The 40,789-nt window shown below is 69.7% G+C and carries 35 protein-coding genes and 3 pseudogenes; 25 read left to right on the top strand and 13 right to left on the bottom strand.

The window, feature by feature from the left end:
* The first annotated feature begins 197 nt into the window (after positions 1-197).
* From ABZ818_RS33300 to ABZ818_RS33275, 6 genes are all read left to right on the top strand, one after another.
* Positions 198-983 (top strand): aspartate/glutamate racemase family protein, encoded by a 786-nt coding sequence (locus ABZ818_RS33300; RefSeq protein WP_361422996.1) that lies wholly within the window; start codon positions 198-200, stop codon positions 981-983.
* A gap of 104 nt (positions 984-1,087) precedes the next feature.
* A complete protein-coding gene (locus tag ABZ818_RS33295; RefSeq protein WP_361422993.1) occupies positions 1,088-1,630 on the top strand; it encodes a hypothetical protein in 543 nt (180 codons plus the stop codon).
* A gap of 55 nt (positions 1,631-1,685) precedes the next feature.
* A complete protein-coding gene (gene lnt, locus ABZ818_RS33290; protein WP_361422990.1) occupies positions 1,686-3,296 on the top strand; it encodes an apolipoprotein N-acyltransferase in 1,611 nt (536 codons plus the stop codon).
* Positions 3,297-3,374: 78 nt separating this feature from the next.
* Complete coding sequence (locus tag ABZ818_RS33285; protein ID WP_361422987.1) at positions 3,375-3,854, top strand: NUDIX domain-containing protein; 480 nt, start codon at positions 3,375-3,377, stop codon at positions 3,852-3,854.
* Positions 3,855-3,908: 54 nt separating this feature from the next.
* Entirely contained in the window at positions 3,909-4,703 is a 795-nt protein-coding gene (locus tag ABZ818_RS33280; RefSeq protein ID WP_361422984.1) for a 3-hydroxybutyrate dehydrogenase, read from the top strand.
* Between the two features lie 79 nt (positions 4,704-4,782).
* A complete protein-coding gene (locus ABZ818_RS33275) occupies positions 4,783-6,723 on the top strand; it encodes a GAF domain-containing protein (RefSeq protein WP_361422981.1) in 1,941 nt (646 codons plus the stop codon).
* A 56-nt stretch (positions 6,724-6,779) separates the two neighbouring features.
* Here the strand turns inward: ABZ818_RS33275 and ABZ818_RS33270 are convergent, their stop codons facing one another.
* Entirely contained in the window at positions 6,780-8,171 is a 1,392-nt protein-coding gene (locus ABZ818_RS33270) for an MFS transporter (protein WP_361422978.1), read from the bottom strand.
* A gap of 959 nt (positions 8,172-9,130) precedes the next feature.
* On the opposite strand from ABZ818_RS33270, the pseudogene ABZ818_RS33265 reads away from it, so the two are divergent.
* Both ABZ818_RS33265 and ABZ818_RS33260 read left to right on the top strand, forming a co-directional pair.
* A pseudogene (locus tag ABZ818_RS33265) lies at positions 9,131-9,475 on the top strand (transposase); the annotation flags it as partial.
* A gap of 215 nt (positions 9,476-9,690) precedes the next feature.
* Positions 9,691-10,737 carry a PP2C family protein-serine/threonine phosphatase gene (locus ABZ818_RS33260; RefSeq protein ID WP_361422975.1) on the top strand — a complete coding sequence of 349 codons (1,047 nt, stop codon included), beginning with the start codon at positions 9,691-9,693 and terminating at the stop codon, positions 10,735-10,737.
* A 354-nt stretch (positions 10,738-11,091) separates the two neighbouring features.
* Here ABZ818_RS33260 and ABZ818_RS33255 read toward each other — a convergent pair.
* Together ABZ818_RS33255 and ABZ818_RS33250 are read right to left on the bottom strand one after the other, a co-directional pair.
* Positions 11,092-11,964: pseudogene (locus ABZ818_RS33255) on the bottom strand (DEAD/DEAH box helicase); the annotation flags it as partial.
* Between the two features lie 592 nt (positions 11,965-12,556).
* The gene (locus ABZ818_RS33250; protein ID WP_361422972.1) at positions 12,557-13,228 is read right to left on the bottom strand and encodes a hypothetical protein; all 672 of its coding nucleotides are present in this window, start codon (positions 13,226-13,228) and stop codon (positions 12,557-12,559) included.
* A 360-nt stretch (positions 13,229-13,588) separates the two neighbouring features.
* On the opposite strand from ABZ818_RS33250, the gene ABZ818_RS33245 reads away from it, so the two are divergent.
* Positions 13,589-13,942: a hypothetical protein gene (locus ABZ818_RS33245; RefSeq protein WP_361422969.1), complete on the top strand. Its 354-nt coding sequence runs from the start codon at positions 13,589-13,591 to the stop codon at positions 13,940-13,942.
* A 295-nt stretch (positions 13,943-14,237) separates the two neighbouring features.
* Here ABZ818_RS33245 and ABZ818_RS33240 read toward each other — a convergent pair whose 3' ends face one another.
* From ABZ818_RS33240 to ABZ818_RS33225, 4 genes are all read right to left on the bottom strand, one after another.
* Positions 14,238-15,458: a metallophosphoesterase gene (locus ABZ818_RS33240; RefSeq protein ID WP_361422966.1), complete on the bottom strand. Its 1,221-nt coding sequence runs from the start codon at positions 15,456-15,458 to the stop codon at positions 14,238-14,240.
* A 596-nt stretch (positions 15,459-16,054) separates the two neighbouring features.
* Positions 16,055-19,528, bottom strand: coding sequence for a WD40 repeat domain-containing protein (locus tag ABZ818_RS33235; RefSeq protein WP_361422963.1), 3,474 nt, complete (start codon positions 19,526-19,528; stop codon positions 16,055-16,057).
* Positions 19,529-19,584: 56 nt separating this feature from the next.
* Positions 19,585-20,004: a hypothetical protein gene (locus ABZ818_RS33230; RefSeq protein WP_361422960.1), complete on the bottom strand. Its 420-nt coding sequence runs from the start codon at positions 20,002-20,004 to the stop codon at positions 19,585-19,587.
* 314 nt (positions 20,005-20,318) lie between these two features.
* Positions 20,319-20,726 carry a hypothetical protein gene (locus ABZ818_RS33225; protein ID WP_361422957.1) on the bottom strand — a complete coding sequence of 136 codons (408 nt, stop codon included), beginning with the start codon at positions 20,724-20,726 and terminating at the stop codon, positions 20,319-20,321.
* A gap of 1,088 nt (positions 20,727-21,814) precedes the next feature.
* Between ABZ818_RS33225 and ABZ818_RS33220 the strand changes: the two genes are divergently transcribed.
* Positions 21,815-22,699 (top strand): alpha/beta hydrolase, encoded by an 885-nt coding sequence (locus tag ABZ818_RS33220; protein WP_361422954.1) that lies wholly within the window; start codon positions 21,815-21,817, stop codon positions 22,697-22,699.
* Between the two features lie 424 nt (positions 22,700-23,123).
* Here the strand turns inward: ABZ818_RS33220 and ABZ818_RS33215 are convergent, their stop codons facing one another.
* From ABZ818_RS33215 to ABZ818_RS33205, 3 genes are all read right to left on the bottom strand, one after another.
* Complete coding sequence (locus ABZ818_RS33215) at positions 23,124-23,369, bottom strand: zinc ribbon domain-containing protein (protein ID WP_361422951.1); 246 nt, start codon at positions 23,367-23,369, stop codon at positions 23,124-23,126.
* Between the two features lie 120 nt (positions 23,370-23,489).
* Positions 23,490-24,218 (bottom strand): SDR family oxidoreductase, encoded by a 729-nt coding sequence (locus tag ABZ818_RS33210; RefSeq protein WP_361422948.1) that lies wholly within the window; start codon positions 24,216-24,218, stop codon positions 23,490-23,492.
* The gene (locus tag ABZ818_RS33205) at positions 24,211-24,846 is read right to left on the bottom strand and encodes a TetR family transcriptional regulator (protein ID WP_361422945.1); all 636 of its coding nucleotides are present in this window, start codon (positions 24,844-24,846) and stop codon (positions 24,211-24,213) included. The genes ABZ818_RS33210 and ABZ818_RS33205 overlap by 8 nt, the downstream gene beginning before the upstream one ends.
* A 212-nt stretch (positions 24,847-25,058) precedes the next feature.
* On the opposite strand from ABZ818_RS33205, the gene ABZ818_RS33200 reads away from it, so the two are divergent.
* The 11 genes from ABZ818_RS33200 (at position 25,059) to ABZ818_RS33150 (ending at position 37,247) form a co-directional block, all read left to right on the top strand.
* The gene (locus ABZ818_RS33200; protein ID WP_361422942.1) at positions 25,059-26,417 is read left to right on the top strand and encodes an MFS transporter; all 1,359 of its coding nucleotides are present in this window, start codon (positions 25,059-25,061) and stop codon (positions 26,415-26,417) included.
* A gap of 66 nt (positions 26,418-26,483) precedes the next feature.
* A complete protein-coding gene (locus ABZ818_RS33195) occupies positions 26,484-27,419 on the top strand; it encodes a 3-carboxyethylcatechol 2,3-dioxygenase (RefSeq protein WP_361422939.1) in 936 nt (311 codons plus the stop codon).
* On the top strand, positions 27,416-28,300 hold the full coding sequence (locus ABZ818_RS33190; RefSeq protein ID WP_361422936.1) for an alpha/beta fold hydrolase: 885 nt from the start codon (positions 27,416-27,418) through the stop codon (positions 28,298-28,300). The genes ABZ818_RS33195 and ABZ818_RS33190 overlap by 4 nt, the downstream gene beginning before the upstream one ends.
* 13 nt (positions 28,301-28,313) lie before the next feature.
* The gene (locus ABZ818_RS33185) at positions 28,314-29,108 is read left to right on the top strand and encodes a fumarylacetoacetate hydrolase family protein (RefSeq protein WP_361422933.1); all 795 of its coding nucleotides are present in this window, start codon (positions 28,314-28,316) and stop codon (positions 29,106-29,108) included.
* A gap of 2 nt (positions 29,109-29,110) precedes the next feature.
* Positions 29,111-29,575 (top strand): nuclear transport factor 2 family protein, encoded by a 465-nt coding sequence (locus ABZ818_RS33180; RefSeq protein WP_361422930.1) that lies wholly within the window; start codon positions 29,111-29,113, stop codon positions 29,573-29,575.
* Positions 29,572-30,342, top strand: coding sequence for an aldolase/citrate lyase family protein (locus ABZ818_RS33175; RefSeq protein WP_361422927.1), 771 nt, complete (start codon positions 29,572-29,574; stop codon positions 30,340-30,342). Before ABZ818_RS33180 ends, ABZ818_RS33175 begins: the two co-directional genes overlap by 4 nt.
* Positions 30,339-31,952 (top strand): bifunctional 3-(3-hydroxy-phenyl)propionate/3-hydroxycinnamic acid hydroxylase, encoded by a 1,614-nt coding sequence (locus tag ABZ818_RS33170; RefSeq protein ID WP_361422924.1) that lies wholly within the window; start codon positions 30,339-30,341, stop codon positions 31,950-31,952. The genes ABZ818_RS33175 and ABZ818_RS33170 overlap by 4 nt, the downstream gene beginning before the upstream one ends.
* Before the next feature lie 44 nt (positions 31,953-31,996).
* Positions 31,997-33,985 carry an NAD(P)/FAD-dependent oxidoreductase gene (locus ABZ818_RS33165; protein ID WP_361422921.1) on the top strand — a complete coding sequence of 663 codons (1,989 nt, stop codon included), beginning with the start codon at positions 31,997-31,999 and terminating at the stop codon, positions 33,983-33,985.
* Positions 33,982-35,616, top strand: a complete 1,635-nt coding sequence (locus ABZ818_RS33160; protein ID WP_361422918.1) for an FAD-dependent monooxygenase — start codon at positions 33,982-33,984, stop codon at positions 35,614-35,616. The genes ABZ818_RS33165 and ABZ818_RS33160 overlap by 4 nt, the downstream gene beginning before the upstream one ends.
* Complete coding sequence (locus ABZ818_RS33155) at positions 35,613-36,458, top strand: fumarylacetoacetate hydrolase family protein (protein WP_361422915.1); 846 nt, start codon at positions 35,613-35,615, stop codon at positions 36,456-36,458. Before ABZ818_RS33160 ends, ABZ818_RS33155 begins: the two co-directional genes overlap by 4 nt.
* A gap of 630 nt (positions 36,459-37,088) precedes the next feature.
* Positions 37,089-37,247, top strand: a complete 159-nt coding sequence (locus tag ABZ818_RS33150) for a hypothetical protein (RefSeq protein WP_361422912.1) — start codon at positions 37,089-37,091, stop codon at positions 37,245-37,247.
* 110 nt (positions 37,248-37,357) lie between these two features.
* Here the strand turns inward: ABZ818_RS33150 and ABZ818_RS33145 are convergent, their stop codons facing one another.
* On the bottom strand, positions 37,358-37,831 hold the full coding sequence (locus tag ABZ818_RS33145) for a hypothetical protein (protein WP_361422909.1): 474 nt from the start codon (positions 37,829-37,831) through the stop codon (positions 37,358-37,360).
* An 88-nt stretch (positions 37,832-37,919) separates the two neighbouring features.
* Between ABZ818_RS33145 and ABZ818_RS33140 the strand changes: the two genes are divergently transcribed.
* The 3 genes from ABZ818_RS33140 to ABZ818_RS33130 are packed head-to-tail and all read left to right on the top strand — an operon-like array spanning position 37,920 to position 39,007.
* A complete protein-coding gene (locus ABZ818_RS33140; RefSeq protein ID WP_361422906.1) occupies positions 37,920-38,270 on the top strand; it encodes a hypothetical protein in 351 nt (116 codons plus the stop codon).
* Positions 38,267-38,428 (top strand): hypothetical protein, encoded by a 162-nt coding sequence (locus ABZ818_RS33135; protein ID WP_361422903.1) that lies wholly within the window; start codon positions 38,267-38,269, stop codon positions 38,426-38,428. The genes ABZ818_RS33140 and ABZ818_RS33135 overlap by 4 nt, the downstream gene beginning before the upstream one ends.
* Positions 38,429-38,431: 3 nt before the next feature.
* Complete coding sequence (locus ABZ818_RS33130) at positions 38,432-39,007, top strand: hypothetical protein (protein WP_361422900.1); 576 nt, start codon at positions 38,432-38,434, stop codon at positions 39,005-39,007.
* A gap of 12 nt (positions 39,008-39,019) precedes the next feature.
* Here the strand turns inward: ABZ818_RS33130 and ABZ818_RS33125 are convergent, their stop codons facing one another.
* Positions 39,020-39,277, bottom strand: coding sequence for a DUF6545 domain-containing protein (locus ABZ818_RS33125; RefSeq protein ID WP_361422999.1), 258 nt, complete (start codon positions 39,275-39,277; stop codon positions 39,020-39,022).
* 426 nt (positions 39,278-39,703) lie between these two features.
* Positions 39,704-40,237 (bottom strand): nucleoside-triphosphatase, encoded by a 534-nt coding sequence (locus tag ABZ818_RS33120; RefSeq protein ID WP_361422897.1) that lies wholly within the window; start codon positions 40,235-40,237, stop codon positions 39,704-39,706.
* A gap of 124 nt (positions 40,238-40,361) precedes the next feature.
* Between ABZ818_RS33120 and ABZ818_RS33115 the strand changes: the two are divergent.
* Positions 40,362-40,658: pseudogene (locus ABZ818_RS33115) on the top strand (YbhB/YbcL family Raf kinase inhibitor-like protein); the annotation flags it as partial.
* Positions 40,659-40,789 lie beyond the last annotated feature (131 nt).

Raw genomic sequence — 40,789 nt, 5'->3', positions numbered from 1 at the left:
GCCATGGAACGGCAGCAGCCTGATAGCCACACCCAGCACCTCTGGGCGACCCAACCCTACGAATGGCTCGATCAACCCGAACAAGAAGGTAGAGCAGCCTGAGCCAGGAATCCCTCTCCCTTCAGGGAGGGGAGGATGTCAACCGCGCAGTCTGCCCCACGGGCGGCCTGTTCGAGGGGATCGACTATCGTGGCCGGGTGAAGATCGCGCTCATGGACTCCGGGATCGGGCTGCTGGCGGCCACCGCCGCGGTACGGCGGCTGCGCCCCGACGCAGATCTCGTGCTCTCCCTGGACCCCGCGGGCATGCCGTGGGGTCCGCGCACGCCGGAGGACCTCACCGCGCGCGCCCTCGCCGTCGCCGAGGCCGCCGCCGCGTACCGCCCGGACGCCCTGATCGTCGGCTGCAACACCGCGACCGTGCACGCGCTCACCGCCCTGCGGGCCGCCCTCGAACCGGACCTGCCGGTCATCGGCACGGTGCCGGCGATCAAACCGGCCGCGGCCGGCGGCGGACCCGTCGCCATCTGGGCGACGCCCGCCACCACCGGCAGCCCCTACCAGCGGAACCTCATCCGCGACTTCGCCGACGGCGTGCCGGTCGCCGAGGTGCCCTGCTGGGGTCTCGCCGAGGCCGTGGAGCACGCGGACCAGACGGCGATCGACGAGGCCGTCGCCGCGGCCGCCGCGCTCACCCCCGCGGACGTGACGACCGTCGTCCTGGGCTGCACCCACTACGAACTGGTCGCCGACCGCATCCGGGCCGCGGTCCGGCACCCGGACGGCCCGCCGCCGGCCCTGCACGGCTCGGCGGGCGCCGTCGCCGCCCAGGCGCTGCGCCGGATCGGCGCCCGGTCCGAACCGGAGACCGCGGCCGAGGGCGGCGTGACCGTACTGCTGAACGGACGGGAGGGCGTCCTGCCCGCCCCGGCCCTGGCCTACGCGGAAGGCCGCCGCCTCCAGCAGGTCACCCCCGCCCGCTGACCCGGGCCGGCCACCCGACGCGTCCCGTCCGGGTGCGGCCGCACGGTCCCGTCACCCTGTGCGACGCGCTACCCGCGCTGCGAAACCTGAGTAACCTCATGGGTATGAGGGACCACCCCCATCCCGAGAACAGTTCCCATCCGGAGGTGTGGACCGGACGGGCCACCAACCGGATGCAGTGGCTGCTGGCGCCGGCCGGCGCCGCCTGCATGGCACTGGGCATCGAGCTGGCCGTCGACTCCGCCTGGACCTCCGGCATCGCCCCGCTGGTGATGTCCGTCGTGGGCTGCATCGCGGCCGGGCTGCTGGTCCTCTTCGGCACCCTCGCCTTCGTGCACGTCGCCGTGCGGGTCGACCACGAGTGCCTGGAGGTGCGCTGCGGGCACATCGGCCTGCCGCGCCGCCGCATCCCGCTCGCCCATGTCGCGGGCGCCGAGTTCGCCCCCCACGTCACCCCGCGCCAGTGGGGCGGCTGGGGCTACCGGTGGCGGCCCGAGAAGGGCACCGCGGTCGTCGTACGCCGCGGCGAGGGCGTCGTGCTGCGCCTGTGGGACGGTCATACGTTCACGATCACCATCGACAACGCCGAGGCGGCGGTGCACGTGATCAGGGACCGGCTCCACCCGTCGGCCCGTGGCCGGGCCTGACCTGCCCGAGCGGCCTGGCCGGTCCCTCGAAGAGGGCCGGCCGTACACTCCCGGAGTGACCGTCACCGCAACTTCCGTCGACGAGTCGGACCGGCTGCGTCCGCAGGCCGCGCCCGCGCCCTGGAGGGCGAGGCTCCTCCGGCTCGTTCCCGCCGCCGCAGCAGCCTTGTCGGGCGTCCTCCTCTACTTCAGCTTCCCTCCGCGCCCCCTGTGGTGGCTGGCGCTGCCCGCCTTCGCGGTCTTCGGCGGGGTGCTGCGCGGACGCACCTGGAAGGCGGCCCTTGGTCTCGGCTACCTCTTCGGCCTCGGATTCCTGCTGCCGCTGCTGGTGTGGACCGGCGTGGAGGTCGGCCCCGGTCCGTGGCTGGCGCTCGTCGCCGTGGAGGCGGTCTTCGTCGCGCTGGTGGGCGCGGGTGTCGCGGCGGTGTCCCGGCTGCCCGTGTGGCCGCTGTGGGCGGCGGCCGTGTGGATCGCTGGCGAGGCGGTACGCGCACGCGTGCCGTTCCACGGCTTCCCCTGGGGCAAGATTGCCTTCGGGCAGGCCGACGGCGTGTTCCTGCCGCTGGCCGCGGTGGGCGGCACCCCGGTGCTGGGCTTCGCGGTCGCCCTGTGCGGCTTCGGCCTGTGCGAGGCCGTGCGCCTGGCGGTGCGGGGGCGGCGCGGAGAAGCGGTACGGCGTCCGGCCGCGGCGGCGGCCCTGCTGAGCGTCGCCGTCCCGGTGGCGGGCGCGGTGGCCGCCGGGCCCCTGGTGAGCGACAAGGCCGAGGACGGCACCGCGACCGTCGCCCTCGTCCAGGGCAACGTGCCCCGGGCGGGCCTGGGGTTCAACGCCCAGCGGCGTGCGGTCCTCGACTACCACGCGCGCGAGACGGAACGGCTGGCCCAGGCGGTGAAGGCGGGCAAGGCCGCCATGCCGGACTTCGTGCTCTGGCCGGAGAACTCCTCCGACATCGACCCCTTCGTCAACCCCGACGCGCGTGCCGTCATCGGCATGGCCGCCAGGGCGGTCGGGGTGCCGGTCTCCGTCGGCGGTGTCGTGGAGCGGGACGGCGAACTGTTCAACGAGCAGATCCTGTGGGACCCGGCCAAGGGGCCCACCCAGACGTACGACAAACGGCAGATCCAGCCGTTCGGCGAGTACCTTCCGTTGCGCCCGCTGCTCGGGGCGATCAACAAGGACTGGACGTCGATGGTCCGGCAGGACTTCAGCCGGGGCGGCAAGCCGGGCGTGTTCACCATCGACGGCACGAAGGTGGGCCTGGCGACCTGCTACGAGGCGGCCTTCGACTGGGCCGTGCGCGACACGGTCATATCCGGTGCGCAGATGATCTCCGTGCCGAGCAACAACGCGACCTTCGATCGCAGCGAGATGACCTACCAGCAGCTCGCCATGTCCCGGATCCGCGCGGTCGAGCACAGCCGTACCGTCGCCGTCCCGGTGACCAGTGGCGTCAGCGCGATCATCATGCCCGACGGGCGGATCACGCAGAAGACCGGCATGTTCGTGCCCGGCTACCTGGTCCAGAAGGTGCCGCTGCGCTCCTCCGAGACGCCCGCCACCCGGCTGGGCACCCTGCCGGAGCTCGCCCTGGTACTGGTCGCGGCCGGCGGCCTGGGCTGGGCCGTCGGCGCCGGACTGCGCGGGCGGCGCGCCCGGAAAGTGTAACCGTACGCCGGAGGTACGCCCCCCGGATGCCCCGGACCGCGCCATGGTCCGGGGCACCCGGCCGTTAGGGTCGGCTCCATGGCAACTCCCGACTTCATCCGTACGATCAGGGCCTCGGCCGGCAACCAGTTGCTGTGGCTGCCCGGGGTCACCGCCATCGTCTTCGACGACGACGGCAGAGTGCTGCTGGGCCGCCGCTCCGACACCGGCATGTGGTCGGTGATCGGTGGCATCCCGGAGCCGGGCGAGCAGCCGGCCGCCTGCGCCGTGCGGGAGGTTCACGAGGAGACCGCGGTGCACTGCGTCGCCGAGCGGGTGGTCCTGGTCCAGGCGCTGGAACCCGTCACCTATGGCAACGGCGACATCTGCCAGTTCATGGACATCACCTTCCGTTGCCGTGCGGTGGGTGGCGAGGCACGGGTCAATGACGACGAGTCGCTGGAGGTGGGCTGGTTCGAGGTGGACGCGCTGCCCGAACTGAACGAGTTCGGCCTGTTCCGGATCAAGCAGGCCATGTTCGATGCACCCACGTGGTTCAACCCCACGGAATTGAGCTGAAGTATGGGCCGTGCCCATATGTGGTGCCGCGGGCGGCCTGCCTAGGGTCACCCCATGACCTCGCCCCTCCCCTCTCCGCACACCCTCTCGCTCGACCTCGGCGGCCGCACAGCGCTCGTCACCGGCGCCGCCGGCGGCATCGGCCGTGCCTGCGCGCTGCGGCTGGCCGCCGCCGGGGCGAGGGTCAGAGCCGTCGACCGGGACGCGCCGGGCCTGGACGCGCTCGCCGAGCGGGCGGGCGCGCTGGCCGGCTCCCTCGAACCGCTGGTGCTCGACCTCACCGACCTGGACGCCGCCGAGCGGGCGGCTGCCGGGACCGATGTGCTCGTCAACAACGCGGGGCTGCAACTGGTGCGCCCCATCGAGGAGTTCCCGCCCGAGGTCTTCCACACCGTGCTCACCGTGATGCTGGAGGCGCCCTTCCGGCTCATCCGCGGCGCCCTGCCGCACATGTACGACCGGCGGTGGGGCCGGATCGTCAACGTCTCCTCCGTGCACGGTCTGCGCGCCTCCGCCTACAAGTCGGCCTACGTGGCGGCCAAGCACGGCCTGGAGGGGCTGTCCAAGACCACCGCCCTCGAAGGCGCCCCGCACGGCGTCACCTCCAACTGCGTCAACCCCGGCTATGTGCGCACACCGCTGGTCGAGGCGCAGCTCGCCGACCAGGCGCGGGCGCACGGCATCTCCGAGGAGCGCGTGCTGTCCGAGGTGCTGCTCAAGGACAGCGCGGTCAAACGGCTGCTGGAACCGGAGGAGGTCGCCGAGGCCGTGGCGTACCTGTGCGGCCCGCAGGCGTCCTTCGTCACCGGCGCCTCGCTGGTCCTGGACGGCGGCTGGACCGCGCACTGACCGACCGCCCGGTTCCTCTTCGCATCCGGGTTTTCCACAGGCTCCACGAGAGGACCGGGCGATGGGTGATCCTGTGGGCATGTCCAGCGATCACGTACAGTCCGCCCGGCGCCCCGCCGCCAGGACTCCGGCCGGCAGCGCCGAGGCCCCCTTTCTCGAGCTGCTGGCCCGGGGCGCGCCCACCGCCGCCTACGAACAGCCGGTGCTGCTCGCCCGCGCCGAGGGCCGGCCGGCCGAGTGGATCGACGCGCTCGAACGAGCCAGACTGCTCGCCCTGCGCGTTCGCGCGGAACTGGAGGGCCGGCGGCGCCGTGAGGCGGAGCTGTCGGCACTGTTCGAGACCGCCCACGACCTGGCCGGGCTGCGCGACCTGGACGCGGTGCTCCAGGCCATCGTGCAGCGCGCCCGCTCGCTGCTCGGCACGGACGTCGCCTACCTCACCCTCAACGACCCCGCCCGCGGGGACACCTACATGCGCGTCACCGAGGGCTCGGTGGCCGCCGGCTTCCAGCAACTGCGCCTGGGCATGGGGGAGGGGCTGGGAGGCCTGGTCGCGCAGACGGCCCGCCCCTATGTCACCGACGACTACTTCGAGGACGCCCGCTTCCAGCACACCGGAACCATCGACGCGGGTGTGCGGGACGAGGGCCTGGTCGCGATCCTCGGTGTGCCGCTCATGCTCGGACCACAGGTGATCGGCGTACTGTTCGCGGCCGACCGGCGGGCCCGCGTCTTCGAACGGGAGCAGATCGCCCTGCTCGGCTCCTTCGCCGCCCTCGCCGCGGCGGCCATCGACAGCGCCAACCTGCTCACCGAGACCCGCTCGGCGCTCGCCGGCCTGGAGCGGGCCAACGAGATCATCCGCGACCGCAGCGGCGTCATCGAGCGCGCCTCGGACGTCCACGACCGGCTCGCCGAACTCGTCCTGCGCGGCGGCGGAGTGCACGACGTCGCCGCCGCTGTCTCCCAAGTGCTCGATGGAGACGTCGAGTTCACCGAGGCTGCCACCGTACCCGCCGACGCCCTGGAGGCCTCCCGGGCCGAGGGACACGCGGTGCCGTACGGCTCGGACTGGATCGCCGCCGTCACCGCGGGCGGTGAACTGCTCGGCGCGCTCGTGCTGCGCGGCCACCCTGGCCTGGACCCCGTCGACCAGCGCACGCTGGAGCGAGCCGCGATGGTCACCTCGCTGCTGCTGCTCGCCAGACGGTCCGCCGCCGAGGCCGAACAGCGCGTCCGCGGCGAGCTCCTGGACGACCTCCTGGACGCCCGCGACCGCGATCCCCGCCTGTTGCGCGAGCGCGCCGCCCGGCTGCACGCCGACCTCGACGCCACGCATGTCGTGCTCGCCGCCCGCCTCGACGCCCGGTCCGCCGACGCCGAGCAGGAGGCCGCCGCCCGCCACCGCCTGTGGTCGGCGGCCTTTCACCTGGCCGCCACCCGGCACGGACTGGCCGCCGCCCGCGACGGCGGTACGGTGCTGCTGCTGCCGCTGCGCCGCGGGGACAGCGCCACTCAACTGGCCCGCAGAACCGCCCGTCACCTCGGCACCGGGGTGCACGAGGCGGTCACCGTGGGCGCCTCCGCCCCCGTCGAGAACCTGGCCGCCCACCCCGAGACCGTCGCCGCCGCCTACGAGGAGGCGCGGCGCTGCCTCGACGCCCTGCGGCTGCTCGGCCGCACCGGCGACGGCGCCGCCGCCCAGGACTTCGGCTTCCTCGGCCTGCTGCTGGCCGGTGACCGGGACATCGCCGGCTTCGTCGACCGCACCGTCGGCGCGGTCGCCGCCTACGACGAGCGGCGCGGCACGGAGCTCATACGCACCCTGGAGGCGTACTTCGCCTGCGGCATGAGCCCGGCCCGGACCAAGGACGCACTGCACGTCCATGTGAACACCGTCGCCCAGCGACTGGAGCGCGTCGGCCGGCTGCTCGGCCAGGACTGGCAGACTCCGGCCCGCGCCCTGGAGATCCAACTAGCCCTGCGCCTGCACCGCTTGTCGGCACCGGCGCAGAGCTGACCCCCGTACGCGAGCGGGCGTACGGGGGCCGGCCGGATCGGGGGAGCGGGAGGGGATCAGAGGGTACGCGCGCCGGCGGCGCGGGCGGCCGTGGACTTGGCGCCCGCGGACGCGTCGACGTCGGCGAGGTCGCGGTGCCGGGTCTCCTTGGCCACTCCCACCGCGATCAGCGTCAGCACGGCCGCCGCGATCACGTACAGGGCGATCGGGGTGGAGCTGCCGTAGGCGGACAGCAGGGCGGTGGCGATCAGCGGGGCGGGCGCGCCCGCGGCGACGGAGGCGAACTGGGCGCCGATGGAGGCGCCGGAGTAGCGCATGCGGGTCGCGAACATCTCGGCGAAGAAGGCCGCCTGCGGGGCGTACATGGCCCCGTGCAGTACCAGGCCCACGGTCACCGCGAGGATGAGGTAGCCGAAGCCGCCGGTGTCGGTGAGCCAGAAGAACGGGAACATCCACAGGCCGACCCCGGCGGCACCCAGCAGGTACACAGGGCGGCGCCCGATCCGGTCCGACAGGGCACCCCAGGCCGGGATCACCGCGAAGTGCACCGCGGACGCGATCAGCACGGCGTTGAGCGCGGTCTGCTTGGAGACGCCGACGGAGGTGGTGGCGTAGACGAGGATGAACGCGGTGATGACGTAGTAACTGATGTTCTCCGCCATCCGCGCCCCCATCGCGACCAGCACATCACGCCAGTGATGCCGCAGTACGGACACCAGCGGCAGCCTCTCGGTCCGGTCCTCGGCCGCCCGCGCCGCCTTACGGGTCTCCGCCTGCGCCAACGCCTGCTGGAACAGGGGCGATTCGTCGACGGAGAGACGAATCCACAAACCGACGACGACGAGTACACCGGAGAGCAGGAACGGAATGCGCCAGCCCCAGCTGACGAAGGCGCTGTCGGAGAGCACGGCGGTCAGCAGCGAGAGCACACCGGTGGCGAGCAACTGCCCCGCGGGCGCCCCGGTCTGCGGCCAGGAGGCCCAGAACCCGCGCCGTCGCGCGTCCCCGTGCTCGGACACCAGCAGCACGGCCCCGCCCCACTCACCGCCCAGCGCGAAGCCCTGGACCAGACGCAGCACGGTGAGCAGCACCGGAGCCGCGCTGCCCACCGTCGCATGGGTGGGCAGCAATCCGATCGCGAAGGTGGCCCCGCCCATCATGAGCAGGCTCAGCACCAGCAGCTTCTTGCGCCCCAGCCGGTCACCGTAGTGCCCGAACACCAGCGCGCCCAGCGGCCGCGCGGCGAACCCGACCGCATACGTCAGGAACGACAGCAGCGTCCCCACCAGCGGATCCGAGTCCGGGAAGAACAGCTTGTTGAACACGAGCGCGGCAGCCGAGCCGTACAGGAAGAAGTCGTACCACTCGATGGTGGTGCCGATGAGACTGGCGGCGACGATGCGGCGGAGGTTCGCCGGGGGTGGGGGAGAGGTGGTCGGGGAGGCCATGTGCGCCACTTCCTCGTGTGCGATGGGGACGGGTACGTGTCGGCACACGGTAGGAACATGCAGGTCAGGCGGACATGTGGCGAGCCAACATAGTCTGGCGGGTGGCTATGCGTGCGGCCACCATGCCAGCCCGTGGAGCGGTGGTTCAGGGGCTCGAAGAGAGCCGAACGAGGACCGTCCGGGAAGCGTGATTAGGGGTGATTTGACGATGCCGTGCTGGCCCCGGTGCTGGTTTGGCGCTGGCTAAAAGACCACGTCATCACCCGTGTTCACCCTCCCGTGCTGACTTGGTGCTGACTACGCTCCGTTGAACTCGGACATCTGGGGGCTGAGCGGTCCTGAGGGTGACCAGGTTGACCAAGCCCAGCCTTGCTCTTCATTCTCTGTGTGTTGGGCGAGGCGCTGCGCTGGATGCCGTGCACGTCCGTCCCAGCAGTTCTTGGTCTGCTGGTGGTACGGCGCTTGTGTGTCTCTGACCTGTGTCGATGACTCAAGTTGCTCCTGATGCGGACGTGGGCGCGGCCTGGGTGTCTGGCAGAGGACGGGCACCGGAGCAGATCGCCGGCCACCTGGCCAAGGCCTACACGCCCGGCTCGGGATGCGGATCAGCCACGAGACGATCTACAAGTCCCTGTTCATGCAGACCCGCGGGGTACTGGCCAAGGCCCTGTAGAAACATCTGCGGTTCGGCCGCCCGACTCGGCGCAACATCCACAACACCGTCGTGGGCGTGGGCGCGCCCCGGCGTATTGGACCACTCGTGCCGGGCCGGGTTATGAGGCGCGGCGGATGGGCGCGGTGGCGGTGGGGGCGACCGCGTTGGGGCCGAACTTCGCACGGATGCGGTCCAGGGTCTGCTCGGTGACGAGCCGGGAAGACGGGCAGTAAACACCACCTGATCTGCGACGGGAAGGGAACGCCGCTCCGGGTCATCACCGCCGCGGCCAACGTCAACGACGACGCAGACCCTGGCCCTGGTCGACGGCATCCCGCCCGTCGCCGGCAAGCCGGGCCGACCGCGCCAGCGCCCCGACGCCCTGCTCGGCGACAAGGGATACGACAGCAACCCCAACCGCCGCGAACTGCGTAAACGTCGGATCCTGCCGGTGATCTCCCGCAAGGGCGCCCCGAACATCAAGGGGCTGGGCAAGCTCCGCTACGTCGTTGAGCAGACCTTCTCGCTCTTGCACCACTTCAAACGCCTGGCCATCCGCTGGGAGCGACGCCTCGACCTGCACGACGCCTTCGTCTCCCTCGCCTGCGGCCTCATCTGCTGGAGGCGCCTGAGGATAGCCCGCCCGTGATCCTGTTACGACTCTGAGGGTCGAGAGAGGTCGGGCACCGCCTGCCTCGGGCAAAGGGCTGATCACGTGCGGGTTGGGCGATGCGTGCGCCGTGCTCTGAGTAGGGCACATATGATCTCTATTCGGGCATAGGCTGGCCGGATTCGGGATCGGGGATGCGGATGGGTCCTTCCTCCACAAGGTGGCCCCGGTACGTCTCGTTCATGCCGGCCGCCATGATCGTTGGCGGGGCCTTCTGGAACCTCCTGACTCCGCGTGCGTACTGGGGTGATTACCTGCTGGTCGCCGCTGTCACGGTGGCAGGAGCACTGCTCTCGCTACGGCACACGATCGCGGCCGGAGCGGCCATCGTCCTGGTCGAGGCGGCGCTGTTGTTCGCGGGTGGTTACCTCGGCAATGTCGCCGCATCGACCATCGAACTGGCCAACCTGGCGTTCACCGCGCTCATCGCGATCGGGGTGAACCGGGTGGTCGCTCGTCATGGGCGCCGTCTGGAGACGGTGCGTTCCGTTGCGGAGGCCGCCCAGCGGGCTGTACTGCCCCCGCCGCCGGCACGTGTTGGCCCCTTGGCCGTCGCCGCGGTCTACAAGGCCGCGCAGATCGAGGCGTTGATCGGTGGTGACGCCTATGCGGTGCAGGACACGCCGTACGGCACCAGGCTGCTGATCGCGGACGTGCGGGGCAAAGGCATGGGCGCGGTCGGCGTGGTGTCCGTCCTGCTCGGCACGTTCCGGGCCATGGCAGACCAGGAGCCCGACCTTGCAGTGCTGGCCGGGCAGCTGGAGCGCGCATTGGTCAAGGAGGGCGCGCTGCGCGAGGAGGAGGTCCGGATGGAGGGGTTCGTCACGGCGCTGCTCGGTGAGATCTCACCGGATGCGGACCAGGTACGGCTGTTGAACTGCGGCCACCCCTCCCCTTACCTCCTCCAGGACACCGCCGTATCCACCCTGGATCCCGGCAAACCAGGTCTGCCGCTGGGCATGAGCGGCCTGGGTGTGCCGCAGGCGGAGCCCGAGACCTGGCCATTTCCGCCTGGCAGCACGCTTCTGCTGGTGACCGACGGTATCACTGAGGCCCGGGACCGTTCCGGAGCCTTCTACGAACCGGCCAGCCGGCTCAGCGGCCGGGGCCCGTTCCGGCAGCCGGACCAGGTGATCGAGACCCTGGTACGCGATGTCGAGCACTGGACCGGCGGTCCACGCGACGACGACATGGCGATCCTGGCCATCACCCGGAGCACCAACGGCCCGGCCCGCCCGTGAACCCACCTCAGGCAGAGCACGCCCAAGTTCGGTCGCTCGGCAACGGCGAACCTTTGCGGTCACAGCCCTGGCTCACCAGAGCGGCCCAGTATGGATACGACCAAGATCTTGTTACGAGCTCTATGCCAGCGGAAACGCTGGCATCGATACAGGCGAAATCGCCAGCCTCCATGCGGGCCTCTCGTTCAAGGTGAACAGCCGCGTTCTTGTTCGGGACTTCCGCCGGTTCGACCGGGAACTCCACGCTGACCTGGCCAACCCCCTGGCTGCTCCGGGCCCAGCAGGCCGCTCGGGCTCTGGGAGAGGCCCGCGGCTGGAGCCGCTGGATCACCAGCGATGTGAACCGAGCCCTGGTCATCGTGCTGTCCGGCTATCGCGAAGGTGAGTCGATCCGATACTCCGAGCTCTTCCCGGCCCTACGAATCCGTGGGCTTCCCGTCGTGCGGATAGCCGAAGTCCTCGACCGTCTCGGCCTGTTCGCCGACGACCGGGCCCCCGCCGTCGACCGGTGGCTGGAGCGAAAACTCGACGGCATGCCCCCAGGCATCCATCGCGCCGTCGAAGCCTGGGTTCGGTGCCGGAGGGCGCCTTGGCGCCGTTGATCCGGCTCAGCTCCGCCTCGCCTGAGCGCACCTTGGTGACGGTTGCCTCGATGCCGGCCCCGGCCATCATTCGGCTCGTCTCGCGGCGCTGGCCCGCCGGCACGAGCGTGACCACACTGCCGGACTCACCGGCGCGGGCGGTGCGGCCCGCCCGGTGCACATGGTCCTTGGGGTCGGTGGGCGGGTCGACGTTGACCACGAGATCGAGGTCGTCGACGTGCAGGCCACGGGCCGCGACATTGGTCGCCACCGGAACGGTGATCTGGCCGTTCTTGAATTGCGCCAGGGTCCGTGTGCGCTGTGGCTGGGACTTGCCGCTGTGCAAGGCCCCGGCGTGCACCCCGCTGGCCCGCAGATGCCGGGTGAGCTGGTCGACGGCGTGCTTGGTGTCGAAGAACAGCAGTACGCGGCCGTCGCGGGCGGCGATCTCCGTGGTGACGGCGTAGCGGTCAGGGCCGTGGACGACCAGAACGTGGTGCTCCATCGTCGTAATCTTGCCCGCGGACGGGTCGACCGAGTGGACGACGGGGTCGTGGAGGTAGCGGCGGACCAGTTCATCGACGTCGCGATCGAGAGTGGCCGAGAAGAGCATCCGCTGACCGTCGGGGTGCACCTGGTCGAGGACGCAGTTGGCCCGCGCCCAGGGAGCCGTCCGGGCCGCATGACGAACCGCCGGGTGCCCTCGGTCTGAACCTTCCCCTTGATCGTGGACACCTGGAGACTGGGACGTGCGGTTCCAGAGGAAGTAGTGCCAGGTGGGAAGCAAGAGCAACCGCAGCAGGCGGTACACGGAGGAGTTCAAACGGGCTGCGGTCGCGCTCGTTCGCTCCTCCGGGAAGACCGTCACCAAGGTGTTGGACGGGCGTCGCCCACAGCCGCACCGCTTTGTCGTCCGGTCCCGAGCATCCCGACACCCTCACCCTGGCACCAGTTGGTCGACTGGCGGGGGAACGAGGGGGGATGTGTTCGGTCATGTCGTGGAAGGTGGACTGGCGGTCGTTGCTGGGGTAAGGATGGCGTAGCAGGCGCGTGATCTGTCGGGCAATGGTCTGGTGTGGATGTTCCGAGAAGGGATGTCCTTGGGCCGGGGTCCAGACGAGAATCCCGGCCCGATTGCGGCGGGCCGGGGATTCTGTGTTGTGCGCCTGGCCGGAGGGCGTCGGCCCGATTACGGCGGGCCGGGGTTCTCCAGCATGCGCATCACGCGGTTGCTGGTTTTAGTCTTCGTCGAATCCGCCGAATTCGCCGCCCTCGCCCTTCTCGTGGTGGCGCTTGATGACGCGGAAGCTGCCGACGACTCCGTTCTTGACCTTTACGCCGTCCTCCATCTCCTCGTGGTGCTTCTTGTGGTGCTCGCCCTTCTCGTGCTCGCCCTTCTCGTGCTCGCCCTTCTCGTCCTCGTCCTCGTCCTTGAACTTCGTGCGGACGTTGTTGGCCTCGCTGTGGGGGCCGACGGTGGCGACGGGGGCGCCGTTGTCGCAGGTGACGCCGCGGAAGAACTCGACGGTCCTCTTGCTGTCGTTGCGGATGTTGAAGCTCTTGGAGCCCAGACCGCTCACTACGGTGATGCAGCCGTCGGGGTGGGCGGAGAACGACCGCTCGTTGATGAAGATTCGGCCGATCTCGTGGTGGCGGCGCTTGCCGTGCTCGCCGCGCTCGCCCTGCTCGCCGCGCTCGCCACCCTCGCCGCCGCGGCCGCCGCCCTCGTTGCCCTTGCCCTGTCCGCCCTCGCCGCCCATCGGGGCGTAGGCGGGAGCGGGGGCCTGTTTGACGACAGCCGGGGCCGTCTGGGGTGCGGTGGCGGCGGTGGCGTAGGTGATGCCGGTCGCGGTCAGTGCCGCAGCGGCCGCGAGGGCCGCGGCGGTCGCGTGGGAACGGTTCATGATCATGTCGCTTGTTCCTTCTGAGACGGAGACTTGTTCCTTCTGAGACGGAGAGAGGAGCGCCCGCTGTGGCAGCCGGTGCGTGATTGAACGTACTAACGCCCCCTATTGCTGTCATATCGAGCAGGTCGGGATCTCCGGCTTTGTGGGGCTGATCGGGTATGTAGAGGTCCTGTACGCCGCTCCGAAGGAGAGCTGAGTGACCATCAAAACTTACCCTAAGTTTGGAGATTGAATGACAATTAGCCCTTGCGGGTGATCTTCTGACGTCTACTCACCCGCCGTGGCGGTGGGTCGCCGGGAAGTGTCGGCGAGTCGCTGCTTGACATGTGGTCTGTCGTAGGTTCCAAGGAGGCCACGTGAACGGTGGCTGTCCGACGAACGCGGCACGGTCGCCGGGACCTCGCCGTCCTGCTGCTGGGCTTCGCCCTCGCCGCCCGCCGTTCCGAACTGCGGCTGCTGGACTGGACCGACCTCGAGGTCGAGGAGGGCCTGGCCGTCGAGGTCTGGCGGCCGAAGGCCAACCATGAGGGCCCGCTCGGCGTGCCCTTCGGCTCCAGCCCGGCCACCTGCCCCGTCCGCGCCTGGCGCCGGTGCCTGATCGAGCACGGCCGCCAGCCGGTCGGTCCCCTGTTCGTGCGCATCGACCGGCACGGCCGCATCGCCCACCCGATGCACCGGCACGGCCAACAGATCGGAGACCCCTCCGGCCGGGGCTGAGCGGTCCTGAGCCGTTGCGTGACCAAGCCCAGCCCTGCTGCTCGGTTTCTGTGTGCTGAGCGAGGCACTGCGCTGGATGCGGTGCACGTCCGTCCCAGCAGATTCTTCGTCTGCTGGTGGTACAGGCGTCACACGTCGCTGACCTGCGTAAAGCGTGGCCACGTACGGCTCGTTGGAGCCGTCGGTCCGGGAATGGTCCGGATCTTGTGCTCAGCGAGACGGGCCTGGTCATCTGTCGACGCCGCACCCCTCGGCTCGTGGACAGCTCCAAGCGGATGTGTTGGCCCGCCCCGTGCTACGGCGAGGTGGGCAGGTGCGGGGAGCGGAGCACGAGCAGGGTGATTTCGCTGGGGGCGAAGACGCGGAACGGCGGGCCCCAGAAGCCGGTGCCGCGGCTGGTGTAGAGGAGGGTGCGGGTGCCGTGGTGGCTGAGGCCGGCGAGGGCGGGCTGGTCGATGCGGACCAGGTGGTGGAAGGGCCAGATCTGGCCGCCGTGGGTGTGGCCGGAGAGTTGGAGGTCGATGCCGTCGGCTGCCGCCCGGTCGACGAACTTGGGCTGGTGTGCCAAGAGCAGGACGGGTAGGTCGGGGTCGGCGCCGTTCAGGGCTCCGGCGAGGTGGGCTCGGTGGCCTGCCAGGCCGGAGGACTCGGCGGTGACGTCATCCACGCCGGCGACCACGAGGGTGTCGCCTCCGCGTTCGAGCAGCAGATGGCGGTTGCGGAGCGGCTCCCAGCCCAGCTCGTCCATCAGGTCGACCCAGCCCTGGGCCTCGCTGTAGTACTCGTGGTTGCCGGTGACGTATACACGGGCACGGGTGGCCTGCACGGTACTGAGTGGGGCGGCCTGGGCGCGGCGGCGTTCGGCCGTGCCGTCCGCGATGTCGCCGGTGTGGCAGACCAGGTCGGCTTCCAGGGTGTTCACCGTCTCGCATACCCGCGCTGACCAGCGAGTGCGATCGAGTGGGCCGTAGTGGGTGTCGGTGATGAGGGCGACGCGGATGCCGTCCAACCCGGCACCCAGCCGTGGGAGTTGCACGTCGAGTCGGCGCACGCGTGGCACGCGGCGGGCTTCGGCGTACCCCCAGGCGAGTAGTACGGCGGTTATGCCGAGTACGGTCCAAGTGACGATTCGGGCCCGGTCCTGACTCTCGCCGACGCCGGGCACGGTCAGGGCGAGCCGCAATGGGACGCCGAGCAGAATGGACCAGGTGAACAGGACCCAGCTGGTGCCCAGCAGGGTGTCACCGATGATCGCCGCCCGGTCCTGCTGGCGCCGGCCGTGGCCGCGCACCATCGCGAGCGGCATACAGATGAGGCCGAGGGCGAACAGGGCGGTGCCGACCCACGTGACGGCGGGCGGCCAGTGCTGACCGGCGTACAGCAGCAGCCAGCAGGGCACGGTCCACAGCAGCACGGGCGCGATCAGGGGGAGGTGGCGCATCAGGCGGCGCAGTCGGCTCTGCTGAGCCTCGTGCGCTGCACTGTTGGCGGATCGCGTCTCGCTGGTATCGGTCACGCTTCCCCTCCTTGGGCAGCCGGGCTGCCGTCGCGCGTACTGTATCCGGCCGCTTCGGATCGGTCGGACGGGGTGTTCATGGTGGGTGACCCACGCGGCGAAGGCGTCCATCGTTACCCGCCCGTGTCACGTCGTCTAACTCTTCGTGCGCCCCACCGGATAGGTCTGAGCGTCGTGCCATGGCATGGCCCGTGCCGGCTGACAGACCGGTACAGGCCCTCATGAAGCGATCTTGCATAACCACTAAAGAGTTGCGAAGCGGTTCCACAGCGATGCGGCGTCGGCTGCGCCGCTTCGAGTGCCGGGGAGCGCGACGCTCGACGACTTGGGAAGGCGCTGCCACACACGCCGTTCCCGGATCCTTGCCCCCGGGCGGACGCCCGCGAGTTCGCGAACTCCGGACTACTGCACCGCTTCGCTGAACTCCATGCCGAGGACATCCGGGTCAGCCGCTCCCGCTGGGAGCGCAACGACCTGACCGTGACCGGCTTCCTGTGCGTGGTTCTCTGCGGCTCGACGCTCCAGGCTCGGGTCCAAGTCCTGCGCGGCGGCCCCAACTTCCTGATCAAGGCAACGTGTTGGTGATCTACAAGACCTCAGGCGCAAGTGGGGTGGTAGGGCAGCGCAGATAGGTACTTTTGCCACTGCGGGCGGCTGGGGGCATCGGTGTTCGCGCAGATCTGTCGGATGGTCTGGTCTGTTCCCAGTGGCCACAGTCGTACCGTGCCGTCCGCTCCGCCGAAGGCGAGGGTCTTGCTGTCCGGGGTAAATGCCAGTGAGTCGAGTTCCAATGCGTTGACGGCGAAGGGCTGGCCGATAGTGGCAGGGTGGGCCGGGTCGCTGACGTTCCACAGGCGCAGACCCTTTCCGCTGGTGGCGAGGGTGTGTCCGTCCGGGCTGAAGGCTATGTCGGTGACGCGGCTGTTGTAGCCGCTGAGTGGGGGGCCGAGGGGGGTGGGGTGGTTGTGGTCGGTGATGTTCCACAGTTTGACTTCGCCGTCGCCGGGGGCTCCGCTGGTGAAAGTCTGGGCGACCGTGGCGAGGGTGTGCCCGTCCGGGCTGAGCGCCATCAAATTGGCCCCGCCGGGGAACGAGGGCCCGGAGCGGGTCGGATGCTCGGGATCGGTCACATTCCACAACTGGACCTTGTCGGAGGTGTATCGGCCGGCGAGGACGAGGGTGTGCCCGTCGGAGCTGAATGCGAATGTGTTGAACTTGAAGGTGCCAGGGCTGGCGGCAGCGGCGATCGGTTGGCCGCGCAGTTGGGGATGTACGGGGTCGGAGATGTCCCAGAGCCTCACGCTGTGGTCGCCGCCGGCAACCACAGTGCTGGTGGAGGTCGCAAGGGTGCGGCCGTCGGGGCTGAACGCCACTGATTCGACGCCGCTCCCGGCGCCTAAGGGGAAGTTGAGCTGGGTGAGGACGGCAGGCTTCGTTGGTTCGGTGAGGTTCCAGAGGATCACGCGCCTTTCGCCGTTGGCGATGGTGGCGAGGGTGCGGCTGTCGGGGCTGAACGCCAGGGATATGACGGTATTGCTGAAGTCTTTGATCAGGCTGAGGGGGGTGGGGTGAGCAGGATCCGCGGTGTTCCACAGTCGCACGGTGTCGTCGGTCGAGGCAGTGGCGAGGACGCGGCCGTTGGGGGCGGACTCGGTCGAGGTGACGCCTGCGGTGTGATCGGTCAGCAGGGCGGTGGGCAGGTGCCACAGCCGCACGGTGTGGTCGTCACTGCCGGTGGTGGCGATCGTGCGCCTGTCGCGGGCGAACGAAACGGAGTGAATCCCTGAGGTCTGGCTGCCCAGGGGTGGGCCGAGGGACGTCGGACGGGCGGGGTCGGCGATGTTCCACAGCCGGAACGTCTGGTCTTCGCCGGGGGTGGCGAGGGTGTGGCCGTCCGGGCTCAACGCCATCGCATAGAAGTTACCGAGGGAGCTCGTCAGGGGGCCGCCCCGTCTCACTACGTGGTTCGGGTCGGTCACATTCAATAGCTGCACGGTGTTGTCGCCGATGGCGAGGGTGCGGCCATCCGGAGTGAATACGGCAACGCCGATGGCCGTCCAGATCTTGCCGAGCGAAATGGGGCGGGCGGGGTTCGCGACGTTCCACATGCGCGCCCCGTCTTCCACCGAGGAGGTGACGAGGGATTGGCTGTTCGGGCTGAACGCGACGACGTTGACTGCCGATTTGTGGTGCATGGGCCGGCCCAGCCGAGTCGGATGGGCGGGGTCCGACACGTCCCACAGCTGTTGGTCTGTGTAGCTGCGGGCGCCGGTGGCCAGGATGTGCCCGTCGGGGCTGAATGCCATCGGGTTGATGGCGGAGGTGTGGGGGAGGGCCGGGCCGAGCGCGCGGGGATGGGCCGGGTCCTTCACGTCCCACAGCCGTACCCCGTCGTGGGCCATTACGCCGCCGGCGATGGCGAGTGTGCCTCCGTCGGGGCTGAACACCAGGGAGGAGGCGCCAGGAATCCGGAGAGGCTGACCGAGTAGGGATGGATGCGCTGGATTCGTCATGTCCCAGATCCGCAACATGCCCTTTTGGTGGTCGTTGTCGTCGTAGCCGATGGCGGCCAGGGTCCGGCCGTCGGGGCTGAAGGCCGCCTTGCTGACGCTGCCGGAGAACTCGCCCAGTGTGGTGGACAGCGGCCGGTTCGCGTCTTCGAGCAGGCGCGTGTAGCGGTCGCCGGTGGGCTTCAGACGGTATGCCTCGGTGTCGATTCTGGCCGCGAGCGAAGGGTCGGTGGCGCGTAACTGATCCGCTTGGGCTGCGATCTGGTTGACCAGCGCGGTCTGCTGCCCGGCCTGTGCAAGGCCGTTCTGGTGGACGGCGAACACCCCAGCCGCCACGGCGGCGAGGGCAAGCGCTGCAACGGCGATGCGGCCGGTGCGGAACTGCCGGGCGTATCGGTCTGCCTCACGCAGAGTGGCAGCGAACCGCACCTCACCGGGAGGGGGAGCTGCCGCGGAAACCTCGAGCCGGTTTGCCTCGGGCGCCACCAGACGAAAGCCCTTACGGCGCACGGCAAGAAGCTTGGCGTCCATGCCCGCGACCCTGATCAAGTGACCGTCCGTGTCGAGGGCGCCGGTCACCGCGGTGCGCGAGCGCAGCCCGTAGAAGACATCGCGGAGCCAACTCGCCCCAGGCCGACGCCACAGCAAGGCCCGCAGTCCGAGCGCGAAGGCCACGCCAAGCGACGGTCCCTCTATCCGGTCCGGCGCCGCGGCTTCGTCGGACAGGACGATCCGCCACACCACGCAGCGACCATTTTGCTGCGGACCGGCCACGCGCCAGGCGGCGCCCAGCGCTGCGGCGAACTGGCCGTTCGGGCTGCGTACTCCGTCCATCGTCCGCGGGTCTGGATACAGGCCCGCAGGTCCTGCGGGGAACTCCCGCAGTTCCAGGATGCCGGTGGCACCCTCAGCTGCAGGGGCATCTCCGCTTGGCTCGGAAAGGCGGCCGAAGACCACGGGTACGCGGGCGACGGGACGTCGGCGCGGCGCGATGCCAGCCATCATCAGCGCGGCAATCACCAGAAGGGCCTCGGCAGCCGACGACGGCCCGCCCGCAGCCGCGGTTAGGCGCAGCTGCTGGCTCCGCTGCAGGAGCGCGTCGATACCGCCGGCAAGCCGCGGCGAGAGGTTGGAGAGTCCCTTTCCAGAGGGCTGCGTGGGCCCAGGAGCGGCATCGAGGCCCAGCAGCCCGCCGCCCGCCCACGCCCCGAGCAGCCGCAGCAATGCGCCGTCGTGTTCCTCGGCACCACCTGGGGATGCGAGGAGCGCCCTGGCCAACAGAAGAGGGTGATCGGCTCGTACCGCAGCTGCGTGTTCCTGATCCGATGCGGTTGCTTTGAGCCAGGTGTGCAGGTTCTCGCAGTCGCGCCCCGCCAGCCAGGCCGGATCGTCCCGGACCGCCTCGCTGCAGCAGCTCCACCACAGCGCTGACTCGCCCAGCAGCTCCCGGGCCGCAGTCTGCGGACCGGATGCGCGCTCCAGTACCTTCTCGACCGCGATCCGAGCCGTGCGGCCGGCACGATGTCCCGGCAAGCGCCAGCCCGTTGGGCGGGCCGCCACAGCTGTCGCGGGGACTCCGTCCCGAGTACCTTGCTGCCCCGGATCCGCTGCCCCGGTCACCGCAGCGCCCGGTCGATGACGCGACGCAGACCCGCGTTCGAAATCAGTGCCCGCACCTCGCGCCAGGCGTGTCGGGTCGCCTCGTTGAGTGAGGCGCTGACCGACAGCGCGACCGTCGCGGCATCCCACTCACTGTCTGGACCCACCGGAACCGGCACGGAGGCCGTCCAGTCCTCACCGGAGAAGCCCGGAAGCTGAACGTACGAGGCGGCAGGGCCAAACGACCCCCTCACGATGGGAACGAGCAGCACCCGCTCCGGACCGGCCAGGTTCGTGTACCTGACGGCCGTCATCACTGGCACGGCCGCCTCCACGCCATGCACGACGACTTCCAAGCTGTGCTCGGCAACAGAGTCCCCGCGGCTACGAACGAGGAAGCGTGCGACGCCGTCCGGGGACGACGCCTCCAGCAGCACAGTGTCACCTCCCGCGGCGGCAAGGCCCCCGCTCCGCGGAAGCGGCGGGAGCGGAAACCAGCCCGGGGCAAGCGGCCTGCCCGGGGGCTGACTGCGCCCAGCCTCGGAAAGCGGGTGCCGACTTTCGGCTGGCTTCTTCGCGAGAACAGGCTCAGCGTCGAGGTCTCCTGAGGGCAAGTCGGCGCCGATGAACGACGCCCAGAACCGCTTCCACAGCGAGTACCCCTCACGTGCGCGTACCCCAGCGTGAGGATGATGAGGAACCGCGCGGCCGGTAAACGAGCGCCAAGAACGCCAGGCGAGCGAACCGTCCGTCACGACGCCTCCTCACAGGTAGGAGATGGCCCCTCACTGACCACTGACGGCAGCGGCTCCAGAACTGCTTCGCGAGGCCCGCGGAGAGCCTCGGCCGGCGTCGTCGCCCGACCGATCTGGGCCAGCAGCGTCGGTGCGGAGGCTCCCACGGTCACCGCCGCGTAGATGCCGGTGACCTCGGTGTGGAGCAACCATCCGGCCGCGCCCCCAAGCGCCACGCGCATGATGGCCGCGAGCGAGTCAGCGAAGGGATCGACGAACTTGCCCAGCGGTGGGAGCGGGACCTCTGTCGCCCGGGCCGTATGTCGCGCCTGTTGCCAGGCGTGCAAACGTCCGTAGGTAACGACTGCTTCGGCGATCAGCCCACCGCCCGCACCGAATGCCACCGCCTCGATCCACGTCAGCATCAATCGCCCCCGGCAGACCTCATGTCGCTGTACCTGATCGTTGGTTAGTTAGCGTACGCCTCGCCATGCTCTCGGCAGGCTTACGGAATCGGGTCTTCACCGCCCATTCACGCCGCGCTGAAGGGTGTACTGGTGCTCCAGAGCGGAATAGTCATTCCTGAAGGGGCGGAGTGTGTCAAGCGAGGTATTTCTGTTGGTTGTCGGTGCTTCTGAGCAGCGGTGACCGTCTCGCCGTCGGCGGGACGGTGACGGCGGGTGGGATGGAACTGCTCGTCGGACATGCAGTTGTGGGGGTCGCTGCTCTCCAGCCCTTGATGGGGACGGCAGGGCCGTGCTCGGCTGCCGGTCATTCCTTCGCGCGCGCGGGGCCGCATGGAGCGGTGCGACGTGCGGCAGGCGGGGTCAATCAAAACCGCGACCGCGCCGTGCAGGGGGTCGTGGGGATAAGCCCGGCATGCGCGATCAGGTCGGGGTCATCGAACACGGCGAACAGCTCCGCGGGCCTGTGGGAGACTTTCACTTACGAGGTGCCTTGCTGTCAGCGGCGGATGGAAGCGTAGGAACTCTGCCGGATTGGCTGGCCGGCTTCGACGAGATCGAGGACCTTGCGTCGGAACTCAGCTGGGTAACTACGGTGCACAGGAGCCTCCTTGAGTGTCTGGAGCATCATCTGTCCAGCAAGATGACTCCACCAGACCCGGGGCACATCACTCTAGGCCGTGACTGTGACCTGGGGCTTCGAGCTGGGACCGAATGCGCCTGAGGCCACTCGACATCGGGGGACCTGACCATCTAGAATATTACTTCTAGAATGCAGATTCGGCGGGAACCGTAACCAGCATCGCAACAGGCCAGGGCATGCCCTGAAGGCGTCAGGCGGATCCGCCCTCCCGTGCGCCGCCCTCGGCCGGCGCCGGGCGCCCCACGGACCGCCCCCGCGGGCACATCTCGCTGTCCGCCCGCCGACACAACCACTTCGCCGATCCGCCCCCGCAGACCAACCACTACAGTCCGCCGCCCGCGTCTGCCCGCACGGCCCGACGGAACCACGGCCCTCGTACGAGCCCCTGCCGATGGGAGACCCCAAGGTGTCCGCCCCTGACCTCGACCCCTACCTCGACGCCCAGTACGACGCGCGCGCATCCGTGCCGGACTACGACGTCTACGCCAGGCTCTACCGCAGCCTCAGCGACGAGGCCTACGCGGCCCTGCCCCACAAGGAAGCCGCCTACGGCCCAGGCGCCCGGGAGATCCTCGATGTGTTCCCCCAGCCGCCGCACGCAGACGCCCCGGTGTTCGTCTTCGTGCACGGCGGCTACTGGCGTGCCCTCTCCAAGGAGGAGTCCGCCTTCGTCGCCCCCATGCTCCACCGGGCCGGAGCGGTGGTGGTCTCGGTCGACTACGCCCTAGCCCCCGGGGCCACCCTGCCGCAGATCGTGGACCAGGTACGCCGCGCCGTCGCCTGGACCCACCGCGAGATCGCCGCGTACGGTGGGGATCCAGGCCACGTCGTGATCTGTGGCAGCTCCGCCGGCGGCCACCTGGCCGGCATGGTCCTCGCCGACGGCTGGCACGACCGGTACGGCATCCCCGTCGACGCTGTCACCGGCGGCCTGCTGATCAGCGGGCTCCACGACCTCACCCCCCTGCTCCGCACCCGCGTCAACGGCTGGCTTGACCTCAACCTCTCCTCTGCCCGGGAGAACAGCCCCCTGTTCCACCTCCCAGCGGCCCCGAAAGCCCCGCTGGTGGCCTGTCACGGCGCCCTGGAGTCCGAGGAGTTCATTCGGCAGACCCGCGGGATCGCCGACACCTGGGCGGCCTGTGGCGGACGGGCCCGCTACGCGTCCGTCCCTGACCGCGACCACTTCTCCGTCGCCGTCGACCTGAGCGATTCCGAGAGCACCGTCGGAGCCGCTGCCCTGAACCTGCTCGGTCTCGACTGTGCGGGTGATGGGGCAGTGTCGACCTGAAGGGGTCTGGTCCGTAGTCGGTGGTGACGTTGGGTGTCCGTCAGGGCAGGAGTATGCGGTGGCGGAGGAGGTCGAATCCGGCGCGCCCGTGCATCTGTCTTACGCCGCTTCGCCGCCCTGCTGAAACCGGCCGAGGGCGGCGGCCGGCATCACTACCGGCTCCGGCCGCCCATGCGTTTCCTGTCTTCGTCCGCTATCGGCCGCGTGCCAGAGGCGGGGCAGATCGGTGGCCAGAGCCAGCAGGCCGTCTCGGTCGGGCAGCGACGGGCGGGACTCACGCGCCGCCGTGAGGCCGCCTCGGCCTGGGCCAGGGCGGTGAGCCTGGCCTCCCACCGGCTCTCCAGCGTCTGGGCGCCGGGCCGGCTGCCGGGATCGACCGCTGTGAACGCCCGCTCGGCGCGGTCTGCCTCGTAGCGGGCGCGTTCTACCGCCAGCTCGGCCGACCGGTGTGAGCGGGTGTGGCGGGTGGTGACCTCGTCCGCTGCCGCGAGGGCGACTGGGCAAGCAGGCGTGCGGCCACCGCGTCATCGACGACGTCCGCCCTGATGGACCGGCAGGTCGTTGTGCCCTGGTGGTCGGCCTTCGATCCGGAGCACTCGTAGGCCGCCTGTCCGCTGCGGTGATAGCGGGTGGTCATCGGGCGCCCGCACGAGCCGCAGCCGATGATCACCTGACATGGGGCCAGGCTCTCGCGGGCCGGACGGGCGCCGTCATGAGTGCAGTTGGCCCTTCCCGCCGCCCAGCCCGGGCAGCATACAAGGTACGGTGGCGGAAAGCCTGCCGATGCGCCTCAGACCGACTTGGTCTCTCCACCGTCAACGCGGATGTTCTGTCCGGTCATATAGGCCGACTCATCGCCGGCCAGGAAGCGTACGATCCTAGCGGCCTCCGCGGTGCTCTGCGCTCGGCGCAGCGGGATGCCGCTCGTCCACTCGGCCGGGACCACGCTGGGGTCGTCCTTGGTCAGCCCGGTGAGGACGTTGTTCATTCGGACGCCCTGCGGGCCGTACTCGTTGGCGTACAGCTTGGTGAAGGAGGCCAGCGCCGCTCGCATCGTCACTGACACGGGGAACATCGGGCCGGGCTCGAAGACGCCTGCGGTGGAGATGTTGACGATCGCGCCGCCGCCGGAGGCGACCAGGTGGGGCGTCACGAGGCGGGCCATGCGCACGACGTTCAGCAGGTAGAGGTCGACGCCCTGGGACCATTGCTCGTCCGTGATCTCGAGCACCGGGCCGCGTGCCGCGTGACCGCTGCTGTTGACGACCGCGTCGATCCGGCCGTACTGCGACATCGCGAGGTCGACGCACGCCCGTAGGTCCTTGATGCTGGTGTTCGAGCCGTCCAGCCCAGCGCCACCGAGCGATTCGGCCAGGGCTCGGGCCCGACCGGACGGCGACATCGCGACCACCCGGTAGCCGTTCGCGGCGAACTCCCGCACGCACGCGGCGCCGATTCCGGATCCGCCACCGACGACGATCGCGACCTTCTCGGATGCGGGCGAGGGGGTCTCAGGCATGCGTGTACTCCTTCAGGCGGGTGGCGACCAGGGACTCGAGCGCGTCGGCAGCCAGCTCGGCGTACCGGGTGAAGTCGGTGTCGTCGCCGGCGGCCGCGGCCACGCGGAAGCCGTCGGTGAGCGCGCGCCCCATGACGGCCATGTCGTGCGCCAGCTCTGCCGCGACACCCTCCGGTACCTCCGGGTACGAGACCCGCAGTTGGGAGGTGACGAACTGGAACATCTCCTTGCGGATGGCGAGGTACCGCTGCCGCGCGAGGTTGTCCTCCAGGCGCCGCTCGAACGCGAAGACGAGGCCGATGCTCCAGAACGCAGCGGCCGGCTCGGCCAGGCTGGCGGAGGCTGCCGCCGACTGGCCGATGGTGTGTCGTAGCAGCTCGCGCATGCCACCGACGGACGCGTTGGCCTGCTTCCAGAGCTCGAAGCAGTAGTCGAGCAACTCGACGAAGAGTTGCTCCTTGTTCTGGAAGTGCCAGTAGACCGATCCGATCGGCAGACCGGACGCGCGTGCGACATCGGCCATGGTGGTGCCCTCGTACCCGGCCTCGACCGCCCGCGACAGCACGGCCTCGAGAATCGCCTGCTTGGACCCCTCGGAAGCCCGGTGAGCCTTCCGTTTCGCGGCCATCAATCCCCCTCACTGCTCCGGACTGCAGTTCTACCAAATCTCACATCGACCCTTGACGCCGACCGTGTTCGCCGGTCACTGTAACCCCCAACCTAGAACCTAGAACCCAGATTCTAGGTTCTCGTGGTGGCCGCAGACCAGGATGCGGCCCCCCGACTCCGCGGACGGCAATGACGCCGGTCCGCGCGATCCGCGACGCAGAGAGGCCGCCCATGAAGGTCACCGACGAAGTCGTTCAAGGGAAGATGAGCGGACTGCAGATCCGCGCCGTCGTCATCGCGATCGCCCTTGTCGTGCTCGATGGCTATGACGTCTCGCTCACCTCGTTCGCCGCCCCGTACATTGGGCAGGGCTTCGGGGTGTCGAAGGCCCAGCTCGGACTCGTCATGTCCGGAGCCCTGATCGGCATGCTCGTCGGCTCGATCATCGTCGCGCCGCTCGCCGACCGCGTCGGCCGACGCAAGATGGGCGTCATCTCCACGGTCACCATCGCGATCGGCATGCTCATCGGCCCGTTCGCCACGCCGGAGACCGGCACCGGCCCCCTCGTCGTCAGCCGCATCGTCACCGGCGTCGGCATCGGCTCCCTGGTGGCGGTGGTCGGCGTCATCCTCGCCGAGTACACGGGCAGGCGCGTGTACTCACTGGTGATGGCCATATACGCCGCCGCGATCAACATCGGCGGGCTGCTCGGCTCCCTGATCGTGGGCCCGATGCTGGGTGCGCGCGGCTGGCAGTTCGGCTGGTGGGTCGGGTTCGCCCTGAGCGCGATCGCCGCGGCCGCCACGTTCGCCTTCCTCCCCGAATCGCTCGCCTGGCTCTCCGAGGGCCGACGCACGGACTCCCTGCGGCGGCTCAACGCGCTCCTGACGAAGATGCACCGCCCCGCGCTCGAAGCGCTCCCGGAGTCGGACTCGACGAGCGTCAGGGCGAAGGGCACGCTGCGCACCGTGTTCACCGGCCGGACCGGCTTCTTCACGCTGCTGATGATCGTCGGGTACGTCGCGTACATGCTCAGCTTCTACTTCATGACGAATTGGGCGCCGAGCACCGTCGCGGACGCCCATCACAACCCGGCGCTCGCCCCGCAGCTCGTCACCGCCTTCAGCGTCGGCGGCATCCTCGGCAACGTGCTCTTCGGCTACCTCGGCGGCAAGTTCAACGTCCGCTTCCTCACCCCGGTCTTCCTGGTCCTGGCCACCGCCACCCTGTCGCTGTTCGGCATCGCCGGCCCGGGGATGCCGACCGCCTGGTGGACCCTGTTCCTGGCGTCGTTCTTCGTCTGCGCGGGCACCGCCGCCTTCTACGCGATCGTCCCGACGCTGTACCCGACGCTGGCCCGCTCGACCGGTTTCGGTGTCGTCATCGGCGTCGGCCGATTCGGCGGCATCGCGGCGCCGATCGTCGGCGGCGCGGCCTTCGACGCCGGCATGGGGATGGGGGCGGCCTTCACCGTCTTCGCGCTGCCCATGCTCGTCGCCGGCCTCTGCGTCCTGGCCCTGCACCTGGGCCTGCGCCGCTCCGACGCACCGGATGCCGCTCAGCGCGTGCTCGCCGGTACGTCCGCATAGCAGCCGTTCACCACTCCGAGAAATCCACTCCGAGAAATCCGCCACTCTCGAGAAAGAGAGCCACCCATGCCGCTGGCTGTCGCAGCGCTCTCCCATGCGCCGTCCTTCGGCAATGTCGACCCGGGCGGGGAGACATTCGCCGAGATCAATGCCGCCATCGACGAGGTCAAGGGGTTCGTCGCCGAGTACGACCCCGACCTGGTCGTGGTGTTCGGGCCCGACCACTTCAATGGCCAGCTCTACTCTCTGATCACCCCGTGGGTGATCGGTGCGGTCGCCGAGGGCATCGGTGACTACGGCACCACCGCGGGGCCGCTCCCCGTCGACGGCGACGCCGCCCGGGCCTTCCACGCGGCAGTGCTGGGTGAGGGCATCGACATCGGGCGCAGCGAGCAGATGACGGTCGACCACGGCGTGGTCCAGCCGCTCGACTTCGTGTTCGGGAAGGGCTTCACTCAGCCGATCGTGCCGGTGTTCGTGAACTCGATCGGCCTGCCGCTCTCCCCCATGCAGCGAGTGCGCCTGATGGGCGAGGCGTTCGGCCGGGCCGCCCAGGCCATGGACAAGAAGGTGCTGTTCCTCGCCTCGGGCGGCATCTCCCACAGCCCGCCGATCCCGCGCTGGGACGGTGCCCCCGGCACCGTGCACGAGCGCCTGGTCTCGTACGCGCCCTCACCCGAGGAGCGGCACGAGCGTGAGCAGATGATCGTCAAGGGCATCCAGGCGATCGCCGACGGCAAGGCGCCGAGCGACCCGCTGAACGAGGAGTGGGACACGCTCGTACTCGATGTGCTCCGCTCCGGCGACCTGAGCCCGGTCGACGGCTGGGAGAACGGCTGGTTCATGGCGGAGGGCGGCTCGGCCGCGCACGAGATGCGCAGCTGGATCGCCGCCTACGCGGCGCTGTCGACCGCCGGCCCCTACCGCCTTTCCGTCGACCACTACTGGGCGGTCGAGAAGTGGGGCGCCGGCTTTGCGATCCAGGCGGCGGTGACCGCATGAGCCAGGCGGGAAAGACGCACTTCGCGACCTTGTGGGAAGAGATCGCGGACCTGGAGCACACGCTGCGGTACGTGGACGCGGGCGGCTACCGCACCCGGGTGCTCGACTTCGCCGGAGCGGGCCCCGAGGCGCAGACGGTCGTGCTCGCCAACGGCACCAGCGGCCACATCGAGGCGTGGACGCAGAACATCCGCGCGTTCGTCGAGGCGGGCTTCCGGGTGGTCGGCTACGACTACCCGGGCCACGGGTACACCTCGCTGTCCGACCATCCCCTGGAGATCCGCGACTACGAGGAGCACCTGCTCGCCCTGCTCGACGCAATGGCACTTCAGCGCGTGCACCTCGCCGGTGAGTCGCTCGGCGGCTGGCTCGCGCTGAAGTTCGCACCGATCCACCCCGACCGGCTGCACACGGTGATCCTGTCCGCACCGGGCGGGCGGATGATCAGCGAACCGCAGCTGGACAGGACCCAGTCGGTGAGCACCCAGGCGGTGAGCGAGCCGACCTTCGACAACGTGAAGAAGCGCCTGCAGGTCGTCATCCACGATCCGGAGAAGATCACCGACGAGCTCGTACGCGTCCGCCAGGCGATCTATGCCCGCGACGGGTTCAGCATGGCGCACGTGTCCGCCCTGCGGGAGCCGGAGCGGCGCTGGCGCAACCGGGTCACGGACGACGACTTCGCCGCGGTCCCGGTCCCGGCCCTGATGGTCTGGACCGACAACGAGCCGACCGGCGACGAGGCCGAGGGTAAGCGCCTGTGCGGACTGATCCCGGACGGCGAATACCTGCTGATCCGCGGCGCCGCGCACTGGCCGCAGTGGGAGGGCGCCGCGGAGTTCAACGCCGCGGCGGTCGCCTTCCTGAAGACGCATACCTGAGGAAAGGACCGGAGTGAGCGTCACCCAGGACACCATCAACCGGATCGCGCGCGAGCTGTTCGAAGCGAAGCGCGACGTGTACACCGTGCCGTACGTGAGCCCCCGGCTCCCCGAGCGCGATCTCGACACGGCCTACGCGATCTCCGCCGAGTTCGCCGCCCTCCGCGAGCGCGAGCTGGGCGTGAAGCGGGTGGGCCGCAAGGTCGGCCTGACCAACCCCCTCGTACAGCAGCGCGTGGGCATCGACGAGCCCGACTACGGCATCATCCACGACGACATGGTGCACGCCTCGGGAACGCACCTTCCGCTGTCCAGGTACAACCACCTGCTGATCGAGGCCGAGGTCGCGTTCGTGCTGAAGAGCGACATCCTCGAGGCCACACGCGAGGCCGTCGAGGCCGCGATCGACTACGTGACCCCCGCGTTCGAGGTCGTCGACTTCCGCTACGACGGATCGGTCGGGCAGATCGTCGACACCATCGCCGACAACGCCGGCTGCAGCGGCATCGTCCTCGGCGAGGAGCAGCACCCGTACGGCGAAGTCGACCTGACCAAGGTGGAGATGGTCATCACGGGCGGCGACACCGAGATCACCCGGGGCGTCGGCAGCAACGTGCTCGAGGACCCGGTCAACGCGGTGATCTGGCTGGCCGAGACCGCGATCCGCACCGGCGAGCCGCTGCGCGCCGGCGAGGTGCTGCTGTCCGGGTCCATCGGCTACATCGAGCCGTGGCCCGCCGACGTCGAGTGCGTCGCCACCATCACCGGACTCGGTCGCGTCGTCGCGACCGCGGATTCGAAAGGCTGAACATGAGCGACTACCGGCCCGTCGACGCGACCACCCGCGTCGAGATCGAGCAGCTCGTCGCCGAGATGCTCTACCGCCTCGACCACAACCAGGCGGACACCACCTGGGAGCTGTACACCGAGGACGGCGTCTCGGTCGGCCCGATGGGCGACATGGACCGCGAGGCCTTGAAGGTCTGGGGTGCCAAGCGCGCCAAGCAGACCGACATCGTCGGCCGGCACTTCATCGGCGGGATCCGCCTCGTATGGGACGGCGAGGAGGTCGAGGGAACGGTGCAGTACCTGACGTTCCGTGACACCAACGAGCCGCAGACGCAGCCCGCTTCGGTCGGCGAGTTCCGCGAGCGGTACCGGAAGGTCGACGGGCAATGGCGGTTCGCCCGCCGCGAGATCGTGCCGGTCTTCGGCGGCAAGGCGGCCGCGGCGCACGCCGCGCGGCTGGCCGGGCGGGAAGGGTCGGCGCAGTGAAGCAGGCAGCGCCCGGCGGCGCCAACCCCGTCCTGTACCACCAGTCGGTCCCCTCGTTCTCGATGCCCGAGTGGGCAGCGGCAGCCGGCTACGACGGGGTGGTCCTCGACCTCCAGCACGGCGAGCTGGGGCTTGAGGCGGCATGCGGGATCCTGCGCTCGATTCCGCGGAACAACGCCTACGCGTACGCGCGCGTGGGCTCGCTGGATCCCGCCCCCATCCTGCGGCTGCTCGACAGCGGGGCCCGCGGCATCGTCGCGCCCACCGTCGAGTCCCGGTCCCAGACCGAGGCTCTGGTCGCCGCCACCAAGTACCCGCCGGTCGGGAACCGCAGCCTGGGTCCGTCCAGGCCGGCGCTGTACCCCGGCGACTCGTACACCGAGGCCGGCAACCGCGCGGTGTCCGCCATCGCCCAGATCGAGACGAAGGCCGGCGTCGACCGTGCCGAAGAGATCGTCTCGACCCCGGGCCTGGACTCCGTCTACATCGGGCCGGCCGACCTGGCCGTCTCCTACGGTCTGCCCGGACGCGGCGACTGGGAGGACGGCCCCGTGCGCGAGGCGATCGCGTACCTGCGCGAGGTGACGACCGCGCACGGCGTCACCCTCGGCATCTACTCCGGCCGGCCGGAGTACGCAGCCGGCCTGTTCGCCGACGGCCTTGTCGACTACGTGGGCCTCGGCATCGATCTCGTCCTGCTGAACCGCGCGTTCGGCGACACCATCGCCGGGCTGAACTCGGCACGATCCACTGGGAGCAATTCATGACCACCGCTTGCGACGTCCTCGTCGTCGGTGCGGGCCCCGTCGGCCTGACCCTGGCCAACCTGCTCGGGCAGCAGGGCGTCGACGTCCTGGTCGTCGAGCGGGAGCACGAGCTCATCGACTACCCGCGGGCCGTGGGCATCGACGACGAGGCACTGCGCGCGATGCAGACCGCGGGCCTGGTCGACGAGGTGCTTCCCCACACCATCCCCGACCAGAAGATCTACATGGTCAACGGGGACCGCATGATCCTCTCCGAAGTGAACCCGACGACGCGCGAGTTCGGCTGGCCGCGCCGCAACGGCTTCGTGCAGCCGCTGGTCGACCAGGTGCTGCTCGCCGGCCTGGAACGCTTCCCGAACGCCACCGCACGGTTCGGTGCCGAGGTCACCGACCTGGTCGAGGACGCGGACGGCGTGGTCGCCACCCTCGCGGACGGCGGCACGGTGCGTGCGCGGTACGTGGTCGCCGCCGAGGGCGGGGCCTCGCCCACCCGCAAGCGCCTGGGCATCTCGTTCGAGGGCGAGACACGGCCGAGCGACGGCATCGTGATCGACGTCGCCAACGACCCGATCGGCACACCGCACGCCGTTTTCGGCGGGGATCCGGCCCGCAGCTACGCCTCCATCGCACTGCCGCACGGCATCCGGCGCTGGGAGTTCACGCTCTTCGAGGACGAGACCGCCGACGTCGTCGACGATGACGCGTACATCTTCGACCTGCTGGCACCGCACGTGCCGGACCCGACCAAGCTCGACATCATCCGGCGGCGCGTCTACCGGCACCACGCCCGCATCGCGGGGCGGTTCCGGCACGGGCGGATCTTCCTCGCCGGCGACGCCGCCCATGTCATGCCGGTCGTCGGCGGCCAGGGCTGGAACTCGGGGATCCGTGACGCCTTCAACCTCGGCTGGAAGCTGGCCACCGTCGTCAAGGGCCTGTCGGCCGACGGGCTGCTGGACACGTACGAGACCGAACGGCTCGGCCACGTCACGCAGATGGTGGCCGTCTCCCTCGGGATGGCGAAGGAGATGACCGACCACGATCCGGTCAAGGCCGCCGAGCGCGACCGGATCGCGGCCAACCGCACTTCCGAGGAGCGGGAGGCGCAGAAGCGGCAGGCGTTCAAGCCCCAGCCGAAGTTCGACCAGGGCGTCGTGGTGCACACGCCGCTGCCGGAGTTCAAGACGCTGCCGGCCCGCGACGTACCGCGTCTCGCCGGCTCGATCTTCCCGCAGCCGCGGGCCACCGACGCGGACGGCGCGGAGATGCTGCTCGACGACGCCACCGGGCAGGGCTGGCGAGTGATCACCTGGAACAACGACCCGACGGCCTTCCTGTCGGCGGAGCGACTCGCCGTGCTCGATCGCCTCGGCGCCCGCCTCGTGCAGGTGGTGCCGAAGGCGCAGCTGCCGTGGGCCCGCAAGCAGGCCACTGCCGGCGTCACCGTCATCGGCGACCTCGGCGGCGAGTCGAGCCTGCAGGCCTGGTTCGACGCACGCCCGGTCGGCGCCGTCATCATCCGCCCCGACCATGTGATCGCCGCCGAGTGCCTCGCCCAAGAACTCGACGACGTACTCGGCAAGGTCTTCGAGGCCGCCTGCATCGCGTGATCCCGGCATATCCCCGAGAGAACCCCGAACACGACGGAGGGCTGATGACCGACGCGAGCGAGGTCGCCCAGATCGACGACGTGTACTGGCGCGACGAGTACACGCCCATCACGGAGGACGACACCTTCCTCGAACGCATCGTTGCAGAGGCCGACCTGCCGTCGCTGCTCACGGCGCTGGCAGCTCTGACCGGAGATCACACGCTGATCCCGGCGGAGCTGCGCCCCCCGCTTCCTCCCGTCGACACGACCCCGCCTGCGCACGGCGGCATGAGCGGGGCCGCGCAGGCGCGGGCGCGTGAACTCGCGCTGTCCGCGCTCAAACGCGTCCGCGATGAGGAGCTCACCCGGCCCCGTCTGCTGGAGCCCGAGGAAGCACGCACCATTGTCGACTTCATCACGGGCGGCGCAAGTGCCGAGGATGCGGCACTGATGATGCACGAACTCGACCTGGTCGCGCAGCGTCCGGGAGCACCGACCTGGCACATCGACGAGGTCGCACCCGACCGCGACTTCGAAGTCGCGGTCATCGGCACCGGGATGAGCGGCATCGCAGCGATGTACCGGCTCAAGCAGGCGGGCGTACGGCTCGTCGCGTTCGAGAAGCACCCCGAGGTCGGCGGCACCTGGTTGGCCAACACCTACCCCGGCGTACGCCTCGACACCCCGACCTTCGGCTACAGCTTCTCCTTCGCGCAGCGGGCCGACTGGCCCAACGCGTACGCCGAGGGCGCGGAGATCGAGGCGTACGCCGTCGAGATCGTCGATCGCGCCAAGCTGCGCGAGCACATCGAGTTCAACACCGAGGTCATCTCGATGACCTGGGACGAAGCATCGGCCACCTGGGAGGTCATCGTACGGCGCGACGGCGTCGAGCAGTACCGGCGGTTCCACGCCGTCGTCGCCGCGACCGGGCAGCTGGAGAAGCCGAGCATCCCGGAGATCCCCGGACAGGACGACTTCGGCGGCGTGCAGATGCACTCCGCGCGGTGGGACCACGACGTGGACCTGACCGGGAAGCGCGTCGCGGTGGTCGGCACCGGCGCCAGCGCCTACCAAATCGTCCCGAGCATCATCGACCGCGTCGCCCACCTCGATGTCTTCCAGCGGTCCGGACCGTGGACGGTTCCTGCCCCGAACTACCACGACCCGACACCGCCGGCCCTCGCCTGGCTCAGCGAGCACGTCCCGCACTACGGGCAGTGGTGCCGCTTCCAGGCGTTCTGGGGTGCGCGCACGGGACGGCTGCACACCGTCAAGGTCGATCCGGAGTGGGACCGCACCGACTCGGTATCGGCAACCAACCTGCGGGTGCGTGAGGCACTCACCGCAATCATGCGCGAGCAGTGGGCGGACCGTCCCGACATGCTCGATGTCGTCGTGCCCGCGTATCCCCCCGGCGGCAAGCGCATGCTCCGCGACAACGGCGTGTGGGCGCGCGCACTGCACCGGGAGCACGCCGAGCTCGTCACCTCACCGATCGAGCGGTTCACGTCCGACGGCATCGTCACTGCCGACGGCGAGCGGCACCCGGTCGACGCCGTGATCTACGCGACCGGGTTCAAGGCGTCCGACTACCTCGACCCGATCGTGGTCACCGGGCCGTCCGGGCAGACACTCAAGGAGCACTGGAACGGTGATGCGACGGCCTGGGCCGGTATCTCCGTGCCCGGCTTCCCGAATCTCTTCCTCATCCAGGGGCCCAACACGAACTACGTGGTGCACGGCCAGTTCCACTTCATGATCGAGTGCGGGGTCGAGTTCACCACCGAGGCGATCCACCAGATGCTGCGCCGCCGGGCGGCGTCGCTCGAGGTCAAGCAGGAGCCCCTGGACCGCTTCCTCGCGTGGATCGACCAGGGCAATGCCGAGCGTGCATGGGGGCAGCCGCAGGTACGCACCTGGTACAAGAACTCCCGCGGCCGGGTCTCGCAGGTATGGCCGTACAGCCATCTCGAGTACTGGAAGCTGACACGGGGCGCCGACTTCGACACCGACTTCACGCTCCGCCCACGACCGGAGGCGACGTCGTGACCGCACGGCGTGACGTGCTCGTGGTGGGTGCCGGTCCGATCGGGCTCGTCGCCGCTCTCCTGCTCGCCGATGCGGGGGTGCGCACGACGCTCGTGGAGAAGGAGATTGAGCCGGGCGACCTGCCTCGCGCCATCAGCCTCCAGGACGAGTCGTTCCGCACCCTTGAGCAGCTCGGTGTGGCCGACGCGCTCAAGGCCGAGTCCCTGCTCGACACCGGCAGTCGCTACTTCGGGCTCGGGAACCGCCTCCTGCTCGAGGCGAGACCGGTCGCGTCGCGTCTGGGGCATCCCGCCAAGACCCAGTTCGACCAGCCGATCCTGGAGCGACTGCTGTGGGAGCGAGCAGCATCGCACGAGAGGCTCGAGTTCCTCCGCGACGCCGAGGCGACCGCGATCACGCAGGACAGCGACGGAATCAGCGTGACCGTGACCATCGGAGAGAAGACGCAGACTCTGACCGCCGACTGGCTGATCGGCGCCGACGGCGGACGCAGCCTCACCCGCCGGGCGGTCGGGATCGATCTGGCCGGTACCACCCAACCGCAGCGGTGGATCGTCGTCGATCTGCACAACGAGCCGCGCACCCGGGACCCGTTCGCCGAATTCCACGGCGACGGGGAGCGACCGTACGTGCTCGTGCCCGGCGTCAAGGGACGCCTGCGGATCGAGTTCATGCTCTTCGACGACGAGGACCCCGATGAGATGACGACGCCGGAGCGGATCCGCGAGCTGGTCGTGCCGCGCTTCCGGGCCGAGCTGACGCCGGATGACGTGCGCCGCGCGGTCGTGTACATCGCGCACCAGCGTGTCGCGCGAACGTACCGTGCGGGGCGCACGTTCCTCGTCGGCGACGCCGCGCACCTGATGCCGCCGTTCGCGGGCCAGGGCCTGAACGCCGGTATCCGCGACGCGACCAACCTCACCTGGAAGCTGACCGAGGCGATCACCGGCGGCGCGACCGAGCGGCTGCTGGACTCGTACGAGGTCGAGCGCCGCACCCACGGAGCCGCGATGGTGACTGTCTCGCGCCGCATCGGCACAGTCGTCATGGCGACCCACCCGGTGGTCACGCGCGTACGCGACACCGTCGTCCGCACGGTCAGCCTGATCCCCCGCGTACGTGAATTCCTCGCCAACATGCGCTTCATCGCACCACCCGACTACACCGCCGGAGTGGCCGTCGCAGCCCACGGCGTCACCCTCGACACCGTGACCGTCGGCCGCGCCCTGAGCCAACCGGTCGTACGCGACGCCACCGGTGCCGAACGCGGACTCGACGCCCACCTCGGGCGCGGGTGGGCGCTGCTGCAGATCGGAGGTCCGCCCGACGCGGCGGTCGATGCGTACTGGGACGCAATCGGCGCGAACCGGCTGTGCGTCCGCGCACCGGGCGGCGAGCCGATCGACGGCATGGTCACCGAGACCACCGCAGTGCTCACCTCCGGCGCCGGCACCCTTCCGGTCTTCGTCGCGGTACGTCCCGACCGCTACGTCGCGGCGGTATTCGACTCCGCCGGCGAGCAACGCGTCGTCGAGCGCCTGCGCGCCTTCATCGACGACCGCTCCCGACGCACTGATCCGTACTCCGCAATCCCGCACTCCCGCCCACCACTGAACAGGAGCACCCGATGAGCAAGTTCGTCAGCTACTACCGCGCCGACCACAGCATCGCCTGGGGGCGTCTCGACGCCGAGACCGTCTATGACGCGACCCCGACAGCCCCTTCACTCGCTGAGGCCATCGCAGCCGACGCCCTCGATTCCTTGGCGCACTACACCGATCGCCCAGTGGCGCTCAGTGATGTGCGGCTCGCTCCGGTCATCCCGGAACCCGGCAAGATCATCTGCATCGGGGTCAACTACCGCACCCACCAAGAGGAGATAGGCAAGGCGGCTCCTCAGGCCCCGGTCGTCTTCGCCCGCTACGCCGACAGCCAGATGGGGCATGGCGAGGACGCCCTCAAGCCCGCGGACTCCGCGCAGTTCGACTACGAGGGCGAGGTGGCTCTGGTCATCTCCAAGCCCGCGCATCAGGTCTCCAAGGCCGAGGCCTACGACCGCGTCGCCGGCTATGCCGTGTACAACGACTTCTCGGTGCGCGACTGGCAGCGTGCCGCCAGTCAGTGGCTGCCCGGCAAGACATGGCCGGGGACCGGTGGCTTCGGTCCTTGTCTGGTAACAGCCGACGAGGTCGGCGATGTCACCGAACTCGAGCTGACGACCCGGGTCAACGGTGAGGTACGCCAGCGCGGCAAGGTCGCCGACCTGATCAACGACATTCCGTCGATCATCGAGTACGTCACCGCGTTCACGCCGCTCTCCCCCGGCGACGTCATCGTCACCGGCACGCCGGGCGGTGTCGGGCTCTTCATGGAGCCGCCGGGATTCATCGTCGACGGTGACGTCGTCGAAGTCGAAGTCAGCAAACTCGGGACGCTTCGCAACACCGTCCGCGACGTCTCCCGACCGGCGTAGGGCGGCAGCGCCAGGCATCAGAGCGGCTACCACTCAATTCCTGTAGGTGCGGCACAGACGATCAGCCACGGCATCCTCCCGGCAGAAGAGACTCCCTCTCCAGCGCACGGTACGGCGGCGTTCCGCCGGTCGGAGCCCGTCGATGTACGCCTGGTTGCGCTGCCGCGCCTCGACCACCTTTTCCTCGCCGCCGGCCTTCGCGACAAGTTCGTCGCGGAGGCTTCACCCTCGCTCTGCCGCTTCGCGGCTGGGAGCGAGGCAGCGACTGGGGATACGACACGGGGACGCGTTCCTTCTTCGCGAGGCTGTACCGCAACGAAGCCGACTCGTCCGGCTCACCGACCGTATGGCTTTCGGGCACTGATCCCGACCTCGGCCACGTGGTCGCGCTCACGGACGCCGTGCAGAAAGCGACCGGGGCGTCCCGGCAGGACGTCGTGACAGCCCTGACAGCGGATAGGAAGTCACCCCGGAGAACGCGCCGTGATCACCCAGGACTGGGAACCGGCCGGGTGCGACCGTCCCTGCCCGTGCGGCACCGCGGACTGTGGCCACGGCGCACCGTGCCCGAACGACGAGTGCAGCGGTCACGACGTCCATACGATGCGCAACCCAAGCACCGAAGCGGACGTGACAGCGTGGCAGGACCATTTCGACTGCTGCGAGGGCTGCTCCGGCAGCTTCCTGGACATCTCACTCCCGGAGCGCCCCTGGGGCGAGATGCACGACGACGGCACCGTGACCGTGTACGCCGGGGTGTCCCACTACGAGCTCAGTGTCTACCCGTAGCCGCGTGCAGTCGTGGCGTACCAGTGCAGCGAGCCGGGGCCGGCGGATGTCCGCGACCGAGCTGAACGGCGGGCCGACTGGGCCCGGACGCCGTTCACTGAGTGCGGCAGTCAGCGGTGGCGCCAGGTTTGGCGCAGGCGCAGGACTTCGGTGGCCCAGTGGGCGGGAAGGTCTGGTTCGGGTATGCATTCGCGGCCGAGGCTGAAGCGGACGTGGCGGTAGAGCCAGTGCAACGAGGCGTCCGAGCTCGCGACGAGTGTGGACAGCAGCGGTTCACCGACCGGTGTCTCCCGGTCGACGGCGACCAGGAGTTCACCTTGGTCGTCCGGGTGCAGGTGCGGCAGCCCGCCCGCCATCCGCAGCCGCAGGTCACCCCACGTCAGAAGTGAGCCGCCGCTGCGCGCCGCGTCCTTGAGGACGTCCCGGGCGATGGCGGCCAGCTTGTCGATGGTCTCGATCGGCAGACGGTCCGGGGGAGACGGTGCGGTGGCCTTGACCGGGTCCGCGGCGCGCGGTGCGGCACGACGCGGCGCGCTCGAGGTGCGGGCCTTGAGCTGGCGCCGGCGGTGTCTGGAGGCGGCCAACGTGCACCCGGCCGACGCTTCCCTGTCCCTGCCCAGGGGCCGGCATTCCCACCGTCTGGCCCGCCTGGCCGTGCAGGAGGCGACGCACATGTCCTACGACACGGCGCGAGGGGCAATCTGTCGCCGATGCGGCCCGGTGCTCGGCAAACGCCAACTCGCCAGCCTGCTCGTCGATTCCGCTCAGGACATCGACGCCTTCTATGACGCGCGGGTCGTCGAACCGTGCACCACCTCCAAGGTGTTGGTCCTCTCGGTCGACGGCAAAGGAATCGTCATGCGGCCCGAGGCCCTGCGGGAGGCCACCCGGCAGGCCGCCACCAGGCGGCAACATACCTTCCGTACTCGTCTCGCCACCGGAGAAAAGACCGCCCGGAAACGCATGGCCACTCTGGAGCGGTCTACGACGCCGAACCCGCACCACGTCGCCCGCACGACGTGATCGCCCCTCCTGGTGGCCGATCCGGTGACTACACACCGCGGCCCGGCCCGGTCGCCCGGAGCAAGTGGCTGTGCGGTCCGGTCGAACACGACGCCGAGCACGTCGTCAAGCAGGTCTTCGACCAGGCCGAGGCCCGCGACCGAGAGCACCGCCGCTGATGGGTGGTACTCGTCGACGGCGCCCGGCATCAACTCGATCTGATCCAGGCCGAAGCCCGCCTTCGCGGCATCGATGTGCACATCGTCATCGACATCATCCACGTCCTGGAATACCTGTGGTCCTCGGCGTGGTGTTTTCACACCATGGGCGACAAGGCCGCCGAGGACTGGGTCGCCACCCACGCCCTGGCGATCCTCCACGGCGACGCCGCCGAAGTCGCCGACGCCCTCCACACCCAAGCCGACCAGGCAGAGCTGACCGCAGAACAACGCCACGGCGCCGATGTGTGCGTCCGCTACCTGCGCACCAAGAGCGAGCTTCTCCGCTACGACCAGGCCCTTCAGGCCGGCTGGCCCATCGCTACCGGGATCATCGAGGGAGCCGCGCGGCATCTGATCGCCGACCGCCTCGACATCAGCGGCGCCCGCTGGGACCTCGACGGCGCCGAAGCCGTCCTCAAACTCCGCGCCGTCACCGCCAACGGCGACCTCGACACCTACTGGAAATATCACGTCGCCGCCGAACACCAACGTCTCTACCCAGCCAGTGACCAGGAAAGATTCACCTTCACCGCATAACGACACCCTCACTCAGAACGAGCCGCACCCGGTGGCGTGGTCGTAGGCGTGGCCGCGCAGTTCCGGAGGCGCATGGTCGGCGAGGGTGAGGATCGCGTCGCGGATCTCGATGGTGCGCCGGTACAGGCGGTCGTGGGTGCTCCGGGGATCAGTCGCGTCAGCGAGCCGGGTCGGCGGGGTGTTGAGCCGGATGTCCGGGACGGCGTCGGTGAGCGCGCGCCACAACGGGTACAGGCTGACGAGCTGCCAGTGGGCTCGGCCGCGGGCGATGACCCGGGGGCGCGATGATCATTGCCGACAGCGAGCTGAATTCCCCGCACGCTGGCTACTTCTCCCAGGTCCGCAACGACGCCGACCACCCCGGCTACGTCTTCCTGCGCGACCGGCTCACCGCCGCGGACGGCGTGGCGCCCGGCTCGGTGTTCGACATTGAGTTCCGAACCCGACTGGAAGCCCCTCACTCCCCCGGATGGTGGGCCAGGCTCGTCAACAGCTTGCTGGGTGGCGCCACTTCTGTCTCCTCGTTTCCTGTTCAGGGCAACCCTATTGGGTCCCTGTCCGGAAACTTCGGGACACCCCAGCGCTCTTCTTCCGACGACTGGTGCGGTCGGCCCGATGCGCAACTTCGGTGCGACTGGTGGGACCGGCCCGATGAGCAACTCTGGTGGAGCCACGGCCCTGCCGAGGTGACGGTCGTCATGGCCCCCCAAGCCGGGCAGCCAGTTCCTCGGGGAGGGTATCCCGACTGGCCAGGGTCACTTGGACGAGGGTGACGTCAGGGCGCTGCTTGAGGGCGTCGGTGAACGGGTCACTGTGCACGTGGACTGTGGCCACGATGTCGATGTCGGACTCGAACAGGCACCGGACTGTGTCCTGGAACGCGGTGCACGCCAGCTCCATACGCCCGAGCTCGTCGATCAGCACGAGATCTCCATGAGCGGCTCGCGCTGCCGCTGACCTGAGTGGCGGCAGCGCGAGCCGCTCCATGACACCAAGATCGACGCCGTACCGGCCCACCCGCGGTGGACCCGGGAAGTCGACATGGGCGAGCACGGCTCGCTGAGCGCCCTTAAGCGTTTCCAGCGCGAAACCGCTCCGGGTACCGCCGTGCCGGATCTCCTCCGTGGTGAAGCCGACAACCCTACGGGTGCGCAGAAGGGCGGCCAAGCGGCGGACAACGGTTGTTTTGCCCGAGCCAGGGCGCCCCTCGAGCAGGATTCTCGTCGGCATCGTGTGCTCCGAATCAGGTCACTCTTACGAGTTCCCGGTGCGCTGGTCGGCGTACTCGGCCAAATGGGGTGTTTGGCCTGCTTGGGCTGGTGCCGGCCGTGCTGTTCCGGGTAGGGCCGCGCGTATGACTGGAATTGAGCTCAGAAGCGTGGCGTTCGGTGACCACGCGGCGATCCCTCGGCGCCACAGCGGGGAGGGCGATGACGTCTCGCCACCCCTGACCTGGTCGGCGGTGCCGGACGGTACGTCGGAGTTGGTCCTGCTCTGCGAGGACCCTGACGCCCCCGGCGGGACGTTCCTGCACTGGCTGGTCACCGGTATCGATCCGGGGAGTACTGGTGCGGCGGAGGGGGAGCCGCCCCCCGGCGGCCAGGAGTGGCCCAACGGTTTCGGCCGGACCGGCTGGGGCGGTCCGATGCCTGGAGCCCCAGTTTGGAAGATCGCGTAACCACGTTCTGCCTAATGGGATTCATCGGGCCGTGAGAGAGACTACGGTCCGTAGCCGCCAGCAGGTGAGCACTCTTCATGCCGGAGCCATTCGAGCTCTGTGGT

The organism is Streptomyces sp. NPDC047453 (assembly GCF_040643155.1).
Lineage (GTDB): Bacteria > Actinomycetota > Actinomycetes > Streptomycetales > Streptomycetaceae > Streptomyces.
Note: the sequence above shows the minus strand (reverse complement) of the source record. Positions and strands in the feature narration are given on the sequence as shown.

What these genes read in the sequence shown, in the direction of transcription:
- ABZ818_RS33195 (WP_361422939.1), top strand. Translation starts at nt 26,484, where the DNA reads ATGCCGCTGGCTGTCGCAGCGCTCTCCCATGCGCCGTCCTTCGGCAAT.
- ABZ818_RS33170 (WP_361422924.1), top strand. Translation starts at nt 30,339, where the DNA reads ATGACCACCGCTTGCGACGTCCTCGTCGTCGGTGCGGGCCCCGTCGGC.
- ABZ818_RS33200 (WP_361422942.1), top strand. Translation starts at nt 25,059, where the DNA reads ATGAAGGTCACCGACGAAGTCGTTCAAGGGAAGATGAGCGGACTGCAG.
- ABZ818_RS33210 (WP_361422948.1), bottom strand. Translation starts at nt 24,218, where the DNA reads ATGCCTGAGACCCCCTCGCCCGCATCCGAGAAGGTCGCGATCGTCGTC.
- ABZ818_RS33285 (WP_361422987.1), top strand. Translation starts at nt 3,375, where the DNA reads ATGGCAACTCCCGACTTCATCCGTACGATCAGGGCCTCGGCCGGCAAC.
- ABZ818_RS33180 (WP_361422930.1), top strand. Translation starts at nt 29,111, where the DNA reads ATGAGCGACTACCGGCCCGTCGACGCGACCACCCGCGTCGAGATCGAG.
- ABZ818_RS33140 (WP_361422906.1), top strand. Translation starts at nt 37,920, where the DNA reads ATGTCCTACGACACGGCGCGAGGGGCAATCTGTCGCCGATGCGGCCCG.
- ABZ818_RS33225 (WP_361422957.1), bottom strand. Translation starts at nt 20,726, where the DNA reads ATGCTGACGTGGATCGAGGCGGTGGCATTCGGTGCGGGCGGTGGGCTG.
- ABZ818_RS33120 (WP_361422897.1), bottom strand. Translation starts at nt 40,237, where the DNA reads ATGCCGACGAGAATCCTGCTCGAGGGGCGCCCTGGCTCGGGCAAAACA.
- ABZ818_RS33270 (WP_361422978.1), bottom strand. Translation starts at nt 8,171, where the DNA reads ATGGCCTCCCCGACCACCTCTCCCCCACCCCCGGCGAACCTCCGCCGC.
- ABZ818_RS33295 (WP_361422993.1), top strand. Translation starts at nt 1,088, where the DNA reads ATGAGGGACCACCCCCATCCCGAGAACAGTTCCCATCCGGAGGTGTGG.
- ABZ818_RS33260 (WP_361422975.1), top strand. Translation starts at nt 9,691, where the DNA reads ATGATCGTTGGCGGGGCCTTCTGGAACCTCCTGACTCCGCGTGCGTAC.
- ABZ818_RS33250 (WP_361422972.1), bottom strand. Translation starts at nt 13,228, where the DNA reads ATGATCATGAACCGTTCCCACGCGACCGCCGCGGCCCTCGCGGCCGCT.
- ABZ818_RS33205 (WP_361422945.1), bottom strand. Translation starts at nt 24,846, where the DNA reads ATGGCCGCGAAACGGAAGGCTCACCGGGCTTCCGAGGGGTCCAAGCAG.
- ABZ818_RS33280 (WP_361422984.1), top strand. Translation starts at nt 3,909, where the DNA reads ATGACCTCGCCCCTCCCCTCTCCGCACACCCTCTCGCTCGACCTCGGC.
- ABZ818_RS33275 (WP_361422981.1), top strand. Translation starts at nt 4,783, where the DNA reads ATGTCCAGCGATCACGTACAGTCCGCCCGGCGCCCCGCCGCCAGGACT.
- ABZ818_RS33190 (WP_361422936.1), top strand. Translation starts at nt 27,416, where the DNA reads ATGAGCCAGGCGGGAAAGACGCACTTCGCGACCTTGTGGGAAGAGATC.
- ABZ818_RS33165 (WP_361422921.1), top strand. Translation starts at nt 31,997, where the DNA reads ATGACCGACGCGAGCGAGGTCGCCCAGATCGACGACGTGTACTGGCGC.
- ABZ818_RS33155 (WP_361422915.1), top strand. Translation starts at nt 35,613, where the DNA reads ATGAGCAAGTTCGTCAGCTACTACCGCGCCGACCACAGCATCGCCTGG.